At 39.3% G+C, this 57,671-nt stretch carries 43 protein-coding genes, 6 rRNA genes and 1 riboswitch (1 of these 50 running past the window's edge); of the genes, 6 read left to right on the top strand and 43 right to left on the bottom strand.

The genetic code is table 11. The features are described 5' to 3' along the window. From rlmD to NSQ92_RS00225, 6 genes are all read right to left on the bottom strand, one after another. On the bottom strand, positions 1–668 hold the start of the coding sequence (gene rlmD, locus NSQ92_RS00250) for a 23S rRNA (uracil(1939)-C(5))-methyltransferase RlmD (RefSeq protein ID WP_341152220.1). Its footprint begins 700 nt before the window's first position; 668 of the gene's 1,368 nt are visible here — the first part of the coding sequence; it begins with the start codon at positions 666–668; the stop codon falls past the left edge of the window. A gap of 134 nt (positions 669–802) precedes the next feature. Beyond that, on the bottom strand, positions 803–1,762 hold the full coding sequence (locus NSQ92_RS00245; RefSeq protein WP_061800894.1) for a diacylglycerol kinase: 960 nt from the start codon (positions 1,760–1,762) through the stop codon (positions 803–805). A 379-nt stretch (positions 1,763–2,141) separates the two neighbouring features. Next, the gene (locus tag NSQ92_RS00240; RefSeq protein ID WP_061800895.1) at positions 2,142–3,059 is read right to left on the bottom strand and encodes a hypothetical protein; all 918 of its coding nucleotides are present in this window, start codon (positions 3,057–3,059) and stop codon (positions 2,142–2,144) included. A gap of 84 nt (positions 3,060–3,143) precedes the next feature. Then, positions 3,144–4,229 (bottom strand): hypothetical protein, encoded by a 1,086-nt coding sequence (locus tag NSQ92_RS00235; RefSeq protein WP_341152219.1) that lies wholly within the window; start codon positions 4,227–4,229, stop codon positions 3,144–3,146. After that, a complete protein-coding gene (locus NSQ92_RS00230; protein ID WP_047944991.1) occupies positions 4,226–4,696 on the bottom strand; it encodes an anti-sigma factor family protein in 471 nt (156 codons plus the stop codon). Before NSQ92_RS00230 ends, NSQ92_RS00235 begins: the two co-directional genes overlap by 4 nt. After that, on the bottom strand, positions 4,693–5,319 hold the full coding sequence (locus tag NSQ92_RS00225; protein WP_309325827.1) for an RNA polymerase sigma factor: 627 nt from the start codon (positions 5,317–5,319) through the stop codon (positions 4,693–4,695). Before NSQ92_RS00225 ends, NSQ92_RS00230 begins: the two co-directional genes overlap by 4 nt. A 100-nt stretch (positions 5,320–5,419) precedes the next feature. Between NSQ92_RS00225 and NSQ92_RS00220 the strand changes: the two genes are divergently transcribed. Both NSQ92_RS00220 and plsY read left to right on the top strand, forming a co-directional pair. Beyond that, positions 5,420–7,096 (top strand): hypothetical protein, encoded by a 1,677-nt coding sequence (locus NSQ92_RS00220; protein ID WP_047944993.1) that lies wholly within the window; start codon positions 5,420–5,422, stop codon positions 7,094–7,096. Between the two features lie 176 nt (positions 7,097–7,272). Next, on the top strand, positions 7,273–7,893 hold the full coding sequence (gene plsY / locus NSQ92_RS00215) for a glycerol-3-phosphate 1-O-acyltransferase PlsY (protein ID WP_047944994.1): 621 nt from the start codon (positions 7,273–7,275) through the stop codon (positions 7,891–7,893). A 51-nt stretch (positions 7,894–7,944) separates the two neighbouring features. Here the strand turns inward: plsY and NSQ92_RS00210 are convergent, their stop codons facing one another. The 5 genes from NSQ92_RS00210 to NSQ92_RS00190 form a co-directional block, all read right to left on the bottom strand. After that, the gene (locus NSQ92_RS00210; RefSeq protein WP_341152218.1) at positions 7,945–8,241 is read right to left on the bottom strand and encodes a hypothetical protein; all 297 of its coding nucleotides are present in this window, start codon (positions 8,239–8,241) and stop codon (positions 7,945–7,947) included. Positions 8,242–8,389: 148 nt separating this feature from the next. Continuing rightward, positions 8,390–9,817 (bottom strand): Asp-tRNA(Asn)/Glu-tRNA(Gln) amidotransferase subunit GatB, encoded by a 1,428-nt coding sequence (gene gatB, locus NSQ92_RS00205; protein ID WP_047944996.1) that lies wholly within the window; start codon positions 9,815–9,817, stop codon positions 8,390–8,392. Positions 9,818–9,829: 12 nt separating this feature from the next. Then, a complete protein-coding gene (gatA, locus tag NSQ92_RS00200; RefSeq protein ID WP_341152217.1) occupies positions 9,830–11,287 on the bottom strand; it encodes an Asp-tRNA(Asn)/Glu-tRNA(Gln) amidotransferase subunit GatA in 1,458 nt (485 codons plus the stop codon). 14 nt (positions 11,288–11,301) lie between these two features. Then, positions 11,302–11,592, bottom strand: coding sequence for an Asp-tRNA(Asn)/Glu-tRNA(Gln) amidotransferase subunit GatC (gatC, locus tag NSQ92_RS00195; RefSeq protein ID WP_047944998.1), 291 nt, complete (start codon positions 11,590–11,592; stop codon positions 11,302–11,304). A gap of 269 nt (positions 11,593–11,861) precedes the next feature. Further along, a complete protein-coding gene (locus tag NSQ92_RS00190; protein WP_341152216.1) occupies positions 11,862–12,692 on the bottom strand; it encodes a VanW family protein in 831 nt (276 codons plus the stop codon). 159 nt (positions 12,693–12,851) lie between these two features. Here NSQ92_RS00190 and NSQ92_RS00185 point away from each other — a divergent pair, with 159 nt between their 5' ends. Beyond that, on the top strand, positions 12,852–13,301 hold the full coding sequence (locus tag NSQ92_RS00185; RefSeq protein ID WP_095259386.1) for a MarR family winged helix-turn-helix transcriptional regulator: 450 nt from the start codon (positions 12,852–12,854) through the stop codon (positions 13,299–13,301). 51 nt (positions 13,302–13,352) lie between these two features. Here NSQ92_RS00185 and NSQ92_RS00180 read toward each other — a convergent pair whose 3' ends face one another. From NSQ92_RS00180 to NSQ92_RS00140, 9 genes are all read right to left on the bottom strand, one after another. Further along, positions 13,353–13,781, bottom strand: a complete 429-nt coding sequence (locus NSQ92_RS00180; protein ID WP_047945001.1) for an organic hydroperoxide resistance protein — start codon at positions 13,779–13,781, stop codon at positions 13,353–13,355. 178 nt (positions 13,782–13,959) lie between these two features. Continuing rightward, positions 13,960–14,418: a YueI family protein gene (locus NSQ92_RS00175; protein WP_047945002.1), complete on the bottom strand. Its 459-nt coding sequence runs from the start codon at positions 14,416–14,418 to the stop codon at positions 13,960–13,962. Between the two features lie 168 nt (positions 14,419–14,586). Beyond that, on the bottom strand, positions 14,587–15,702 hold the full coding sequence (locus tag NSQ92_RS00170) for a CamS family sex pheromone protein (RefSeq protein WP_047944696.1): 1,116 nt from the start codon (positions 15,700–15,702) through the stop codon (positions 14,587–14,589). Further along, positions 15,699–17,723, bottom strand: a complete 2,025-nt coding sequence (gene ligA, locus NSQ92_RS00165; protein ID WP_047944697.1) for an NAD-dependent DNA ligase LigA — start codon at positions 17,721–17,723, stop codon at positions 15,699–15,701. The genes NSQ92_RS00170 and ligA overlap by 4 nt, the downstream gene beginning before the upstream one ends. Positions 17,724–17,740: 17 nt before the next feature. After that, entirely contained in the window at positions 17,741–19,972 is a 2,232-nt protein-coding gene (gene pcrA, locus NSQ92_RS00160; protein ID WP_061801320.1) for a DNA helicase PcrA, read from the bottom strand. Positions 19,973–20,026: 54 nt separating this feature from the next. Then, positions 20,027–20,719: a heptaprenylglyceryl phosphate synthase gene (locus tag NSQ92_RS00155; protein WP_047944699.1), complete on the bottom strand. Its 693-nt coding sequence runs from the start codon at positions 20,717–20,719 to the stop codon at positions 20,027–20,029. 752 nt (positions 20,720–21,471) lie between these two features. After that, complete coding sequence (locus NSQ92_RS00150) at positions 21,472–21,786, bottom strand: YerC/YecD family TrpR-related protein (RefSeq protein ID WP_047944701.1); 315 nt, start codon at positions 21,784–21,786, stop codon at positions 21,472–21,474. A gap of 55 nt (positions 21,787–21,841) precedes the next feature. Then, positions 21,842–22,885 (bottom strand): DUF3048 domain-containing protein, encoded by a 1,044-nt coding sequence (locus tag NSQ92_RS00145; protein WP_061801299.1) that lies wholly within the window; start codon positions 22,883–22,885, stop codon positions 21,842–21,844. 134 nt (positions 22,886–23,019) lie between these two features. Continuing rightward, positions 23,020–24,765, bottom strand: a complete 1,746-nt coding sequence (locus NSQ92_RS00140) for an adenine deaminase C-terminal domain-containing protein (protein ID WP_047944705.1) — start codon at positions 24,763–24,765, stop codon at positions 23,020–23,022. A gap of 174 nt (positions 24,766–24,939) precedes the next feature. Here NSQ92_RS00140 and NSQ92_RS00135 point away from each other — a divergent pair, with 174 nt between their 5' ends. After that, positions 24,940–25,314 carry a YgaP-like transmembrane domain gene (locus NSQ92_RS00135; protein ID WP_082138451.1) on the top strand — a complete coding sequence of 125 codons (375 nt, stop codon included), beginning with the start codon at positions 24,940–24,942 and terminating at the stop codon, positions 25,312–25,314. Between the two features lie 114 nt (positions 25,315–25,428). Beyond that, entirely contained in the window at positions 25,429–26,313 is an 885-nt protein-coding gene (locus NSQ92_RS00130) for an SDR family oxidoreductase (protein ID WP_047944706.1), read from the top strand. A gap of 209 nt (positions 26,314–26,522) precedes the next feature. On the opposite strand, the gene purD is transcribed toward NSQ92_RS00130, so the two are convergent. The 19 genes from purD to istA form a co-directional block, all read right to left on the bottom strand. Beyond that, on the bottom strand, positions 26,523–27,779 hold the full coding sequence (purD, locus tag NSQ92_RS00125; protein ID WP_047944708.1) for a phosphoribosylamine--glycine ligase: 1,257 nt from the start codon (positions 27,777–27,779) through the stop codon (positions 26,523–26,525). 29 nt (positions 27,780–27,808) lie between these two features. Then, on the bottom strand, positions 27,809–29,344 hold the full coding sequence (purH, locus tag NSQ92_RS00120) for a bifunctional phosphoribosylaminoimidazolecarboxamide formyltransferase/IMP cyclohydrolase (RefSeq protein WP_047944709.1): 1,536 nt from the start codon (positions 29,342–29,344) through the stop codon (positions 27,809–27,811). A 43-nt stretch (positions 29,345–29,387) separates the two neighbouring features. Beyond that, positions 29,388–29,969 carry a phosphoribosylglycinamide formyltransferase gene (gene purN, locus NSQ92_RS00115; protein WP_047944710.1) on the bottom strand — a complete coding sequence of 194 codons (582 nt, stop codon included), beginning with the start codon at positions 29,967–29,969 and terminating at the stop codon, positions 29,388–29,390. Between the two features lie 16 nt (positions 29,970–29,985). After that, on the bottom strand, positions 29,986–31,017 hold the full coding sequence (gene purM, locus NSQ92_RS00110; RefSeq protein WP_047944711.1) for a phosphoribosylformylglycinamidine cyclo-ligase: 1,032 nt from the start codon (positions 31,015–31,017) through the stop codon (positions 29,986–29,988). A gap of 79 nt (positions 31,018–31,096) precedes the next feature. Further along, positions 31,097–32,509: an amidophosphoribosyltransferase gene (purF, locus tag NSQ92_RS00105; protein WP_047944712.1), complete on the bottom strand. Its 1,413-nt coding sequence runs from the start codon at positions 32,507–32,509 to the stop codon at positions 31,097–31,099. Further along, positions 32,494–34,710 carry a phosphoribosylformylglycinamidine synthase subunit PurL gene (gene purL / locus NSQ92_RS00100; RefSeq protein WP_341152215.1) on the bottom strand — a complete coding sequence of 739 codons (2,217 nt, stop codon included), beginning with the start codon at positions 34,708–34,710 and terminating at the stop codon, positions 32,494–32,496. The genes purF and purL overlap by 16 nt, the downstream gene beginning before the upstream one ends. Next, positions 34,694–35,380, bottom strand: coding sequence for a phosphoribosylformylglycinamidine synthase subunit PurQ (gene purQ / locus NSQ92_RS00095; protein ID WP_047944716.1), 687 nt, complete (start codon positions 35,378–35,380; stop codon positions 34,694–34,696). The genes purL and purQ overlap by 17 nt, the downstream gene beginning before the upstream one ends. Continuing rightward, the gene (gene purS / locus NSQ92_RS00090) at positions 35,377–35,631 is read right to left on the bottom strand and encodes a phosphoribosylformylglycinamidine synthase subunit PurS (protein ID WP_047944717.1); all 255 of its coding nucleotides are present in this window, start codon (positions 35,629–35,631) and stop codon (positions 35,377–35,379) included. The genes purQ and purS overlap by 4 nt, the downstream gene beginning before the upstream one ends. After that, entirely contained in the window at positions 35,624–36,343 is a 720-nt protein-coding gene (purC, locus tag NSQ92_RS00085) for a phosphoribosylaminoimidazolesuccinocarboxamide synthase (protein ID WP_047944718.1), read from the bottom strand. The genes purS and purC overlap by 8 nt, the downstream gene beginning before the upstream one ends. A 136-nt stretch (positions 36,344–36,479) precedes the next feature. Further along, positions 36,480–37,772 (bottom strand): adenylosuccinate lyase, encoded by a 1,293-nt coding sequence (purB, locus tag NSQ92_RS00080; RefSeq protein ID WP_047944719.1) that lies wholly within the window; start codon positions 37,770–37,772, stop codon positions 36,480–36,482. Positions 37,773–37,775: 3 nt separating this feature from the next. After that, a complete protein-coding gene (purK, locus tag NSQ92_RS00075; RefSeq protein WP_172885216.1) occupies positions 37,776–38,930 on the bottom strand; it encodes a 5-(carboxyamino)imidazole ribonucleotide synthase in 1,155 nt (384 codons plus the stop codon). Beyond that, a complete protein-coding gene (gene purE, locus NSQ92_RS00070; RefSeq protein ID WP_061801301.1) occupies positions 38,917–39,405 on the bottom strand; it encodes a 5-(carboxyamino)imidazole ribonucleotide mutase in 489 nt (162 codons plus the stop codon). The genes purK and purE overlap by 14 nt, the downstream gene beginning before the upstream one ends. 123 nt (positions 39,406–39,528) lie before the next feature. Then, positions 39,529–39,630, bottom strand: a riboswitch (purine riboswitch). Between the two features lie 110 nt (positions 39,631–39,740). Beyond that, positions 39,741–39,938 carry an NETI motif-containing protein gene (locus NSQ92_RS00065; protein ID WP_047944722.1) on the bottom strand — a complete coding sequence of 66 codons (198 nt, stop codon included), beginning with the start codon at positions 39,936–39,938 and terminating at the stop codon, positions 39,741–39,743. After that, positions 39,931–40,476, bottom strand: coding sequence for a DUF2179 domain-containing protein (locus tag NSQ92_RS00060; protein WP_047944723.1), 546 nt, complete (start codon positions 40,474–40,476; stop codon positions 39,931–39,933). Before NSQ92_RS00060 ends, NSQ92_RS00065 begins: the two co-directional genes overlap by 8 nt. Positions 40,477–40,729: 253 nt before the next feature. Further along, positions 40,730–40,846, bottom strand: a 5S ribosomal RNA gene (rrf, locus tag NSQ92_RS00055). A 114-nt stretch (positions 40,847–40,960) separates the two neighbouring features. After that, positions 40,961–43,896: ribosomal RNA gene (locus NSQ92_RS00050) — 23S ribosomal RNA — on the bottom strand. A 475-nt stretch (positions 43,897–44,371) separates the two neighbouring features. After that, positions 44,372–45,919: ribosomal RNA gene (locus NSQ92_RS00045) — 16S ribosomal RNA — on the bottom strand. Together the 16S, 23S and 5S rRNA genes form the textbook arrangement of a ribosomal RNA operon. 669 nt (positions 45,920–46,588) lie before the next feature. Next, entirely contained in the window at positions 46,589–47,347 is a 759-nt protein-coding gene (istB, locus tag NSQ92_RS00040; RefSeq protein ID WP_061801337.1) for an IS21-like element helper ATPase IstB, read from the bottom strand. Continuing rightward, positions 47,347–48,636 carry an IS21 family transposase gene (gene istA, locus NSQ92_RS00035; RefSeq protein WP_061801336.1) on the bottom strand — a complete coding sequence of 430 codons (1,290 nt, stop codon included), beginning with the start codon at positions 48,634–48,636 and terminating at the stop codon, positions 47,347–47,349. The genes istB and istA overlap by 1 nt, the downstream gene beginning before the upstream one ends. Before the next feature lie 310 nt (positions 48,637–48,946). Here istA and NSQ92_RS00030 point away from each other — a divergent pair, with 310 nt between their 5' ends. Then, positions 48,947–49,978: a serine hydrolase domain-containing protein gene (locus NSQ92_RS00030; RefSeq protein WP_144547505.1), complete on the top strand. Its 1,032-nt coding sequence runs from the start codon at positions 48,947–48,949 to the stop codon at positions 49,976–49,978. 81 nt (positions 49,979–50,059) lie between these two features. Here NSQ92_RS00030 and rrf (NSQ92_RS00025) read toward each other — a convergent pair. The 4 genes from rrf (NSQ92_RS00025) to NSQ92_RS00010 all read right to left on the bottom strand — a co-directional run bounded on the left by rrf (NSQ92_RS00025) (position 50,060) and on the right by NSQ92_RS00010 (position 56,076). After that, positions 50,060–50,176, bottom strand: a 5S ribosomal RNA gene (gene rrf, locus NSQ92_RS00025). A gap of 114 nt (positions 50,177–50,290) precedes the next feature. Continuing rightward, positions 50,291–53,226 (bottom strand): 23S ribosomal RNA (locus NSQ92_RS00020). A 475-nt stretch (positions 53,227–53,701) separates the two neighbouring features. Next, positions 53,702–55,249, bottom strand: a 16S ribosomal RNA gene (locus tag NSQ92_RS00015). A gap of 290 nt (positions 55,250–55,539) precedes the next feature. Then, the gene (locus NSQ92_RS00010; protein ID WP_047945089.1) at positions 55,540–56,076 is read right to left on the bottom strand and encodes a 2'-5' RNA ligase family protein; all 537 of its coding nucleotides are present in this window, start codon (positions 56,074–56,076) and stop codon (positions 55,540–55,542) included. Between the last annotated feature and the right edge of the window lie 1,595 nt (positions 56,077–57,671).

Below are 57,671 nucleotides of genomic sequence, written 5' to 3'. Positions count from 1 at the left end.
ATATCCTGTGTACGGGTAATTAAGACAATCATGATTTCCTTCGTAACCAGCCCTCTTCTTACCATAATATGGCGTAAATCTCCCTTATGACGTGCTTCGTCATATGCGCGGACTCCATATCTTGAACAAATATCTTTTACTGTATTTACGACATAATCATTTTCTTCTTGTTGAATGAGGCATTGTTCCATGTTAATAATTTGATGAGAGCGTTGTTGATAAAATCCTCCAATGAGACCACCTTCTTGTTCTCCAATTGGCACTTGGGATTTATTACGATAACGCCAAGGGTTTTCCATCCCCAATGTTGGATGTACAATCGTTTTGATTTTTCCAATTCGTTCTAACACATCCTTCACATGTTTATGCTTTGTTTTCAATTGTCCTTCATAGCTTAAATGCTGTAATTGACAACCGCCGCATTCCTTGTAAATAAGGCATGGGGCTTCCACACGATAGGGACTTCTTTCTTTAATCTCTAGGAGGCGGCCAAAACCGTAATTCTTATTTGTTTTAATTACTTTTACAGTTGCTTTTTCACCTGGAAGTCCATTGGGGATAAAGAGGGGATAACCATCTATCTTTGCCACACCTGAACCTTCATGGGTTAAATCTTCAAAAACTATATCTATTATATCGTTCTTTTGAACGGGTAATGTTTTACTCATTATCGTCTTCCTTTACGTCGAGATTTCCGAAAAAAACAAGCGTGGTAATTGTATCATATTATGAGGAAAGCGTCATTGGTCTATGCATAATCTTTAATTATTATCCAAAACAAAAAGTGAGAGGATTCTTCCTCTCACTCCTTGTTATTGTCTGTTTGTAACTTCTCTTTATAATCCTTGATATCTGGTCGGTCTTCATCACGAATCGCTTCAAGCGGCACAAATAACTCAAAGTGACGATATAAATTAATAAATTCAGCTGGCAGTAATCCGCCAAATTCTCCATCAAGATTTACTTGTACTTTCTCATCTGAGCTGACCTTTATATGGTTCGCATTCGTATAAATGACATTAGGATCATTTATATGTTCACCTCGTAAAGCAAGGGACGCAATTCGAATAAATTCTGCAAGGTTTGCCTTTTTTAAGATCAATAGAGAGAATAACCCATCATTAATGGATGCGCCAGGGGCTAACTTTTCAAAACCGCCAACAGAATTAGTCAGGCCTACAAGAAACAACATCGCTTCTCCATCAAATAACTTGCCGTCATACTCGATTCTGACATGCGAAGCTTTAATGAAAGGCAGCATTTCGATTCCTTTTAAATAGTATGCTAACTGTCCAAGCATGGTTTTCAATTTACTAGGAACTTCATAAGAAATTTCTGTTAAATGCCCGCCGCCGCTAATATTAATGAAGTATTTGTCATTCATTCTTCCAATATCAATCGGAATGGTATCGCCTTTTGCGATAACATCTACTGCACCTATGACATCTCTGGGAATATGCAATGCTCTTGCGAAGTCATTTGTCGTTCCTACTGGAATAATTCCAAGCTTTGGACGATATTCCTGTTCTGCCATTCCGTTAACAACTTCATTAATCGTTCCATCACCGCCTGCAGCAATGACGAGATCAAATCGTCTTTCTACGGCTACTCTCGCTGCATATGTTGCGTCCTCTGGTCCAGTCGTTGCATGGCAGGAAGTTTCATACCCTGCCTCTTCTAATCTTTTTAGCACCTCTGGTAAATGTCTTTTAAAAGCTTCCCGACCTGAAGTAGGATTATATATTATTCTTGCCCTTTTCATGTTCATCATCCTATAATCAAGATTCATTTTTTTCCATAACCAATAACATCATCATATACGATACTACTTGCTTAGGCAATGTTTAACTCTAGTTATTACCATGATATGTAACTTTTTCATGCTAAGTGTCCATGTTTCAAGCATCTTCCCACATTATAACCCAATCTATTAGTTCATCATACTTTTCTCATTCTTATTCCTGTTTTTTTCTATTAATCAAACGTTTGATTAACTTTTTTTCGCCCTTCCTTGCAGCTATTCATCCTTTCTAGAGGAATTCTGACAAAATAGAAAGACAGAAAATCGCTAGACAATGCCTTATTCAAAAAGAAAGATCTTCCTCAAATTAATCATCTGATTCCAATCTTTCCTCCTTATATTAATGATTTGTTATATCTAACGTACCACTATCAAAAATGTGAATGGATGAGCCCCCCTTCCCTTTTTGCAAAAATGCAGTAGTTATTTCTTCTACATGCTTCTCTTCTTTATTTGGAAATTCCCAATCCTCCTGTTCCCGATTGTTAATGAGTGTATCATCTACGGAGACTTTCACATTTTTTGTTTCATCTAATATTAAATCAATTTGCGGAACATTATTAATTGTCCAATTGTTTTTTAAATCACGCGGATTTACTGTAATGTCATTTTGCAAATCAACAATATCTAACTTTTTGCTCGTTGGAACAAGAATAGTAGTATTCATAGAAGCATAGTCCTTGTAAAATTCAGAAACACGATATGGCAATTGCTTTAAACGGATAAATAACGTATCACCCTTTTGCGATACAAGCAGATAATCTTCCGGCTTTAAAACATCCTTCTTCTTCGATTGAACAGCTCGATAGGTTCCAAATAGAGAAAGGACATCATCGTTTGTTCCTTCAATCGTAATTGGATTTTGCTGATTGTCAGATTCAATGACAATTCTTTTAATATCATCCTTCATTGCATAATTAAATTCAGGTAAATCACTTGTTACTTCCTCTCTTTTTAACCCTTGTTCCACTATATCCATAATCCCTGATGATTGGAGAAATACCATCGCAATCCCAGCTGACCCAATTATTCCAACTATAATTATACTGAAAAGATCAAAGCTTAAATATGGTTTCTCTTGTTTAGAGGAAAACAAGTACAATAAAATTTCTATTCCAAGAATAACTAAAATAATTGGCCACCAAACTTTTAAAACAGTCACTATTTTCCAATCAAAAAACTGCGTAAATAATAGAAATACACCAAGAAATACTAATGATAAGCCCATCGAAAAAGTGCCCACTCGCCATGTTCGCATTCTCTTCTCTCCTTATGTAAGGCCTTAGCTATTTGAAACAGCTTCAAAAAAACCGAGGCCGTAATCTCTCTTTCCATAAACCACTTAGACTTTTTTCTTCTTCGTTCCTTTTAATAGATGAATACCACCGATAATAAGAACTAGACATACGATTCCTGTCTGGAAATATTGATAAAAGAAAAAGCGTAAATCCACATTGATTACATTTTGGATAATAGGTGAAAAGATCGGTAAAATAATATTAATCATTAAATAATATAAACCAATTACTAATAGACCAATTCCAAACCATTTTTGGTAGTTAATCAAATAAGCAATTACAGGGGTATCCTCTAACTCCTCTTCTCCAACTCTCGATGCCTTTTGTAATCCATCAAAAAAGCTGTAGAACCAAATAATCGGAATAACGAATAAAAATAGTCCTAACCTTAATTCATTAAGAATAAAAATAGAGAACAAGAATGCAGCCATTAGCTGAATCCCTCTTTGCTGTAATCCTAAATATAAATGCCCTGCTCCAGGAAACACAGATAAGAAGGTCGCAATAAATTTGCTTTTCTTTCCCTCTTCTCTGTTCTTTTCAAAGTCTTGAAAAATTGTAATATCTTCTAATGCTTCGCCCTTTAGTTTTTTATTAAACTGCTGAGAAACGTCGTAAAACCCATAAACCCAGATAACTGGCAAAATCGCTAAAAACAGAAGGAACTCGTTTGTATAGGTCAGAAACGCGATAAATATAATCATAATTCCTAAGCCTAAAAATGTCGTTAAAAGGGTTATTCCTCGGTAAACTAATCCTAGCTGGATATGCCCCAATCCAGGGACAAACGATAAAACAATCGTATAAAACCGCTCAGACTCCGTTGTTTTTGCTAATATAGGCGCAGTCTCCCCAGTTTCAGAATCCGCAGCAAAACTGACTCGTTTCTTTAAATAGCTGCTGGTCGTAATTAATGTGTCGATAAAACTAATGCAGTAGATAATAAAACCAATAAAAACTACTATAAATGTTAACTCATTGAAGTATCCTGAACTAAATATCACAATAGACATAAACGCTAGTCCAAATACTGCTAGCCCGTAAAAAAAGCCTCGCAGTTTTTTTCCAATATAGAACAGGCCGCCACCTGGAAAAAATGCTAAGATTGTCGCAACAATCGGGTTTTTCATTTTTTAACTTCCTCCTTCTTACTACCATCAAATGAATCCATCCAGGCAAATGTCTTATCCACTAAGCCACCTGATTTCGGCTCATTTTTTAAAGATACTTCCGTTTTTTGAATTGTTTCTGTATGTTTTACAATGGACTGAAAAAATCCTGCCGACATGAGAATCAAAGTAAGACTCGCGGCAATTGCATAATGGAATATGGATGACTGATAAAAAGGCCGTTTCTTTTCTTCTATTGTTTTTATCTCCATATTTTCATAGGATATTTTTTGCATAATATCATTCATAAAAGCTGCTTCATCTGAAATTGAAGGAAGGGTCTCCTCTTGCTTGTCTACTGCATCTATATATAATTCTAAGCATTGATCGCATGTATACAAATGATCTTCAAGCAGTGATCTTTCCTTCTCACTTAGTTCATCTTTTACATACTTCATCCAATAATCTTTAGAATAATGTGCGGTCATAAAAATTCTTCCTCCTTCCAATGCGTTTTGATCCAGAGTCTTGCGCGATACAACTTCGTTTCAATTGTTTTCACTTGAACATTTTGTTCTGCTGCCATTTCTTGATAACTTTTTTCTTGAATGTAAAAACCATAAATGACGTCCCTGTAATTAGCGGGGACTTCCTCCAGTCTTTTCTGCACAAGTCTTTGTCGTTCCCGCCTCAACACTTCTAATTCTACATCATCGGTCTGAGAGCCTCCTATATGGGATTCCAGTTCTTCTGCCATCTCTTCTTTTCTTCTTTGTTTTTTTCTTCTCATATCAATAGCATGATTGATAGCAATTCTTGTTATCCATGTTTTAAATCCTTGATTCTCATATTTGGGGAGAGAGGTATAGATTTTAATAAACACTTCTTGTGTAGCATCTTCCGCTTCTTTTTGGTCCTTTAAAACGCTGTATATCGAACGAAACAAGTAATCTCGATGCTTTTCCACTAACAAACGAAATGCGTGATCATTTCCTGCTTTTATCTTTTCAATTAATACTTGATCACTAATGGCCTCTCCCCCCTTTCCTGCCATTCTATATAATAGACGGTACTGGATTGTCATACCCCTACAGTTTTTTATTTTTTTCATAATTATGGACTCTCTTTTGTAATAGTATCATTATTACATGAAACTTTTTAGCCTTACTTTCGTATTTCATCTATAGCAAATTATCAAAAGGAGAATGTGCATGCATTATTTATTTGCATTACTAGCTTTAACACTGAATCCATTTATATGGAAAAGTCATTTTAATAAAAAAAGATTTCTTGTCTTTCAAATTACTCGCTTGTTCGCTGGGATTCTTATCATATTTTGTCTTGATTATTTTCAACTAATTGATCATTCTTTACAGGCTCTCTTTAAATTCGGCTCTATTTTCCTTGCCTTTTTCTTACTCTTAGACTTACTATTTGGAAAGGTAAAGGGATACAGAATAACTGGAATTTTATTCTTGTATTTTGTTTTATTCAGCCTGTATGTCCAATTTATTTATCCTTTAACGATTACTGGAGATAAATATCAGTTTGTTCAGGAAAAAACAACCGTTATTGATAAAGAAGCTGTTTCCACAAATGAAAAGCATATTGTCGTTGTTCCTGAAAGCTACGCACGCTATCGAAGTGAGAAAAAACTTGGAGAGGTTTCTCATCCTTCCTATTACGATTTAGGAACCTCTACCTTGCAAAAAATTGATGATCATCTGTATTGGGTAACACCGATTGAATATACCGGCTTCTTCAAATGGATCAAAGGGGAGGATGTACCTGGTTTTATTAAAATGAGCGCAGAGGATGAAAATGAGGATGCCATTTTGGTTAAATCATCCATGAAATATGTGCCCTCTGCATTCTTCCAAAAAGACTTAAAAAGATTAGTAAGAAGTAAGCATAAAGATACAATTTTACTTGAAGCCAGCTTTGAGCCAGACGATAATGATAAACCATATTATGTCGTGCCGTATGGTCAGTACAATAAATTCCGTGAGATAGTAGATATTAAAGGAATATATATTATTGACCCTGCCACTGGGGAAATAAAGGATTATGGAATGGACAATATACCTGATTTTATTGATCATGTCATTCCTACAAGTGTGGCGGAAGATTGGAATGAATGGTATGGTAAATATATTCATGGCTTCTGGAATACACTATTCGCAAAAGAAGATATGAAACTACCAACTGCTTGGGAAGATATGAATGAAGTAAATGGTGTTTTTAATGAAGACTTACAATTGCATTGGTTTACCGACTTCACACGTCCAAAATCAGATAGTGGAAGCATGGTCGGCTATTCGATGCTTAATGCTCGTACTGGTGCTCTTACCTTCTACACAGAGGCAAATGGATCTTTAAATGGAAAATCCGCCATAAATGTTGCAGAGAAAACCTTCCGTGCTCAAAAATATGAGGCTGGCACTCCGCTGCTCTATACGATTTATGGTCAGTTCACATGGGTTGTTCCGCTCATGGACAGCAATCATGTACTAAGAGAAATTATGTTAATCAACGCCAAGGATGAAAAAGTTTATAGTTATCATACAGAAAAAACAAAGCTGTTTAATGATTATAAATATGCGCTTGTCACCTTATTAAAGAATGATAAAACAGTTCCTAACAATATCGCGGACAAAAAAACAATCACTGGCACTGTCGACTATGTATATAAGGCAGAAGTAGAAAATAGCACGATTGTTAAATTTATGTTAGAAGGAAATAAAACCATTTTCCAAGTTTCATCAAATGATTTCCCATATAGTATTTTCCTAGAAAAGGGTATGCAGCTAACCGTAGATTATGTGGATACAGAAGAAATGATTGTTACGGTTGAAAAATTAAAAATTAGCAATCAAGAATTAAATTAATTAAAAGTTTTTCCGATGCAAGAACCTAAAAAGACTGGAACTTAACAAAAAAATAGTATCTATTGTTTATAATATAGGGAGAAGGGAACAAACTTCTCCCTCTTTCTGCATAGAATAAAAGAGGAGAACAAAGATAGTGTTTTAAACTAGTAAACTTCATTTATAGGAAAGGAGTAATGTATTTGCTTATTCTACTACTAGCTTCCTACTTAATTGGTTCTTTTCCGACCGCCTTAATTATCGGTAAAGTTTTTTATGGCATTGATATTCGGAAACATGGAAGCAATAATCCAGGAGCGACTAATTCTATTCGCGTATTAGGCAAAAAAGCCGGAATTGCTGTTCTTCTGCTCGATGTTGGAAAAGGAGCACTCGCTGCAAGTCTGCCCTACTTATTAATGGTAGATGTTAATCCCTTGTATACTGGATTAATAGCTGTTATTGGTCATTGTTTTCCAATCTTTGCAGGTTTTCGCGGCGGAAAGGCGATCGCTACAACTGCCGGCACCTTACTCATTGCTAATCCTGCTCTATTTTTGATTTCCTATTTTGCTTTCTTTGCTGTTATATTTATTACAAAATATGTGTTTCTTGGTAGTATTTCTGTTGGAATAACCATTTTCTTATATGCACTATTTTCACCCGATATCCAGCATGACTGGCTCTTTTTCTTGTATTTATTACTATTAATCTTTTTACATCGCTCTAATATTATAAATTTTATTCATCACAAAGAACCTAAAGTAAATGATAAAAACATAAAAAAGGATCGAATTAACCCGAAGAAGATTGTCTAATCCCCTTCTTTGGACAAGCTTTTTAAAAAAATTGTTGATTATGAACTTTTCCTAGGAAATACTGTCGAATGATTGGCAATCAAATAAGGGAGTTGCTCTTTGGAGAGCAGCTCCTTTATTTTGTAGTTTTTTGGTGGTGGGGAGTGCTTGCTGGGATGATGTGGTTTGGCTGATTCTCCTTCTGCTTTGGCTGATTTCCCACTCACTTTGGCTGATTTCCTCCTCGCTTTGGCTGATTCCCCACTCACTTTGGCTGATTCCCCACGTTTGGCTGATTCCCCACTCACTTTGGCTGATTCTCCACTCGCTTTGGCTGATTTCCTCTTCGCTTTGGCTGATTTCCTCCACACTCAGCTGCCATTTAACATCAGCTATTATAGAAATCTACTTAATCCCACCTTTATAATGCGATTTTTGTCATACTATCCTCCTTTCTCCATAAAAAAAGCTGCCAACAAAGAACATTTGCTGACAGCTAGAAAGATAAATCTAATTATTATCTTTTATTCATTTCCTGAACTAATAACTTGTTGACCATTTGTGGATTTGCTTGCCCTTTTGTTGCTTTCATTAATTGCCCAACAAGGAAACCTATTGCTTTTTGTTTTCCGTTTTTAAAGTCTTCAATGGATTGAGGGTTATTATCTAACACTTCACCAATAATTTTCAGCAATGCACCTTCGTCGGAGATTTGCACTAGCCCCTTCTCTTTCACAATGGCCTCTGCATCGCCGCCGTTTTCAATCAGCTCTTTAAAAACTTGTTTCGCAATCTTACTGGAGATTGTCCCATTTCCAATCAGCTTAATCATGCCGGCAAGGTTTTCTGGAGTAAGCTTTACTTCAGCCAGCTCCTTTTGTTCGGCATTTAAATAAGCAGAGACATCGCCCATTACCCAGTTAGAAGCTAACTTTGGCTCGGCTCCATTTGCCACAGTACCTTCAAAGAAGTCAGCCATTTCCTTCGTAACAGTTAATACTTTTGCATCGTACTCAGGTAAGCCCCATTCTTCCATATAGCGCTTCTGTCTTGCATCTGGCAACTCTGGAATTTCCGCACGGATTCTTGCCTTCCAGTCTTCATCAATATATAAACCTGGTAAATCCGGCTCAGGGAAGTAGCGATAATCATCGGAACCTTCTTTTACACGCATTAACAATGTCGTACTTGTTGCTTCATCAAAGCGGCGTGTTTCCTGATTAATAACACCACCGGAAGAAACAACTTCTCTTTGACGTTGCTCTTCGTATTCTAATCCTTTGCGGACAAAGTTAAAGGAGTTTAAGTTTTTCAGCTCTGTCTTTGTTCCAAATTCCGCTTGTCCTACTGGACGAATGGAAATGTTGGCATCACAGCGCAAAGAACCTTCTTCCATTTTACAGTCAGATACACCAGTGTATTGAATGATGGATTTCAATTTTTCTAAATATGCGTATGCTTCATTTGGTGTACGAATATCTGGCTCAGAAACGATTTCAATTAATGGCGTTCCTTGACGGTTGAAGTCCACTAACGAATATCCTTTCTCATGATTCAATTTTCCAGCATCCTCTTCTAAATGAACCCGAGTAATGCCAATTCTTTTTTTATAGCCATCGACTTCAATTTCAATCCATCCATGTTCACCAATAGGCTTATCAAATTGAGAGATTTGGTAAGCTTTCGGATTGTCGGGATAAAAATAGTTTTTACGGTCAAATTTCGTTTCTGTAGCTATTTCACAATTTAATGCCATAGAAGCTTTCATGCCATATTCTACAGCCTTTTTATTTAAAACAGGCAGTACACCCGGATATCCTAAATCTACTACTGTTGTGTTTGTATTTGGTGCAGCGCCAAAATGGTTAGGACTTGCGGAAAATATTTTTGATTGTGTTTTTAACTCTACATGGACCTCTAGCCCAATGACTGTTTCAAATTCCATTTTTTTCACCCCTTACAGCGTTGGTTTTTGTTTATGATAGTCTGTAGCCTGTTCAAACGCATACGCTACTTTATAAACAGATGCTTCATCAAAGTGTTTTCCGATAATTTGTAAACCAAGCGGTAAACCGTTAGAGAATCCACAAGGAACAGAAATACCTGGAACTCCAGCAAGGTTCACTGGAATCGTTAAAATATCATTTGCATACATTGTTAAAGGATCATCTACCTTTTCTCCCAATTTAAAGGCAGGAGTCGGTGTAGTTGGACCAACAATTACATCATATTTTTCAAAAACATCTTCAAAGTCTTTTTTAATAAGAGTACGTACCTTTTGTGCTTTTTTGTAATAAGCGTCATAGTAGCCAGAGCTTAAAGCAAAAGTACCAAGCATAATTCTACGCTTCACTTCATCTCCAAACCCTTCAGCACGAGAACGCTTATATAGATCGATTAATGTTTCCGCATTATCTGTACGATATCCATAGCGAACTCCATCAAAACGAGATAGGTTTGCTGATGCTTCTGAAGAAGATAGTAAATAGTAAGTTGCCAAGGCATATTTACTATGTGGCAGGGATACTTCTTCCCATGTTGCCCCTAATTTTTCCAATACTTTCAAAGCATCTAGAACTGATTGGCGCACAACTTCGCTGACACCCTCTGCCAGGTACTCTTTCGGCACAGCTATTTTCATGCCCTTAATATCATCAGTAAGCCCCTTTGTAAAATCAGGAACCTCTACATTTGCCGACGTAGAATCCATTGGATCTACTCCAGAAATAGCATTAAGTAAGAAAGCATTATCTTCTACCGTACGTGTAATTGGGCCGATTTGATCCAATGAGGAGGCAAATGCTACTAAGCCAAAACGAGAAATTCTTCCATATGTAGGTTTTAAGCCGACCACTCCGCAAAATGCTGCTGGTTGACGAATAGAACCACCAGTATCTGATCCAAGAGAAAATAATACCTCACCAGCTGCTACAGATGCTGCCGATCCACCTGATGATCCACCAGGAACAGTCTCAAGATTCCAAGGGTTTTTCGTCTTTTGATAATAGGAATTCTCGGTTGAAGAACCCATAGCAAATTCATCCATATTAAGCTTTCCAATTGTTATTGCTCCTGCTGCTTGCAGCTTGTCGATCACAGTAGCATTATAAATCGGCTGGAAATTTTCTAAGATTCTGCTTGAACAGGTTGTTCTTAAATTCTTCGTAACAATATTATCTTTGATACCAATTGGCATTCCAAATAAGCTGCCCGAATATTCCCCGTTCACTAATTTACTATCTAATTCACTAGCTTTGGATAAAGCATTTTCTTCATCTAATGTTAAAAATGCTTGTACTTTCTCATCTACATCTTTTATGCGACTATACGATTCCTTCACTAAATCTGATACAGATATCTCTTTTTTATGTAATAGTTCTTGTAAATCTGTCATTTTTTGATCAAAAAGACTCATGTAGTTTCCCCTCCTTACTCCATAATAGATGGAACTTTAATTTGCCCATCTTGATGATCTGGTGCGTTACGTAAAACTTCCTCCACAGGCAGACCTTTTGTTGGTACATCTTCACGCAACACATTTTTCATATCTAAAACGTGGGAAGTTGGCTCGATTCCCTCTGTGTCTAGCTCATTTAGTTCTTCTGCAAAAGAAATAATAGCATCTAATTGCTTTTGAAAAAGCTCTGCTTCCTCTTCTGTTATTTCAAGTCTAGCAAGATTGGCAACATGTTTTACTTCTTCCTTTGTTATTCTTGACATTATGTATGTCACCTCCATCATTATACGTACAACACAATAATCTGATAATAGCAAACAAATCAATAGGAAAGCAACCGAAAGAAGGAATATATCTTGTCAGAAGGCGATTTCTACAAAAAATAATGTCTTTCCACTACCATAATTGAATTTCCATTAGCTATTCCATCTTTACATTTAAACAGTACCATTTCTCTTATTATACCATCTTGTCTAAGATGATTGTCCCTTCCTTTAGATACAAAAAAAGAAGAGTGGTTTTCTCTTCTTTTTTATGAAGTATTTTCCTCATCAGAGGTAAGGAGTGGCTCATACATCATTAATGCATGGTTTTCTGTAATATACTCTTCTTCCAATAATACTCCTCTCCTGTTATACTTTTTTCGGAAAATTTGGTTATGGCGGATATAACCTCCGAAATAAGCGGGGGTAATCTGATGTGCCTTTTCATATACATCATAATTGTATAAACTAGGCGATGCTCCTCTCCATTCTCCTATCAAATGAGAGTCCGTCACTTTCAGGCATAGTTGAAAAGGGGTATCTGTTTCATTCTTGATTTGCAGGTCTAAATAATTGTAGGAACAGGTTGCCCCACTTCCGAACGGCTGCGTCCTGTTAGAATCTGGAAAAACATCATAACTATGCCGATGTCTTTCCACTACGGTTAACGGCGTATGCAAGGTCATCCAATAAATAAGATTAGACAACTGACATAGTCCCCCGCCAACGCCCGTCCGATAACTTCCTGCAAAAAGAACCATGCCATCAACGTAACCTTTTTTATATGTCGGCCGTCCAATTGTTCTCCAATAGGAAAAGGTTTCTCCTGGTTCAAGTACAATCTGATTTATTTTGGAAACAGCGATTTTTAAATTAACAATTTTATTATATTGCAGCTTCATATCTACATCTTTTAGTTCTCTTAAAAGCATTGTTTTATGGGTAAAATAAGAATGGGGTAATAAAACGGTCTGTTTTTTCTTCGCATATCGTTTTCTTGCTAGTATCCATTGAACATATCTTTTGGTTGTATAATATTTCTTTCCGACATAAAGACGAAAGGCTGATCTTTTTTTTGGTCTTAACGCTGTGATATCCATGTACACTCTCCATTTTTTCCCTTTTTCTGTTTTATTTCGCTAATTACTTATAAACTCCTTCTTTTTCAGGCTATTCTCTGCAAATAGATAGGAAAAGGAAGCAAAATCCGCTACAATAGTTTATATTTAGAAGAAGACTAAAAAGCTAGGTGACCAAAAATGAATGAATTAGATGCATTAAAATTAGAAAATCAACTTTGTTTTCTTTTATATGCAAGTTCTCGTGAATTGACGAAAAAATATAAACCATTGTTGGAAGAACTCGATGTAACGTATCCACAGTACTTAGTACTTTTACTACTTTGGGAGCATAAAAGCCTTAGTGTAAAGGAAATGGGACATCATTTATATCTTGATTCGGGTACATTAACACCGATGCTAAAAAGAATGGAACAGCAACAGCTGCTAGAACGCAAACGTTCCCTTGAAGATGAACGCTCAGTACTAATTACATTAACGGAAAAAGGTGCTTCTTTACAACAAAAAGCTGAGTGTATTCCAACAGAGATCCTAAAACTTTTCGGAAAATCGAGCAAGGAAATCAATGATTTAAAGCAATCCCTTCAATTGCTTTTGGAAAATTTAACGAAACAACATAAGGAAATATAAAAAGAGAGAAGGAGGAATTTCAACTTCCTTCTTCTCTCTTTTACAAAAACATTAAGCTGTAACAACTTCTAATTGTACCTCGATATTACCTCTTGTTGCTTTTGAGTACGGGCAGAAATTATGAGCTTTGTGTACTAAATTCTCTAATACTGTCTTTTCAATTCCAGTTCCTTTTACAGATAACTTAACACTTAGTTTAAATCCTTGATCTGTTTCATCCTTTAATAAGCTGACACTAGCTGTTGTTTCAGATTCAAAATTAACTTTTTCTCTCTGTGCCATTAATTGTAGCGCACCATCAAAACATGCTGCATATCCTGCTGCAAATAATTGCTCTGGATTTGTTGCGTCTTCCAATTCCTTCGCTCTTTGTGTACCTGGCATAGCTGTATCAAATTGAATAACATAATCTTCAGATTCTACTCTTCCTTCTCTTCCTCCAGTTGCTGTAACAGACGTTGTAAGAATTGTATCGCTCATGATTCATTCCTCCAATATATATTTTCATTACAATTATATTGTACACAATATAATTGCACAAAACAAACATTTTTTACTTTCTTTCTTTTTTATTTACCTATTTCAAGAGAAGTAAACATGCCTGTAATGTTCATCCATAATAAAAAGCCCAAAAAGATTTTCTTTTTGGGCCATTCCCTTATTTGCTAAACCATTTTCCAATCGTCGTAAGCAATCCCTTTTTCTGATCTGCTTTTGAAGATTTCCCTGTAACTAAATCCGTTTTTTGCTCCCCGATATATATATCTTCTTTATTAATCGCATGATCATAAGCAATTAATAAACCAATATCACTGTCTGCCTCTTTGTTGGTTACAATCGTGTATTCCATATGTGCTTCGTTAGCTTCCTTGATATACTTCGATAAGTACGAATAGTCTAGATGACCATTTAAATATAGCTTCGCACCGGGATTCTGTTTCATTGCATCTAATATTTCCTTATAGGGGGCTGGTTCCATTACTTGTGATTGCTTTAATGCAATCACCACTCTTTCTCTTAGAGTACTGAGAAATTTTCTTCGTTCTTCTGGCTTTGTTTCCTTCGCCCCATACATCCCCTTTTGCATATATTCATCTAAGTTAGGGTTTGATGACATACTCACAACTCCTTTAAATAGATTCCTCTTTCCATACTATACTCTAATCTGCTAGTAAAAAACCTTGTACCTTTTTGAACTTTTTTTGTCATCATACAAAAAAAGGAGAGACAAGCATCATTCATTCCACTTTTTTAAGGGAAGCATGATGCTTAACACTCTCCATCATTATTGATAAATATGAATATACGGCTCTTCTGCATCTACATCACGAACAATTAATGCTTCTGGGCCATAAACAGATGTAATGCTAACCTGTACAGAAGAAGAATTATTTGGAGGGAAATGCTCCATCACCTTTCCTGCGACAAATTGTGTGAAGCCGAGCGCTTCTGCTTCTCCATAAAATTGAATCGGAATCTCGATACTTAAATTCTGCATTTTATCATTCACATAGAAAGCTCTTCCGACCACACCATTAAAGTTAGGAAAATATTTCTCGATATCTTGCTTGAAATAAGAAAATGCATCTACTTCTGATTTATATTTTGTATCAGAGCTTGGGAATAATACATATTTTTCATTAATACTTTCCCAATCACCAATACTATTACTATTTCCTGCTATCTTTGCGTAAGCGAAGAAGTTTCCAGGTACAACTGAAGAGCTTTCCTTTTGTTCAAAAAGAGAGATAATAATCGGAACCTGCCCAAGGCCTTCTACTCCTCTTATTCTTTTGACTACTTCTGCTGCAATTTTCTTTCCTTCTTTTTCAAGCTTTGTTCGATCAATTTTAAGCTCTTTGGCCGCTCCATTTTCTTCATAGGTGTATACAGAATTCATTGCTAAACCAATGGAAATCCCACCAAGCTTTAAGCTCTTATCATCCGTTTTCACCAAATAATCATGCTCCAGTATATGAGCTAAATAAACAGGTACTTTACCCTTATCCTTGCCAGATGGGTTTAGCCCATCAGGATTCTTTTCTGATTCTCTCCCTAGCCAGTTGGAAATTGTATCTTTATCTAAATACTGACCTTCTTGAAAAAAATATTCTTCAGGATCATAGGCATTTTGTGCGATTCTCATTAGGCCTGTTTCAAATTCAGCAATGTCATAACGTGTATTTAAATTATTTACAACTAATCCTCTTGCTTCTGAAGGCTTAAATGGGACCACTACCTTATAATAATCATCAGAGATTTTATAGTTCGGCAGAATAGCCGTTTCCGTCGTATTACTATCTACATCCTCTGTCTTTACTTTTTCTTCTTTATTAAAGTTTGGTGCACAAGCTGATAGAACCAATACTAGTACCAACACCATCATTACGTGTTTCTTCATTCGTTAAACACACCTTTATTCTTCAATTCTTCCATAAGTCTTTCCTCATCCCAAACTTCAATGCCTAGCTGTTCCGCTTTTGTTAGTTTGCTTCCTGCATCTTCCCCTGCAATTACTAAATCTGTTTTCTTTGAAACACTTCCTGTTATTTTACCACCTAATAATTCAATTTGTTCTTTTGCTTCATTACGAGAAAGCTGCTCGAGCTTTCCTGTTAATACAATTGTTTTGCCAGCAAAGGCTGAATCAGTCTCTTCCACTGCTACTGGTAATGGACCGGTATATTCCATATTAACGCCATACGTTTTAAGCTCGGTAATTAATTCGATTACTTCTTCTTGTTCGAAAAAAGTAACAATCGAATCAGCCATTTTTTCACCAATTTCGTTAATAGCTGTTAAATCCTCTTTAGCAGCTTCCATAAGCTGGTCCATTGTTTTAAATTCCATCGCAATTGTTTTGGCTGCCTTGGCTCCTACATGTCGAATTCCTAAACCAAATAATAGCCTTTCAAGGGAGTTTTGCTTTGATGCTTCAATTGCTTCTAATAAATTATGAACAGATTTTTCGCCCATTCTTTCTAATTGTATTAATTGGTCGAATTGTAAAGTGTATAAATCAGCCACATCTTCGATTAGTTTTTCGGAAAATAATTGGCTGATTACTCGCTCACCAAGTCCGTCTATATTCATTGCATTCCGAGAAACAAAATGAATCAAGCCTTCCCTAATTTGTGCTGGGCATTTTGGATTAATACATCGTAATGCCACTTCCCCTTCGATACGAACAAGTTCACTCTCGCATTCAGGACAATGAGTTGGCATCAGAAATTCTGCTTCTTCACCAGTTCTTTTTTCTACTAAAACATTTACTACTTCTGGAATAATGTCTCCAGCCTTTTTTATTACAACCATATCGCCAAGCTTAATATCTTTTTCTCTTATTAAGTCCTCATTATGCAAGGAAGCTCTTTTAACTGTTGTACCCGCAACCTTCACTGGTTCAAGTACTGCAGTAGGTGTAATCACACCTGTTCTCCCAACATTTAGTTCGATGCTTAGAAGCTTTGTCATTACTTCTTCAGCTGGAAACTTATACGCTATCGCCCATCTCGGACTTTTTACGGTTGTTCCAAGCTGTTCTTGATGTGCTAAATTGTCTACCTTTATCACAATACCATCTATTTCGTATGGCAAGTGAGGACGTTTTTCCTGCCAGCCTTCAATATATTGTAAAACATCCTCGATAGTTGCACATCTTTTTCTTTCTTTATTCGTCTTAAAGCCAAGCCTGTCTAATAAATCAAGGCCATCGCTATGGGATTGAATACCAGTCTGTCCAGCATCTCCAATCGCATAGAGAAAAATATCCAAGTTTCGAGAAGCCGCAATGCGAGGATCTAATTGGCGTAAGGAGCCTGCTGCAGCATTCCGTGGATTCGCAAATGGCTCTTCTCCATTTTCATCCTTCGCTTTATTCAGTGCCTCAAACGACTTTTTCGGCATAAATGCTTCACCGCGAACTTCTAAACTCACCGCCTGATTTAATCGGAGCGGAATAGAGCGAATTGTTTTGAGATTCGCTGTAATATCCTCTCCAGTGGTCCCATCTCCTCGTGTGGCTCCTTGCTCAAATAAACCATTCTCATATCGAAGAGAAACAGCAAGCCCATCTATCTTTAATTCACAAACATATGAAAAGTCATCACCGATAACTGCACGAACCTTCCGATCAAAATCACGTAAATCAGCTTCATTAAATGCGTTCCCTAAGCTCAGCATCGGCTTTTGATGCTGAACCTTTGAGAACATATCCAATACTTCTCCTCCGATTCTCTGGGATGGAGAATCATTAGTTTTTAAGCTGGGGAATTTTTCCTCCAACTGGATTAATTCATTTAATAATGCGTCATATTCCGAATCAGGAACAGAAGGATTATCCAGAACATAATATTCATATCCATATTGATTTAATAAATTATGCAGCTCTTTTACTCGCTTCTCTGCAAGGTTTTGTTCCATATATCCTTTTCCTTTCCTTATCCTTTTTGAATCGGTGCAAATTTAGCCAATAATCGTTTAATTCCTACTGGGCTCGGAAAAGCAATATCTAATTCTTTCGAATCGCCTTCGCCTTTTACACTTACAACTGTACCAGTGCCCCATTTTCCATGGACCGCTTTATCGCCTATGCTCCATCCGATTCCTTCACCACCTGTTGCAACTGCCGCAGGACGAATAACAGCCTTTCTCGTTGGCTGTTGTTGTGTATAAGAGCTTCGACTACTATTGTGAGGAGAAGCCATTCTTTGCCTATTTGAAACTGGATTTAATCCTTCTAGTAAATCTTCTGGAATTTCTTTTACAAAACGAGAAGGTGGATTCATATTGGTACGTCCAAATAATGTTCTCATCTGTGCATTTGTTAAATATAATTGCTTTTCAGCTCGCGTAATGCCTACATATGCAAGGCGACGCTCTTCCTCCATTTCCGTTTCTTCCATTAATGAACGGGAATGAGGGAATACACCTTCTTCCAGACCAATTAAGAAAACAATCGGGAATTCCAAACCTTTTGCAGAATGCAAGGTCATTAAGACAACCGAATCCGCTTGATTTCCGTCATCATCTAACTTATCAATATCAGCAACCAATGCTAAATCTGTTAAAAAGGCAATTAACGATTTATCATCATTAGCTTCCTCAAAGTTCTTCGATACGGACATAAATTCTTCAATGTTTTCTAATCTACTTTGAGCCTCAATCGACTTTTCTGCCTTTAGCATATCTACATAACCAGATTTATCAATAACTTCTTCGACAAGTTCTGTTACAGATAAATATTCCTGCATTCTTGTATAATTTTGAATCAAATCGCGGAATTCACTGGCAGCTTTTGTAATCTTTGGACTTAAACCAATTAATTCAACAGCTTCTAATGCTTGATACATAGACATATCATGCATTGCTGCGAAATTGGCAATCTTATCAACAGAACTAGAGCCAATTCCACGTTTTGGAACATTAATCACCCGTTGGAAACTAATATCATCATCCGGATTAGCGATTAAGCGAAGATAAGCAAGCGTATCCTTAATTTCCTTTCGATCATAGAACTTTATACCTCCAACAATCGAATATTCAATATTGGCTTTAAGAAGCATTTCCTCCATGACACGAGATTGTGCATTTGTTCGATACAGAATAGCTATATCTGATAAATTTAGAGAGCTTTCTCTTCTTAATTCCTGAATCTTTCCAATAACAAATTGTGCTTCCCCTTGTTCGCTATCCGCTCGGTAATAGTAAATTTTGCTTCCATCTTCATTTTCTGTCCATAAGTTTTTATCTTTACGACTAGAGTTATTAGCAATGACCTGGTTTGCAGCCTGTAGAATTCTTTTGGTGGAACGATAGTTTTGTTCCAGCATTACTACTTTTGCATTTGGATAATCCTTTTCAAAAGAAAGGATATTTGAAATATCTGCACCACGCCATGCATAAATAGACTGATCAGAATCACCAACTACACATAAATTGCGGAATCGACTTGCTAGAAGCTTGACTAGCATGTATTGCGATCTATTCGTATCCTGGTACTCATCCACATGAATATACTGAAATTTACGTTGATAGTATTCCAAAACTTCCGGTACTCTTTGAAATAAATTAATGGTCTGCATAATTAGATCATCGAAATCTAATGCTTGGTTCTTTCGTAAACGTCTTTGATATTCTGTATATACATCACTAACTATTTGTGAGAAGTAGTCGCCAGCAGTCTTCGCAAATTCCTCTGGAGTTACAAGTTCATTTTTAGAAGAACTAATACTTGCTAGAATAGCACGGGGATCATATTTCTTCGGATCGATATTACGGTCTTTTAAAATACCTTTAATAACGGATTGTTGATCAGTTGTATCCAAGATTGTAAAATTACGGTTGTATCCAATTCGATCAATATCTTTTCTTAAAATTCGTACACACATAGAGTGAAAAGTTGATATCCATATTTCTTCGCTTGCTCCGCCTAAAACAGCTGCTATCCTCTGACGCATTTCCTTCGCTGCTTTATTGGTAAACGTAATTGCTAAGATATTGTATGGATTGACTCCCTTTTCCACCATAAGATAAGCAATTCTTTGTGTTAAAACTCGGGTTTTACCACTTCCTGCCCCGGCCATTATTAAAAGAGGACCATCTGTTGCTTTTACTGCTTCCTTTTGCTCAGGATTTAATCCATTTAAAATTTTATCTGTTAAAAATTGCATCTTTTCACCACCATAAGAACATATATTCTATTTTAACCTAGCTTTATTGTTTATTCAATGCTTGCTCTTTTTCATTTCAACTGTGTTTAATGCGGCTGATAGGTCTTTATAAATAACGTTTCCGACTACAATGACATCAGCATATCTTCCCATTTCCTCTGCCTGTTCTACTGTCTCAATTCCTCCACCGTAAAACAGGACCGTCTCGTTCAATTGACTTTTAGCCGCTTTTACAAACGAAGGGTCTCCATAACTCCCGCTGTATTCCATATAAAAAATAGGCAAATGAAACATCTTCTCTGCCATTAAAGCATAGGCTGCAATATCTTCTTCTGATAAATTTGTTTTTGCACTCGTTAATTTCGCAGCTTTACAATCTTCGTTTAAAACACAATAGCCTTGAATGAGAAATTCATCCCAATCCATTAGTTCTCCGTATTCCTTCACTGCTTCATGATGAAGACCAGTTATCCATTTTGTATCACTGCTATTTAAAACAGTAGGAATAAAATATAAATCAAATCCGGGTGAAACCGAATCTATTGTTGACACTTCTAATATACAAGGAACTGTATAGCGACGGACACGAGCCATGAGATTCAATACATTATCTAACGTAATCCCATCTGTTCCACCAATGATGATTGCATCTGTACCAGATTCGCATAAACTTTCTAATGCTTCATCTGAAATTTCCTTATTTGGGTCTAATTTAAATACATGACGCCATTCGCGCACATCATACATGCAAACTTCCTCCATTCTAACCATTACATCATTTCATTATAGCATTAGATATTCCATCAAAAAAGAAATCCTACCGTATAATTTCTTGTAAATTTTTCTTAGTGACAAGAAAAGCGCAGGGCACCCGGTTAGGAGCGTGTGGAATGGAGTGACCTTTCCTGAGATATAGGAAACACGGTGAACGTCAGTGAACCGATGTTGACTTATCGTAGGGAAAGGGCGCGAAGCCAAGCAGCTCCTGGGTGCCCGAAGCTAGACAATTAGAAAAGCGCAGGCGCCTTGCTTACCGCTGTACAAACTGGAGGGGCATCGACTGAAATATAGGAAACACGGCGAACGTCAGTGAACCGATGTTGACTTATCGTAGGGAAAGGGCGCGAAGCCCAGCAGCTCCTGGGTGCCCGAAGCTAGACAATTAGAAAAGCGCAGGCGCCTTGCTTACCGCCGTACAAACTGGAGGGGCATCGACTGAGATATAGGAAACACGGCGAACGTCAGTGAACCGATGTTGACTTATCGTAGGGAGGTGTCCTGAAGTTTGCTAGGCGGTAGGCGCCGGAGCTAGACATTCAAGAAAAGCGCAGGGCACCCGGTTAGAATTTATAGTACTTTTACTATTGGACGAAATCGGCAAAGCAATTGTTTCATGATTCACAAAGCAAGTAAGAAAGTTTATTCTTTCAAAATAAAAAAGGGGTTGTCCGAAAAGAGAAAATCGTTAGACTTCATCTTTTTTGGGACACCCCTTTATCCTATTCTTCCGTTTCGGTCTGTTCGTCTTTCTTAATTCGTGATAATGCTAATTCATACGCGTCGTTACCATAATTTAAGCATCGTTTTACACGAGATATAGTTGCGGTACTTGCACCTGTTTCTTTTTCAATTGTATGATAAGTATTGCCCTCTCGAAGCATCCTTGCAACTTCTAACCGCTGCGACAGTGATTGAATTTCATTCACTGTGCATAAATCATCAAAAAACTGATAGCATTCTTCTAAACTCTCTAGGGAGAGAATGGACTCAAATAATTGATCCAACTCTCTTCCTCTTAATTTATCTATTTGCATAGGAACCTCCATTTTTTCCTTAATGAATTACTCCATGGATTAAAAAACTATTTAATCATTTTTTCAACGTAACAGCACTCTTTAGGCCTGGGGTAGAAGGAATAATATTTATCCATGTCTTTCCTGGTACGAGTCCAACTTGTTTATCTTCTTTAAATGGGAGAATTCGCCCGTTTATATTTTTCCAATTTACTTCCTGCCATCTTCCATGCTGTAACAAATATGCATTGCCGCCAGATAGTAAATCAATGTCTTTCCTTCCTTTATTATCAACAACCTTATGACTGGTTTCAATAATAAAAACATTATCTACCGCAACAGATGCCTTAGTCTCATTATCTATTGTTTGTTCTCCATCTGAAAAACGAATATATTTCTGGACATCCTGATCATATAAAAACTGTGAATTATAGTTTGGATTTTCCCCATAATTAATGCTAATCGAACTTGACTCTTCTCCCTCGATTTCCTCTAACCCCTTTGTATTTAAAAATAACAAAGGTTCTGGTGCCCCCTTAAGTGAATAATTCTTTGCATTTGCCCCCTTCTCAATATTAGCAAAGCTTATGTAAGAATTATGAGGTGCAACTCGGTCAGGGGACCTTTTAAAGAGGGTGCCATCATACTCCATCCCATTTAAATTATCAATATAACCGTTTGTAAGTAGTTTTTTTGCTTCTGGACTATATCCATGAGCAATATATAAACTATTATAACCCTTTGCTAGCTCGATATAATAGTCTCGGGAACTACGGACAGGGCCAATAAGCTTAGGGTTTGAACTTTGAAAAATCGCTAGAAATCGGGTAACTTCTCCTTCTGCTAATACTTCATACACAATATCTGCTTCTGTCAGTCCTGTTTGAGGTCTCGCTTTAGGATGATTATTAATCATAACAGAAACTGCACGATTCGTACTTTCTGTGTTACTTGGCAGCCCAGATAGTGGATACAAAGTGGAAAGATCTGTTATCCCCTCTTCATCCTTCGCTCCATTGCTGGTCTGATTACCATTATGTTTTCCTACATCTTTCGGTTCACTATTGCAGGCTGTTAAGATAAAAAGCAGAATTAGAGAAACAATCCACCTTTTTTTCATAGTCCCCTCCTATTTTGTTATCGGTGCAATGGGAATGTTTGTGACTATATAACTACTCTGCTTATAAGAGAATAGAACTTTATCCACTAAATATATCAGAATATTCTAATTAAACAACAGGACTCTTTTATATTTTAACGCATTATCGCTGGAAAGAGTACAGTTTTATTCATTACATCATATAAACCTTTTTGGGTTATTCGAATATATGGTAAATGAGTGGAGGTAAAAAATACAATTGTATAAATTGGGTCCTCATAACGATAACCTCTGTCCTTTATATATTCGAATAGTTCTTTTTCTTTTTCAATTAATTCTTCCATCGGCATGGAAGCCATCATCCCTCTTAATGGCAAAGGAATTTCTATATCAATCTTGCCGTCTTTCACTAAGACAATCCCTCCGCCTATTTCTTTTAATCGTTCAAATGCGGTTATCATATCTTTTTGACTTTTTCCTAATAACACAATATCTCCATCACCTGTATAAGAACTAGCCATTCCTCCAATTCTATTGGAGAAGCCCTTTAATAAAGTATTGATTCGCCATTCTCCTTCTCGGTCAATCAACATGAAATAACATTCATCATGTTCCTCTGTCAGAATAGTATCAGAAACATTAATGGAAATGGAATATGGCTTTGTAATGACGGCATTTTCCAAGCTTATTCCAAACGGCATCGAAAATTGCATATCAAGACTATTTACATTCCACTTTATATCTAATGGACTTAAATCAAACTGTTTCCAATCAACAGGAGGATACGCCTCTTTCATTTCTTTGCCATCTTTTTTCACCCAAATTCCTTTGGCTAATACAGAAACAGGAGTTGGATTTTTTTTATCCTTCAGAAAGTTGATATTTGCGACTCTTCCAGTTGCAATATTCCCATGCAAATGTTCCATTCCATGATATTTAGCGATATTAATGGTTGCCATATTATAGGCATCTATTACTGGTACGCCATGATTCATCGCAATCCGAATAAGCTGATCAATATGACCATTTTCATAAAAGGAAGAAGGAGATCCATCTGTTGTTAACATAAAATAATCATAATGTTCAATTCCCAATTCTTTTATTTCCTTTAATAATTTCGGTAAATCTGGGCGAATAGACGAATAACGAAGACTAACTTTGTATCCTTGGAGCAAACGATTTAACACTTCTTTCCCTGTCATTGCTTCATGATCACTATCCACTCCGAGCAACATCAATTTGGCCAGTGTTTTCTCCGATGCTCCTGGAAAATGTCCCTCAATTCTTTTTCTTAATCTCTTCGTCTCCTGCATCCAATGAAGCATCATATCGTCACCATCGAGAAGCCTCGGCCATCCCGTTAGCTCTCCACCTTGAATAACTGCCTCATGCTCCAGCCAACTTTTTACATTCCCATGAGAAAATACCAGTTCTTCCTCTTGTAACTCTGTTTGAGCATCATACCTGCCCCACCATAATATGGTGGAAGGAATATCATTCATAAAGTTCAAAAAAGTAAACGCTTTCTTTTTTTCTAACTGCATAGCCAATACTAAGTTATCATTTATATGTGTCGTTGTTCCAAATTGTGATGTATATCGGGCTAATGTTAGGGGATTATAAATTTGAAAAGGATGCGCATGTGGTTCAATGTACCCTGGAACTAAAAAAAGATTAGTGCAATCAACAATTTCTGCTCGATCTATTTGTTTGGGCATATCGTTGCCCACATAAATAATTCTATCTTGATATATCCATATATTAGCAAGAAACCACTTTCGTAAGACCTGATTTAAATAAGTTGCATTCTTTAAAACGATTGAAGGGGATTTTTCACCATTCAAAATGGATACATGGTCACGCAAAACTTTGTTTTTCCATCGATATCGTTGAGCTAACACTACGCTTCCTCCCTTTTCATATCTGTAACCTGTATATAAAAAAATGTAACAATTTTTCTTTATTTATTTGATGAAGAAATTGTATGGAATTTCCTAAGATTAACATTATTTTACCATATAAAGTAACAATTCATATTACCGTTTTGTTAAATTTATGTAGGAGGAACGAAACTTATGAATCCAAAACAAAATATAAGTTTGATTAACGCGCTTATTCGAATTACTTGCGGCTTTACATTTCTCGCATGGAGCACAGCAAAAATGGCCAAGAAGCCTTATAAACAATCTTATTTACTTATTGCTCTACTTGCTGGAATGAAAATTGCAGAAGGGATTGTTCGTTATTGTCCAATTGTTGCTCTTTATGAGAAAAAGGATGCAATTATGCCAAAATCCGAGCACAGCCATTCTAAAAGTAAAGGTTCCAATATACCTTCATCTGGTAATAGTAAAACCACTAAATCTGCTTCGTCATCTAAGGAAGTTGCTGAGATGATGGAACAATTTAGTCCAGAGAAAATATTTTCCCCAGATGATATGAAAAAATAATCACTACATGGGCTATCCAAGAGATTGGATAGCCTTTATCTCTTACTGATTATAGGTTTAGGATTACTTGGATGTGGTAAATGCATAACAGAAATGAACGAAGGAGCTGATCAAATGACAAATCCGAAAAATCCACTGGATCTATACTATAACGATAACTTTCCAAAACAATATCAGGAGCCTCCTGGTGTCCAAGCTAAAATGGACCCCCAACCTGACTGTGGAGAAACTAGCTATCAAGGATCTGGTAAATTAAAGAATCGAAAAATATTAGTTACCGGTGGCGATTCTGGAATTGGGCGTGCAGCTGCCATCGCTTATGCTCGTGAAGGTGCAGATGTAGCGATTAACTACCTTCCAGAAGAACAAGAAGATGCTGATGAAGTACAAAAGCTAGTCGAAGCAGCAGGGCAAAAAGCTGTTCTTATACCTGGAGATTTAAGTGATGAAAGTTTCTGTAAAGACTTAGTGGACAAAGCCTATAATGAGCTTGGTGGACTCGATGTATTAGCTTTAGTTGCAGGTAAACAACAAGCAGTTGATGATATTATGGAACTTTCTACAGAGCAGCTACGAAAAACTTTCGAAGTAAATGTATTCTCTCTCTATTGGGTAGTGAAAGCAGCACTTCCATACTTACCAAAGGGAGCTTCTATTATCACAACTACGTCTGTTCAAGGCTATAACCCTAGCCCAAATTTACTAGATTATGCTCCATCTAAATTTGCTATCAATGGCTTTACTCGTGGACTTGCCAAGCAATTAGCATCTAAAGGAATCCGGGTAAACTCCGTTGCTCCAGGCCCAATTTGGACTGCCTTACAAATTACAGGCGGACAGCCAAGTGAAGCCATCCCAACGTTCGGTCAGCAAGCTCCATTAAAACGAGCAGGACAACCAGTCGAACTATCTAGTATTTATGTTTTCTTAGCATCCGATGAATCTAGCTATGTTACCGCACAAATATACGGTATAACAGGCGGAATTGAATTAGCATAAATTTTAAAGTGGAAGTTCTTTCATTGCCTATGTTAATGGACTAAGAGGAGCTTCCTCTTTTCCTTTTAGCCTTCTTTTTCTGCTTCCGGGCACAGAGAGCCTTTCTCTATTGCCTTTCACTATATATACGTATGTTATCCAATTAACATACTAAAATAACAAAAAATCCCCATATGCAATCAACAAAGTTCGCATACAGGGTTTTCTTCTTATTTTATTGCTTTAAAGCCAATGTCTTTTCGATAAAAAATACCATCGCTTTCTAATTTCTCTAGTTCCTTATATACTTTATCCTGTGCCGCTTTTAATGTACGGCTCTTAGCAGCAACTAACAAAACACGTCCGCCATTCGTGGTAAATGCACCAGTTTCACTTAGGTCGGTTCCTGCATGAAAAATAGAGACATCCTCCATTTTATCTAATCCTTGGATAACCGCACCTTTTTCATATGCCCCTGGATAGCCTTTTGCCGCAATGACTACTCCTAGCATATCCTCTTCATACCATTCAATCGATGGAGTTTCTCCATTTAAAATAGATAAAATGACTTCCACTAAATCGGACTTCATACGTGGCAAGATAACTTGTGTTTCTGGGTCCCCTAGTCTTGCGTTAAACTCAATTACTTTGGGACCTTTATCTGTTGCAATTAAGCCAGCGTATAAAATACCTGTAAACGTTCTGTCTTCTGCTATCATTGCTTTTGCAGTTGGTTTGACTATTGTTTCAATGGCAGTTTGCACGATTGCCGGATCAATATGTGGAACAGGAGAATAAGCCCCCATCCCCCCTGTATTTGGCCCTTTATCTCCGTCAAAAGCACGTTTATGATCTTGCGCAATTTCTAACGGAATCACAGTTTCTCCATTCACAAAGGACATTAAAGAAAATTCTTCTCCGGCTAAAAACTCTTCAATAACGACTGTTGCAGATGCACTTCCGAATTTTTCACCAACAAGCATTTCCTGGATGCTTTCTAGTGCCTCTTCCAGGTTCATAGCCACGGTTACACCTTTTCCTGCTGCTAATCCGTCTGCTTTAATAACAATTGGTGCACCCATTTCCTCAATATATGCTTTCGCCGCCTCATAATCCGAAAAGGTTTGGTATTCCCCTGTTGGAATTTGATATTTCTTCATTAAATCTTTTGCAAAAGATTTGCTTCCTTCTATTTCTGCGGCACGTTGATTCGGACCAAATACTTTTAAGCCAGCTGCTTGAAATGCATCTACTACACCCAGAAGTAACGGTACTTCTGGGCCGACAATGGTTAAATCAATCTTTTGCGTAAGTGCAAAATCAACCAGTTTTTCGACCTCTGTTTCTTCTATTGCAACACGCTCTGCCACATCAGTCATTCCTACATTTCCTGGCGCTACAAAAACTGTTTCAACTTTTTCACTTTCGCTTACTTTTGTACAAATCGCATGCTCCCGACCACCGCGGCCAATAACAAGTACTTTCATTCTTTTATATCCCCCAAGCTTTCAAGATATTAATGTTTGAAATGTCTTACTCCTGTTAATACCATTGCAATTCCGTATTCATTGGCTTTTTTGATGGAATCTTCGTCACGAATACTTCCACCTGTTTGAATAATTGCTGTTACTCCCGCTTTTGCAGCCGCTTCAACCGTGTCATCCATCGGGAAAAATGCATCTGATGCTAATACTGCCCCTACTGCTTTTTCTCCTGCTTGCTCTAAAGCAATTTTTGCAGAACCAACACGATTCATTTGCCCTGCACCGACACCTAGCGTCATTTCTTTGTTATTTACTACAATGGCATTTGACTTAACGTGCTTCACAATTTTCCATCCGAATTTCAGCGCTTCCCACTCTTCGTCTGTAGGCTTCTTGTCTGTAGGAATGGTGATGGTAGCATCCTCTAGAGAATAGCGATCAAAATCTTGTGTTAATAATCCACCCTCAATCGAAGTGAATTTCATTTCTTTGCTGCTCCCTGTTCCAAAAGGAATCGTTAATAAACGGATATTTTTCTTTGCTTGTAAAATATCTAATGCTTCTTGGGAATACGAAGGAGCAATTACTATTTCTAAGAAAATTTCATGCAGTTTCCTAGCTGTCTCTGCATCTACTTCTCTATTTAATGCAATAATCCCGCCAAAAATAGAGACTGGATCTGCTTCATATGCTTTAGAAAAAGCTGTGAAAATATCTTCGCCTGTCCCAACTCCACAAGGATTACTATGTTTAATCGCAACTGCAGCAGGATCTGTAAATTCTTTTACAATTTGGATAGCAGCATCTGCATCATTGATATTATTGTAAGACAGCTCTTTTCCGTGCAGTTGCGTTGCATTTGCAATCGAAAATTCAGATCCTAAAGGCTTGCGGTAAAAGGCTGCCTTTTGATGTGGATTTTCTCCATAGCGTAAAGATTGTTTTAGTTCATATGTAACCGTTAATTTCTCTGGTGTTTCCTCTTCCGTAAGCTCTGTCATATATTCTGCAATCATCGCATCATAAGCAGCTGTATGACGGAACACCTTTGCTGCAAGTCTGCGTCTCGTTTCAAACGATACTTCTGCTTTCTGCTTTAATTCCGAAATAACCGTTTGATAATCAACAGGATCAACCACTACTGTTACATACTGATGATTTTTTGCCGAGGCACGAAGCATTGTTGGTCCGCCAATATCAATATTTTCAATTGCATCTTCTACTGTTACATCCGGCTTCGCAATCGTTTGTTGAAAAGGATATAAATTAACACATACAAGTTGAATTGGATCAATCTTATGCTCTTCTAATTGAGCAGCATGACTAGGCTCATCGAATTTAGCAAGCAATCCTCCATGAATATAAGGATTTAAAGTTTTCACTCTACCTTCTAGGATTTCAGGAAAGCCAGTGACTTCACTAACACTCATTACAGGAATCCCACTATCTTGAATTGCCTTTTTTGTTCCGCCTGTCGAAATTAACTCAAAACCTAATTCATGAAGCTCTTTTGCAAAATCTGTAATACCTGTTTTATCAGAAACACTAATTAACGCTCTTTTTTTCATTATTATTCCTCCTGATATTTCATGCCTGTTGATTACGTACTTATTAATGAAATGCTTCTGCTTTATGGAGCAATTGTTGAATTACCTTTGGATATAACTGGTGCTCTAACGCCTGGATTTTTTCTTGCACGCTTTCCCTAGTATCTTCTTCAGTTAAGGTAATGGATTCTTGCGCAATAACGGGACCGGTATCCATTCCTGCATCCACATAATGAATCGTAATGCCCGTTTGCTCGACCCCTGCCTCTATTGCTTGTCCTATGGCATCCTTGCCTGGGAAAGATGGCAGAAGAGATGGATGAATATTGATTATTTTTCCTGCATAAGCTTGTAAAAGTGTGTCGCCTACTAATCTCATATATCCTGCAAGAACAATTAAATCAATTTTATTCTTATCTAAATGCATTAAAATTTCTTTTTCATACTCCGCTTTTTCTGGATAATTCTTCGCTGCAAAAACAAAGGTGGGAATTTCTTCTTTCATCGCTCTATCAATCACATAAGCTCCTGGTTTATCTGAAACTAATAGAGTAATAGAGGCATTTAATTCGCCTCGTTTCACTGCATTTATTATTGCCTGAAAGTTAGATCCATTACCAGAAGCAAAAACAGCAATCCGCTTCATATACATTCCTCCGCCTTTATTTGAGGATGATATTTATTTCCCCGTCGTCTGTTACTCTTCCAATTGTATACGCCTTTTCTCCTATTCGAGTAAAGTGATCAATGATCTGTTCTTCGTCCTCATTGCTTACAGCAAGAACCATTCCCGTTCCCATATTAAAGATGTTATACATCTCTTTACGATCGATTTCGCCAATTTTCTCCATTTTTTCAAAAACAGCAGGTACTTCCCAATTAGCTTCGTCCAATTCCATTCCCAAACCATCTGGAAGCATTCTTGGAATATTTTCGATAAATCCTCCCCCAGTAATATGAGCGAGACCTTTAATTTCAAATTCTTTTAGAGCAGAAAGAACGGGCTTTACATAAATTCTAGTCGGCTTGATTAACTCTTCTCCTAATGTACAGCCGAATTCCTCGATATAATCAGATAAAGACATATTCGCTTGTTCGAAAAATAATTTTCGCACTAGAGAATAGCCATTGCTATGAATACCGTTAGAAGCAAGACCAATCAAGACATCCCCTGCCTGGATTTTTTCACCTGTTACAATTTTTTCTTTTTCACAAGCTCCCACAGCAAATCCTGCTAGATCATATTCTTCTTCCTCATACATGCCCGGCATTTCAGCTGTTTCTCCGCCAACCAACGCACATCCGGCTTGCTCACAACCGTCTGCAATTCCTTTGACAATGGCCTCGATTTTACTAGGCTCAGCTTTTCCACAAGCAATATAGTCAAGGAAATAGATTGGTTCTGCCCCTTGGACGACGATATCATTTACGCACATTGCCACAGCATCAATTCCAATCGTATCGTGCTTATCCAGCATAAAAGCAAGCATTAACTTTGTTCCTACCCCATCTGTCCCCGATACCAAAACGGGGTTTTGTAAATTTAGAACAGATAAATCAAACATGCCGCCAAATCCGCCTAATCCCCCCAGAACGCCTGGGCGAATCGTTTTCTTCACATGCTTCTTCATTCTTGTTACTGCCTCATAGCCTGCTTCTATATTAACGCCTGCTTGTTTATAAGCCTCAGCCATTTTATGCCTCCTAAATTGTGATAATTCAATGGAAAAGCGACATCATCGCATGCCGCTTTTCTTTTATTTACCGTTATTGTTACACTTTTTCATATGGATGATCAGCGTTCGGATAAATTTCAGTTGGGTACTTGCCAGTAAAGCAAGCTAAACAATGCCCTCTATTTTCTCCATCATCTGTACGGCCAATCGCATCAATCATTCCTTCTGTGCTTAAGAAGATAAGAGAATCAGCACCAATTATTTCACGAAGTTCTTCAACGGAATATTTCGATGCTATTAGCTCTTCTTTAGTAGATGTATCAATTCCATAGAAACAAGGATTTTTAATTGGTGGAGAGCTGATTAATACATGCACTTCTGTTGCTCCTGCTTCTCTTAGCATCGTTACAATACGTCTACTTGTTGTACCACGTACAATAGAATCATCCACCATTATTACTCTTTTCCCTTCTACCACTCCCCGAACAGCCGAAAGCTTCATCTTGACACCTTGCTCGCGAAGGGATTGCGAAGGTTGAATAAATGTTCTGCCAACATAGCGATTTTTAATCAGTCCAAGCTCGTACGGTATTCCTGTTGCTTCCGCATATCCGATTGCTGCAGAAATACTAGAATCAGGTACTCCCGTTACTACATCTGCTTCAATTGGTGCTTCGATTGCTAATCTTTTCCCAAGATTTTTACGCGCAGTATGGACATTGATCCCATTGATGTTGCTATCAGGTCTGGAAAAATAAACATACTCCATTGTACACATTGCAATATTAGATGCGACAGAAAACATCTCTGAACGAAAGCCATTGTCATCAATGATCAACAGTTCTCCCGGCAAAATATCACGAACAAACTCTGCTCCTACGACATCAAAGGCGCATGTTTCAGACGCAACAACATAAGCATCTCCTAATTTCCCTAAAGAAAGAGGACGCATTCCATTTGGATCTAAGGCAACCATTAATTCTGTTTCCGTTAAAATAAGAAAAGCATAGGCACCTTTAATCATTGTCAGTGCATTTTTCACTCTTTCCTTAAAAGCCGCAAAGCCGCCTCTTCTAATTAAATGTGCAAGCACCTCTGTATCAGAGCTTGTTTGAAAAATACTTCCTTGTGCTTCTAGCTGGCTTTTTAAAGCTGTCGCATTTACTAGGTTTCCGTTGTGAGCAAGTGCCATACTTCCGCTTTGGAAGTGGAACAGAAGAGGCTGGACATTTTCATAGCCTCCTCCTCCTGCTGTTGCATAACGCACATGACCTATTGCTGCTTTTCCACTTAATTCTTTTATTGCTTCTTGCGTGAAAATTTCAGAGACTAATCCCTCTCCCTTGATTCCCTTTAATTTTTCACCATCTGTTGCTACAATGCCAGTGCCTTCTTGACCACGATGCTGTAAGCTATGCAGTCCATAATATGCCAATTGAGATGCATCCTCATGTCCCCAGACACCAAAAATGCCACATTCCTCATTTAACCCTCTTATTTCAGCAAGCATGGAATTGCTCCTCTCCAGGCGTTCGTTAATGAATCAACCTGCTCATTTACTAGAATAGTTTCCCCTTGGCTAATGGTAAGAACGACTGTATCTGTAACTTCTCCTACTAGTGTAGCAGGAACTAATTTTTCAAAAGTCTCTTTGTTTTCTGGTTTAATTGAAAGCAAGAAACGTGATTGTGATTCACTAAAAAGTGCTGTTACAGCATCTTCTGTAACATTTACTTTTGCTCCTAAGCCTTTTGAGCTGATTAAGCTTTCCGCAACAGCAACTGCTAACCCGCCTTCAGCTAAATCGTGAGCAGATTCTACAACGCCTGCACGAATTGCCTCCAGCACTGCTTGCTGATACGTTTTTTCAAGCTCTAAATCTAAGGAAGGTGCCTTGCCAGAAATAGTTCCTTCAAGCATTTTTTGCAGCTCACTTCCGCCAAACTCTGCTTTTGTTTCCCCGAGCACATAAATTAAGTCACCAGCAGATTTAAAGCTTTGTGTAGTAATGTCTTTCGTATCCTTTATTAATCCGACCATGCCAATGACAGGAGTAGGATAGATAGCTGTTCCATTTGTTTCATTATATAAAGAGACATTCCCGCCGATTACTGGTGCATTCAAAGCTAAGCAAGCTTCACTGATTCCATCTGCCGCTTTTTCAATTTGCCAGAAAATCTCTGGTTTCTCTGGATTTCCAAAATTTAAGTTATCTGTAATGGCAAGTGGTTCTGCCCCAGAACAAACAATATTACGTGCTGCTTCTGCTACTGCAATCTTGCCGCCTGTTTCTGGATCTAAGTATAAATATCTTGCATTACAGTCCGTTGTCATCGCTAATGCCTTTTTCGTTCCGCGAATACGTACTACAGCTGCATCAGAACCTGGCGCCACTACTGTATTCGTACGAACCATATAGTCATATTGATTATAAACCCACTCTTTGCTTGCAATTGTAGGCTGTTTTAACAGATTAAGAAGTGTTTCTCCATAGTTATTTACGGTAGGAATATAGTTTTCCATTGCTTGGAACTCGCGATAATATGTTGGTTCACTAGATGGCTTATGATAGACAGGAGCATCCTCTGCTAAAGCATCTGCAGGAACATTTGCTACTATTTCTCCTTTATGAAGAAGACGAAGCATTTTATCATCTGTTACAACACCAATTGCTACTGCTTCTAAATCATATTTATGGAAAAGATCTTTAATTTCTTGTTCTCTTCCTTTTTTTACGACAATCAACATACGTTCTTGTGATTCAGAAAGCATCATTTCATAAGCAGTCATTCCTGTCTCACGCTGTGGTACTAAATCTAAATTCATTTCAATACCAGAGCCGGCTTTACTCGCCATTTCTGCACTAGAGCTTGCCAGTCCTGCAGCACCCATATCCTGAATACCAACTAATGCATCTGATTGAATCAGTTCAAGACATGCTTCAAGAAGAAGCTTTTCCATAAATGGATCCCCAACTTGTACTGCTGGACGCTTTTCATCTGAGTTCTCTGTTAATTCCTCAGATGCAAATGTCGCACCATGAATACCGTCACGTCCTGTTTTGGCTCCAACATACATCACCGTATTCCCGACACCATGCGCTTGGCCTTTTTTAATATCCTCATGATTAATTAAACCAACACACATCGCATTTACAAGAGGATTTCCAGCATAGGAATCATCAAATGCAATTTCTCCACCAACTGTTGGAATCCCTATACAGTTACCATAGCCAGCAATTCCAGCAACTACTTCTCTAAAAAGATATTTTGTCCGTTCATTATCTAATTCACCGAAGCGTAAAGAGTTAAGAATAGCAATTGGTCTTGCTCCCATGGAGAAGACATCACGGATAATTCCACCTACGCCTGTTGCAGCGCCTTGATATGGTTCTATAGCAGATGGATGGTTGTGACTCTCGATTTTAAACGCAACCGCTTGACCATCGCCAATATCTACAATTCCTGCACCTTCGCCAGGCCCTTGTAACACTTGAGATCCTGTAGTTGGGAATTTTCTTAATACTGGCTTTGAATTTTTATAACTGCAATGTTCTGACCACATAACAGAAAATAACCCAATCTCCGTATAGTTAGGAAGACGGCCAAGAATTCCTTCTACCATCGCAAACTCTTCATCCGTCACACCCATTTGTTTGTAAATTTCTTCTGATTTAATTTGTTCTGGACTTGGTTCAAGCATTAACGACATTTGCTTCCCTCCACTGACTAACGATTGATTTAAATATTTTCAGACCATCTGCTCCACCTAATAGCTCATCTACCGCTCTTTCTGGATGTGGCATCATGCCAAGGACATTTCCTTTTTCATTTGTGATTCCCGCAATATTTTCTAAACTTCCGTTGGGATTTGTACCATTATAAGTAAAGACAATTTGGTTGTTTGCTTTTAAGTTTGCTAATGTTTTTTCATCACAGTAGTAATTCCCTTCTCCATGCGCAATTGGTACTGTGATTACTTCATTTACATCATATTCAGAAGAGAACATTGTACGATTATTCACTACTTGCAGTTCAACTGGCTTACAGATAAACTTTAAGCTTTCATTTCTTCGCATTGCGCCAGGCAGTAAACCTGCTTCTAATAATATTTGGAATCCATTACATACACCTAGAACTGGTTTGCCTGCTTCTGCTGCTTTCACTACTTCTTTCATTACATTACTGAATCTTGCAATTGCTCCTGTACGAAGATAGTCACCATAAGAGAATCCCCCAGGCAGCAAAATTCCATCAAAGCCTTCTAAGCTGTCTGTATCATGCCATACGTATTCTACTTCTTCTCCAAGCTCATCTTTCACCGCATGGAACATATCAACATCACAATTGGACCCTGGAAATACGATTACTGCAAACTTCACTGTGCAACAACCTCCTCCACCTCATAGCGGTAATCTTCAATCACGGTATTAGCAAGTAGCTTTTCGCACATTTCCTTCACTAGTTCATCGATATTTCGTTCTGATTTATCAATCGTTAATTCTAAATACTTCCCGATACGGACATCTTCTACTTGTTTATAATTTAATGAATGTAGGGATCCTTTTACCGCATTTCCTTGTGGATCTAATACACTTTCTCTTAATGTGATATATACTTTAACCTTAAACATATTGGCTTCCCCCTAGTCTCGCTAAAATATTTTCATATGCATCTGTTAAATTTCCTAAATCGCGGCGAAATACATCTTTATCTAATTTCGCATTTGTTTCTTTATCCCAAAGACGGCATGTATCTGGCGAAATTTCATCAGCAAGAAGAACATTTCCCTCTTTGTCTTTGCCAAATTCTAATTTAAAATCAACTAGGTTAATTCCCAATTCTCCAAACAACCTGCATAATACTTCATTTACTTCCAATGCCTTCTTCTTTAAAATGGCAACTTCCTCTGTTGAGGCAAGCTTTAATTCTTCGATATGGTCCTCCGTAATCATGGGGTCACCTAATGCATCATCTTTGTAGTAAAACTCAACTAGCGGTTTTGATAACGAAATCCCCTCTTTTATTCCTAATCTTTTTGAAAAACTGCCTGCTGCTAAATTTCGAACAACTACTTCTAACGGAATAATGTCTACTTTTTTCACAAGCTGTTCTGTTTCTGACAATTTTTTCACGAAATGCGATGGAATACCAAAGTCTTTTAACTTTAAGAATAATAAACTAGTAATCTCATTATTTAATCGACCTTTGCCTGTAATAGTTGCTTTCTTCTCTCCATTAAAGGCAGTAGCGGAATCCTTATATTCCAGCCAAACTATATTCTCATCCGAAGTTTCATACACTCTTTTTGCTTTTCCTTCATACAATAAAGCTCTCTTTTCCATTTGAAGAGTCTCCTTATCAAAAAAATTAGGGATAAAACGAAAAATTCTAACTTGTAATTCCTTACTCAAAATTCGGTATATTCTGTTTTCATAATTTATAGTAGAGCTGTCATTTTATGTGACAGCTCTTATTTTTTTATAGGCCAAGACGATCAAAAATCGTATCAACATGTTTAATATGGAAGTGATAATCAAAACAATCATCAATCTCTTCTTTTGTTAACTTAGAAGAAATGACTGCATCATTATCCACCAGCTCACGGAACGGTACTTGCTTTTCCCATGATTCCATTGCTCTAGGCTGTACAGTATCATACGCCTCTTCTCTTGTAAGCCCCTTATCAATTAGAGCAAGTAATACTCGTTGTGAGTAAATTAAGCCAAGCGTACGATCCATATTACGTTTCATATTCTCTGGGAATACAGTTAAATTTTTCACGATATTGCCAAAACGATTTAACATATAATTTAAGGCAATTGTTGCATCAGGAATAATGATTCGCTCTGCAGATGAATGAGAAATATCTCTTTCATGCCATAGAGGAACATTTTCATAGGCAGTCAGCATATAGCCACGTATAACACGAGCAAGACCTGCCATGTTTTCTGAACCAATTGGGTTACGCTTATGCGGCATAGCCGAGGAACCTTTTTGTCCTTTGGCGAAAAACTCTTCCACTTCTCTAGTTTCACTTTTTTGCAGTCCACGAATTTCCACTGCAAATTTTTCAATAGATGTAGCGATTAATGCTAGTGTTGACATATAATCCGCATGACGATCACGCTGTAATGTTTGCGTAGAAATCGGAGCTGGCTTAATCCCCAATTCTTTACATACATATTGTTCTACAAAAGGATCAATATTTGCATAAGTTCCAACTGCACCAGAAATTTTGCCATATTCAATTCCTTCAGCAGCTGCCTTAAATCTCTCAAGGTTACGTTTCATTTCCTCATGCCATAAAGCAAGCTTTAAACCAAAAGTAGTTGGTTCTGCATGCACCCCATGTGTACGCCCCATCATAACGGTGTATTTATGCTCTTGTGCTTTATTCTTCAGAATTTCAATAAAGTTCTCTATGTCTTTTAACAAAATTTCATTTGCTTGTTTAATTAAGTAGGAAAGTGCTGTATCTACAACATCTGTAGAAGTTAAACCATAATGCACCCATTTTCGTTCTTCTCCAAGCGTTTCCGATACCGCTCTAGTAAATGCTACAACATCATGTCTTGTATCCATTTCTATTTCTTTAATACGCTCGATATCAAAAGAAGCATTTTCACGGATTTTTTTTACATCCTCTTCTGGAATCTCACCAAGCTTTACCCAAGCCTCACATGCTAAAATTTCTACCTCTAACCATGCTTTAAAGCGATTTTCCTCTGTCCAAATGTTTCCCATTTCGGGTCTTGTGTAACGATCAATCATTGTTTATCCTCCGATTTTTTCTTTCTGTACCTTCCATATGTGCGTATTCTCGATTTCATCCAAAGCCATTTCAACAGAAGAACGAAGCAAAGTAGCATGCCCCATCTTTCTATTTTCTTTAGGATCCTGTTTTCCATAAAGATGAATCTTCCAATCCTGTAACTCAGGAATTTGTCCGATTACCTTTCCTTGGTGCTGACCGAGAATATTAACCATAACAGCAGGTCTTAATAATCTAGTGCTTGCTAACGGCCAATTGCACACCGCACGGATATGCTGCTCAAACTGTGAAGTCTCGCATGCCTCAATTGTATAATGCCCAGAGTTATGTGGTCTAGGAGCCAACTCATTAATATAAATCTCTTCATCCTCTGTCAGAAACATTTCTACTGCTAATGTTCCTACTAAATCTAGATTTTCAGCAAGCTTACTTGCCTTTTCTATCGCTAAGTCCTTTGCTAAGTCACTAATGCGAGCTGGAACAATTGATTCATGCAAAATATTATTAAGATGAATATTTTCACTAACTGGAAAAACAGTAGCTTCTCCCTTTCCACTTCTAGTGATAATAACTGATATTTCCTTATTAAAAGAAATCCATTTTTCTAATACACAGACTCCATTGTTCAAAAGCTTTTCCGCTTCTGCTATTTGACTGCTTTCTTTAATAACATATTGGCCTTTTCCATCATAACCTCCACGAGCCGTTTTTAAAACAGCTGGATAGCCTAATTCTGCTAATCCATTATAAATATCCCTTGCTTTCTCTACCACAACATATGGAGCTATATTAATATCAGCCTGTTCGATTGCCTTTTTTTCCTTTACCCGGTCTTGCGTTATTTCTAATAAAGCTGAACCCTGAGGAACATACGCATTATTGGTTAGCCATTTGAGACAAACCGCATCTATATTTTCAAATTCATACGTAATGACATCACTAATCTCTGCCAGCTTCTTAATAGCAGATAGACTATCATAAGCATCTACTATTTTATAATCAGCTATCTGCCCACAAGGAGAGTCTTCAGTCGGATCTAATACAGCAATTCTAAACCCTTGTGCTTTTGCCGCAATTGCCATCATCCGCCCTAACTGACCGCCACCTATAATGCCAATCGTCTGCCCTGGTAAGATTACTCGATTAGACAAGCTCATCACTACTTTCCATCACTTCTTTTTTTGTTCTTTCTCTCATGGAAAAAAGTCTTTCTGCTAATTCTAAATCTGAAGCACCAAGGATTTGGGCTGCAAGAAGTCCTGCATTAGTTGCCCCAGCTTTTCCAATTGCTACAGTAGCTACAGGAACTCCTCCAGGCATTTGTACAATTGACAATAATGAATCCAGCCCATTTAAAGCTCTTGATTGAACAGGAACTCCTATAACAGGCAAAGTTGTCTTAGCTGCAACCATCCCTGGAAGATGTGCTGCTCCTCCTGCACCAGCAATAATTACTTTAATTCCTCTATCTCTCGCGCTTTCGGCATATTGAAACATTAAGTCAGGAGTACGATGAGCAGAGACTACCTTTTTCTCGTAATCTACTTCCAGTTGATCTAATATGCTGCAAGCATGCTTCATTGTTTCCCAATCTGATTTACTCCCCATGATAATACCAACTGATGCGGTCATGCTCTCCCTCCTGATTCCTATTTAAAAAGCCCTAGACAGAAAACTTCTTCACTAAAAGAGAGAAAGTTCTGTCCAGAGCTTAAATAAACCTGAATAAAGTAGGTTTCTACTTTTTTCAGCTCTTTTTCATTCACTTTCCCTCATAGTCCAGTATTTTACGGTTACCGGGTAGAAACTTATGGGCCATATTCCCATTATTATATGAGGGCTATTTAATTAAACATTTAATTCGTTTATCTGTTAGTTAACACTATACCATCTTAACAAGCATATTTATATATTGTCAACACTAAATGTCGAACAATTAATATAGTTTTATTTTTATTGTTCGTGATTTAACCTTCTAACTGGATAGCTTCAAAGATTATTTGCTGTGACACAGGCTCATAAGACATTTGACCATTTACCTTTACTTCTTTAAAAACAGGCTTTTCCATCCGCTTTATTGGCATATAGCCTTCCTGTTTCATTCTGTCTAAACAGTCATCAATCGACTCATTTGTTTGCACTTCAAATCTTTTTTTCTTACTCATTAAATAACTTTCCTTTCTTAACACTTTTCACCCAGAACCCGCCATAAATTGTTTTAGGCTCATATGCAATTATAAATGCCTTTGGGTCTAATTCTTTAATTGTTTGATATAATTTTAATTCATATTTTCGAGGAGTCAATATCTGCAAAGCCATACGGTCGCCTTCTAATCCTTGTGCAGTCCACGTTGTTACTCCATATCCCTGTGTTCTTAAGGACTTCGGCAAATCTCGATCATATTCCTTTGTAATAACATTTACTGTTATATATCCTAAAGCCAGTTTTTCCTCGATCTTCATCCCTACAATGACTCCTATTCCATAACCAATAGCGTAGGCAAGCAAGTTTTGAATTTGATCTAAATTATCTAAAACCAGCCCTAATCCAATAACATAAATGACTACCTCAATCATACTGATGAAGGCAGCTAAGTATCTTTGTCCCTTTAAAGTTAAAATCATTCGTATCGTAAAAAAAGAAACATAAACAATATTAATTACAAGAATAATCAATATCATTGTAACACTATTTTCAAGCATGTACTTTCTCACTCCCAGATGTATTAATAATTCCTATATTATACTTATAATTACCTAATTAGAGAGAAGTAAACAATCTTACATCCACATCTAGAAGACAGATAAATCAGAAAAATTAATATATTATAGTAGAAAAAAAGTAGGATTTTTTTATTTCCTATCTAAATTAATCCCTAAAATCAGATTTATAATTCAAATAATATTTAGTATAGAAAAAAAGACCTAAAAGCATATTGCTTTTAGGTCTTTTAGTGCCTGGCGACGTCCTACTCTCACAGGGGGAGAACCCCCAACTACCATCGGCGCTGAGAAGCTTAACTTCCGTGTTCGGTATGGGAACGGGTGTGACCTTCTCGCTATCGCCACCAGACTATTTATTTGTGAGGTTGTTCCCTCAAAACTAGATTATGAAGTAAAAAGAAAGAATGAGTAATCAATATTGTCCAGCTCCAACGCCGATAAACAGGCGTTTCCGCTTTTCATTTTAGTTAAGTCCTCGATCTATTAGTATCAGTCAGCTCCACATGTCGCCACGCTTCCACCTCTGACCTATCAACCTGATCATCTTTCAGGGATCTTACTAGCTTGCGCTATGGGAAATCTCATCTTGAGGGGGGCTTCATGCTTAGATGCTTTCAGCACTTATCCCTTCCGCACATAGCTACCCAGCGATGCCTTTGGCAAGACAACTGGTACACCAGCGGTGCGTCCATCCCGGTCCTCTCGTACTAAGGACAGCTCCTCTCAAATTTCCTACGCCCACGACGGATAGGGACCGAACTGTCTCACGACGTTCTGAACCCAGCTCGCGTACCGCTTTAATGGGCGAACAGCCCAACCCTTGGGACCGACTACAGCCCCAGGATGCGATGAGCCGACATCGAGGTGCCAAACCTCCCCGTCGATGTGGACTCTTGGGGGAGATAAGCCTGTTATCCCCGGGGTAGCTTTTATCCGTTGAGCGATGGCCCTTCCATGCGGAACCACCGGATCACTAAGCCCGACTTTCGTCCCTGCTCGACTTGTAGGTCTCGCAGTCAAGCTCCCTTGTGCCTTTACACTCTACGAATGATTTCCAACCATTCTGAGGGAACCTTTGGGCGCCTCCGTTACTTTTTAGGAGGCGACCGCCCCAGTCAAACTGCCCACCTGACACTGTCTCCCACCCCGATCAGGGGTGCGGGTTAGAATGTCAATACAGCCAGGGTAGTATCCCACCAATGCCTCCACCGAAGCTGGCGCTCCGGCTTCCAAGGCTCCTACCTATCCTGTACAAGCTGTACCAAAATTCAATATCAGGCTGCAGTAAAGCTCCACGGGGTCTTTCCGTCCTGTCGCGGGTAACCTGCATCTTCACAGGTACTATAATTTCACCGAGTCTCTCGTTGAGACAGTGCCCAGATCGTTACACCTTTCGTGCGGGTCGGAACTTACCCGACAAGGAATTTCGCTACCTTAGGACCGTTATAGTTACGGCCGCCGTTTACTGGGGCTTCAATTCAGAGCTTCGCACTAACGTGCTAACCCCTCCTCTTAACCTTCCAGCACCGGGCAGGTGTCAGCCCCTATACTTCGCCTTGCGGCTTCGCAGAGACCTGTGTTTTTGCTAAACAGTCGCCTGGGCCTATTCACTGCGGCTCTCGCAGGCTTGCACCCGCAAGAGCACCCCTTCTCCCGAAGTTACGGGGTCATTTTGCCGAGTTCCTTAACGAGAGTTCTCTCGCTCACCTTAGGATTCTCTCCTCGCCTACCTGTGTCGGTTTGCGGTACGGGCACCCTAAATCTCGCTAGAGGCTTTTCTTGGCAGTGTGGAATCAGGAACTTCGGTACTATATTTCCCTCGCCGTCACAGCTCCGCTTATGTGGTAATGGGATTTGCCTCATTACCAGCCTAACTGCTTGGACGTGCTAATCCAACAGCACGCTTACCCTATCCTCCTGCGTCCCCCCATTGCTCAAACGATTTAAAGGTGGTACAGGAATATCAACCTGTTGTCCATCGCCTACGCTTTTCAGCCTCGGCTTAGGTCCCGACTAACCCTGAGCGGACGAGCCTTCCTCAGGAAACCTTAGGCATTCGGTGGATGAGATTCTCACTCATCTTTCGCTACTCATACCGGCATTCTCACTTCTAAGCGCTCCACCAGTCCTTACGGTCTAGCTTCAACGCCCTTAGAACGCTCTCCTACCACTGACATCATAGATGTCAATCCACAGCTTCGGTGATACGTTTAGCCCCGGTACATTTTCGGCGCAGAGTCACTCGACCAGTGAGCTATTACGCACTCTTTAAATGGTGGCTGCTTCTAAGCCAACATCCTGGTTGTCTAAGCAACTCCACATCCTTTTCCACTTAACGTATACTTTGGGACCTTAGCTGGTGGTCTGGGCTGTTTCCCTCTTGACCACGGATCTTATCACTCGTAGTCTGACTCCCAAGAATAAGTATTTGGCATTCGGAGTTTGTCTGAATTCGGTAACCCGATGGGGGCCCCTAGTCCAAACAGTGCTCTACCTCCAATACTCTAAATCTTGAGGCTAGCCCTAAAGCTATTTCGGAGAGAACCAGCTATCTCCAAGTTCGATTGGAATTTCTCCGCTACCCACACCTCATCCCCGCACTTTTCAACGTGCGTGGGTTCGGGCCTCCATCCAGTGTTACCTGGACTTCACCCTGGACATGGGTAGATCACCTGGTTTCGGGTCTACAACCACATACTATTTCGCCCTATTCAGACTCGCTTTCGCTGCGGCTCCGTCTCTTCAACTTAACCTCGCATGTAATCGTAACTCGCCGGTTCATTCTACAAAAGGCACGCTATCACCCATAAATGGGCTCTAACTACTTGTAGGCACACGGTTTCAGGATCTATTTCACTCCCCTTCCGGGGTGCTTTTCACCTTTCCCTCACGGTACTGGTTCACTATCGGTCACTAGGGAGTATTTAGCCTTGGGAGATGGTCCTCCCTGCTTCCGACGGGATTTCTCGTGTCCCGCCGTACTCAGGATACACTCAAGAGGGAACGAAGTTTCGACTACAGGGTTTTTACCTTCTACGACTGACCTTTCCAGATCGATTCGTCTACCCCGTTCCTTTGTAACTCCATATAGAGTGTCCTACAACCCCAAGAGGCAAGCCTCTTGGTTTGGGCTAATCCCGTTTCGCTCGCCGCTACTCAGGGAATCGCGTTTGCTTTCTCTTCCTCCGGGTACTTAGATGTTTCAGTTCCCCGGGTCTGCCTTCAGTACCCTATGTATTCAGGTAAAGATTCTATCCCATTACGGATAGAGGGTTTCCCCATTCGGAAATCTCTGGATCAAAGCTTACTTACAGCTCCCCAAAGCATATCGGTGTTAATCCCGTCCTTCATCGGCTCCTAGTGCCAAGGCATCCACCGTGCGCCCTTTCTAACTTAACTTAGTTTCGACCAAAGATAAGCGGCGTATCTCTTCGTCAGCTTCTTCACTCTGCTCCTCACGTACTGTCGTACGCTCCGGTGCTCGTTCGGTCGCTTCCTTGACCTACTTGCTTCTCTTTGCTCTCCAATCTTTGAAGGAGTATTCGTTTAATACGACTACTTTCCAAAGAAGTAATTCTCTAAAATAGAGAATCTAAGATGGCGATTACTCGGTTTCTTTCTTGGTTCTTACTTTTCATAATCTAGTTTTCAAGGAACAATTTCGGCTAAAGATAAACTTCGCATCTCTTCGTCAGCTTCTTCGCTCTGCTCCTCACGTACTGTTGTACGCTCCGGTGCTCGCGCATTCGCTTCCTTGATCTACTCGTTTCTCTTTACCCTCAAACTTATTACTGTTTTTGAGGAATTGCTCCCTCAAAACTGAACAACAAATCGTCAACAATCTATGATGGAATGTAAATTCCATTTTCCTTAGAAAGGAGGTGATCCAGCCGCACCTTCCGATACGGCTACCTTGTTACGACTTCACCCCAATCATCTATCCCACCTTAGGCGGCTGGCTCCAAAAGGTTACCCCACCGACTTCGGGTGTTACAAACTCTCGTGGTGTGACGGGCGGTGTGTACAAGGCCCGGGAACGTATTCACCGCGGCATGCTGATCCGCGATTACTAGCGATTCCAGCTTCATGTAGGCGAGTTGCAGCCTACAATCCGAACTGAGAATGGTTTTATGGGATTTGCTCGACCTCGCGGTTTTGCTGCCCTTTGTACCATCCATTGTAGCACGTGTGTAGCCCAGGTCATAAGGGGCATGATGATTTGACGTCATCCCCACCTTCCTCCGGTTTGTCACCGGCAGTCACCTTAGAGTGCCCAACTGAATGCTGGCAACTAAGATCAAGGGTTGCGCTCGTTGCGGGACTTAACCCAACATCTCACGACACGAGCTGACGACAACCATGCACCACCTGTCACTCTGTCCCCCGAAGGGGAACGTCCTATCTCTAGGAGTGTCAGAGGATGTCAAGACCTGGTAAGGTTCTTCGCGTTGCTTCGAATTAAACCACATGCTCCACCGCTTGTGCGGGCCCCCGTCAATTCCTTTGAGTTTCAGCCTTGCGGCCGTACTCCCCAGGCGGAGTGCTTAATGCGTTTGCTGCAGCACTAAAGGGCGGAAACCCTCTAACACTTAGCACTCATCGTTTACGGCGTGGACTACCAGGGTATCTAATCCTGTTTGCTCCCCACGCTTTCGCGCCTCAGCGTCAGTTACAGACCAAAGAGTCGCCTTCGCCACTGGTGTTCCTCCACATCTCTACGCATTTCACCGCTACACGTGGAATTCCACTCTTCTCTTCTGCACTCAAGTCCCCCAGTTTCCAATGACCCTCCACGGTTGAGCCGTGGGCTTTCACATCAGACTTAAAGGACCGCCTGCGCGCGCTTTACGCCCAATAATTCCGGACAACGCTTGCCACCTACGTATTACCGCGGCTGCTGGCACGTAGTTAGCCGTGGCTTTCTGGTTAGGTACCGTCAAGGTACAAGCAGTTACTCTTGTACTTGTTCTTCCCTAACAACAGAGTTTTACGATCCGAAAACCTTCATCACTCACGCGGCGTTGCTCCGTCAGACTTTCGTCCATTGCGGAAGATTCCCTACTGCTGCCTCCCGTAGGAGTCTGGGCCGTGTCTCAGTCCCAGTGTGGCCGATCACCCTCTCAGGTCGGCTACGCATCGTCGCCTTGGTGAGCCGTTACCTCACCAACTAGCTAATGCGCCGCGGGCCCATCTGTAAGTGACAGCGTAAACCGTCTTTCAGCTTTTCCTCATGAGAGGAAAAGGATTATCCGGTATTAGCTCCGGTTTCCCGAAGTTATCCCAGTCTTACAGGCAGGTTGCCCACGTGTTACTCACCCGTCCGCCGCTAACTTTAAAAGCAAGCTTTTAAAGTCCGCTCGACTTGCATGTATTAGGCACGCCGCCAGCGTTCGTCCTGAGCCAGGATCAAACTCTCCAATAAAGAGTTGATTAGCTCATTGCTAAACTCTAGCTTTTTGTTACTTGTTGTCATTCTATAACACTAGTTATAAAACGATTATTGTTGACGTTTGTTTGTTCAGTTTTCAAAGAGCAATTTGTTTGCTTCTATCAGAAGCAACTTTTATATCATATCATATTTAATAGTTGCTAGTCAATAACTTTCTTAAAAACTTTTAACTATTAAATTATCAATTATCGTTACCGTTCGAGGCAACTTTTATATAATACCAATTATTCATTTAATCGTCAACTGTTTTTTTCAGTTTAGCATATATATATGCTTACCTTAAGCACTCTTTTTTCTTAATCCTAATTAATAAAAGAATACTGATCTCTTAAATTGTTAATAAAATCTCTATTTTGAGATTAACAAAATATTGAGTACAGCAGGAAATCACGATTACCTTATTAATTTACATAAGTAATATTTCCCTTCTTTGATTATTATAGTCTTATCTTACAACAATCTATAGGGCACTTTGAATACTCATCGCCAACCTCTATTGTCCTCTCCTAAAAAACCATAATAGTTTTTTCTCGTTTCTTTCTATTGAAGTTTTTATCATCGTCCTTATACTTGCGAAAAGGAATTAACCTATAAATGTCAACACAAATATGTACATTTTCGCTCGTTTAAGGATGTACAAAATCACTCGTTTTCTTGCACTAAATGATCCTTTAAACGATAGGAATTTCCCACCATTGTCACAACCTTCGCATGGTGTAAGATGCGATCTAAGATGGCATTTGCCAGCTTAGGCTCCTGAAATACTTCATCCCATGCCTTAAAGTTTACGTTCGTTGTTAAGATCGTACTGCGCTTTTCATATCGCATGTCAATCAGTTGGAAAAATAATTTCGCATCTTCTTGATCAATTGGCAAATAACCAATCTCATCAATGATTAATAGTTTATATTTTGTATAATGTTTTAGACGAGTTTCTAAGCGGTTCTCCAATCGTGCTCGTCTTAAATTCTGAATTAAATCATGGCATTTAATGAAATAGGTACTTGTTCTTTTCTTTGCTGCCGCAATCCCTATGGCGGTGGCCAAGTGTGTTTTGCCAACACCACTTGGTCCTAAGAAAACAATATTCTCGTTCTCTTCAATAAAGCGAAAGGTTAGAAAATCTTGAATCTGTTGCTGATTGACTGAGGTTTGGAAAGTGAAATCAAAATCTTTTATTTCTTTCATATGTGGAAATGCAGCCACCTTTACCATCGACTGCGTCATATTTTGTTCTCGCACATCAATTTCATAGTTGGTTAACTTGATTAACGTATCAATAAATGACAGCTGGTTCTGGACTCCGAAATCAATTACTTCATTTAAATGTAGAGTCATTTGCTTCAGCTTTAGATACTCTAGGTTTCTTAATAATTGTTGATAATTAGTGGATAGATTCATTATTTATACACTTCTCCAATCGTTGCTAGATTTTTCTTTGCCAAATCATCGATTTCCGGATAGTTATAGTAAGGGGCTGAAACAGCCAAACCTGCTTTATAATGTGCTTCCTGATAATTTAGCTTCGCTTTGCTGATTGGATGCTGTGCAATAAGTTTCATGTTATAATAAATCCATAAGTTGTTATCATACACTTGTAAACCTACTTTCTTTCCTTGATATTCTGGTGGTACGGAATACTGGTTTGATTTGTAGGAGATCATGTTGGATGCATTGACTTTTACTTGTGTGTGCTTAATGCGATAGGAATCTCTTACTTTATCAGTTGGTAGCTGGAGTAAGTGGTTCCTTTCTTTTTTATATTCAATCATTGGTATTCTTCCTGTCCCTTGGTGAATCTGGTGATTCACTCTGTTGGCTAACTCTTGTATAAATTGATGCAGTTCCTCTAAAGAGAATTGTCCTTGATAGGCATGAATTTCGTCTAACAATTTCATTGTCGTTTCGACTTTTCCCTTTGTCCTTGGTCTGCCAGCGATACAGGCTTTCACTTTAAAGCCAAAGTCTTTTGCGAATTGCTCAAACTTTGCATTCACTTTACCCGGATAATGTTCCGTTCTTGCTTCATCCATCACTGTTTTCATATTATCCGTAAGGAGTTCCTCAGGAACACCGCCAAACGTTTCAAAAGCTTCTGTTAGAAAGGAAAACAGCGTACTTTGTGACTTGGAAATACTCAAGTGGAATACTCGCAATCTTGAAGTAGATAGAATAAGCGCAGCTACATTGATCTCGACCTGCTCGCCATCTTTTGTTTCATATTGAATATTTTCCTTCCAATCTAATTGAGCTTGTTTACCTGGCGGAGTTTCATAGCGAACCGTCCCCTTCGGAGAAGCAATACGTTTGTCCTCCACAAAGTAAGCATTAAATTCAGGTATTCGAGCGATATAGGCTCGAAAGGTCGAAGCACCACAGTCTAAACCGTGATTATCCTTTAAGTACTGCCAAAGCACCCGCCGATAATAAAACACCTGTTTAGAATCCTCAGATAAAAGAGCAGCGATCACTTCATAATATTCATCAATTTTTGAGGACTTTTTTCTTGTCCTCTTGGGGACAAAACCATTTAGATATTTCTCAACTGTTCGTCGATCTACTCCAAGTTCTTCAGCCAATTTACTCTTATTAATTTTCATTTTCATATGCTCCATTATTTGTTTGAATTTTGGTAAGTCTGAAAGACTATTAATCTCAAAATTAACATCGACATTTAATGATATATACATGACTAGTCACCTCAAGACTAGTATGTAAAATGAAAGCAAATTTGTACATATTTATCCAAGCATTATTGTACATATTTAAAATAGCATTTCTAATTAACCCAAGGATATTCTTTTGGTTCATTTTTATTTTCCCCACTATATTAACTTTTACATGAGAAAAACGCGTTATTTTGTTCCATACAAAAATCCGTATTTAATTTCCAAAACCCGAAAGATACTTCAATGGCTCTTTTGAAAATAAATTATATGGTACAATATGGATGGAGTTAAGTTAGAGTAAAGATATACTAACTAGAAAGCGAGAGATACAATGGAAACTAGTTTAGAAAACCAAATAAAAATTACTGTAAATAGAAATAAGTTTTCAGGAACCATTCTTATCAAAAAAGCAGAAAATAATTTATTTTCTGCAAGTTATGGTTATGCTAATCGTAGCGACAACATAAAAAACACTATAGATACACGCTTTGGCATTGCATCAGGATGTAAATTATTTACGTCAATCGCTATTTGCCAACTTGTCGAGAAAGGTAAACTATCTTTTGAATCAAAATTAGAAGACTGTCTTCCTATTATCTTTCCAAATTTTAATAAAGATATTACTATTCATCACCTTTTAACACACACAGCAGGAATACCAGACTATTTCGACGAGGAAATAATGGATGATTTCGAGGAGTTGTGGATAGACCTTCCCATGTATCACATAAGAAAGTTAACCGATTTTTTGCCTCTTTTTCAGAATAAACCAATGAAATCAAGTGCCGGTGAAAAATTTCATTATAATAATGCAGGATATATTTTGCTTGGATTGGTCATCGAGGAAGTAAGTAAAATGTCATTTACTGATTTTATCGAAGAAAATATTTTTAAAAAGGTCGGAATGCAAAACTCTGGTTATTATGAATTAGATGCTCTTCCAAAAAACACTGCTTTAGGTTATATCGATTTGCCGAACAATAAATGGAGAACAAATATTTACTCATTGCCTGCAAAAGGTGGTGCAGATGGAGGCGCATTTGTAACTGCACTTGATATGTCAAGTTTATGGAATGCACTTCTAACTAATCAATTATTAAGTGATGAATATACTTCCAAGTTACTTACTCCATTTATTCAAACAAAGAAATCAACCGGATTTTATGGTTATGGGTTATGGATAGAGAAAAAGGAAAATGCTATTTTTAAATATCATATTATGGGTTACGATCCTGGAGTTAATTTTCATTCTGCCTTTTACCCCAAATCACAAATTCATACTGTTATCTGTTCAAATAAATCTGAAGGTGCGTTTGAAGTTTCGAAACTCATTGAAGATCAGTTAATATTAAAAATGGAATAAGTCTGTCCCTTACAATAAATTAAGCCAGCACTTTTCCCCACAAAAAAAGACCTAAAAGCATATTGTTTTAGGTCTTTTAGTGCCTGGCGACGTCCTACTCTCACAGGGGGAGAACCCCCAACTACCATCGGCGCTGAGAAGCTTAACTTCCGTGTTCGGTATGGGAACGGGTGTGACCTTCTCGCTATCGCCACCAGACTATTTATTTGTGAGGTTGTTCCCTCAAAACTAGATTATGAAGTAAAAAGAAAGAATGAGTAATCAATATTGTCCAGCTCCAACGCCGATAAACAGGCGTTTCCGCTTTTCATTTTAGTTAAGTCCTCGATCTATTAGTATCAGTCAGCTCCACATGTCGCCACGCTTCCACCTCTGACCTATCAACCTGATCATCTTTCAGGGATCTTACTAGCTTGCGCTATGGGAAATCTCATCTTGAGGGGGGCTTCATGCTTAGATGCTTTCAGCACTTATCCCTTCCGCACATAGCTACCCAGCGATGCCTTTGGCAAGACAACTGGTACACCAGCGGTGCGTCCATCCCGGTCCTCTCGTACTAAGGACAGCTCCTCTCAAATTTCCTACGCCCACGACGGATAGGGACCGAACTGTCTCACGACGTTCTGAACCCAGCTCGCGTACCGCTTTAATGGGCGAACAGCCCAACCCTTGGGACCGACTACAGCCCCAGGATGCGATGAGCCGACATCGAGGTGCCAAACCTCCCCGTCGATGTGGACTCTTGGGGGAGATAAGCCTGTTATCCCCGGGGTAGCTTTTATCCGTTGAGCGATGGCCCTTCCATGCGGAACCACCGGATCACTAAGCCCGACTTTCGTCCCTGCTCGACTTGTAGGTCTCGCAGTCAAGCTCCCTTGTGCCTTTACACTCTACGAATGATTTCCAACCATTCTGAGGGAACCTTTGGGCGCCTCCGTTACTTTTTAGGAGGCGACCGCCCCAGTCAAACTGCCCACCTGACACTGTCTCCCACCCCGATCAGGGGTGCGGGTTAGAATGTCAATACAGCCAGGGTAGTATCCCACCAATGCCTCCACCGAAGCTGGCGCTCCGGCTTCCAAGGCTCCTACCTATCCTGTACAAGCTGTACCAAAATTCAATATCAGGCTGCAGTAAAGCTCCACGGGGTCTTTCCGTCCTGTCGCGGGTAACCTGCATCTTCACAGGTACTATAATTTCACCGAGTCTCTCGTTGAGACAGTGCCCAGATCGTTACACCTTTCGTGCGGGTCGGAACTTACCCGACAAGGAATTTCGCTACCTTAGGACCGTTATAGTTACGGCCGCCGTTTACTGGGGCTTCAATTCAGAGCTTCGCACTAACGTGCTAACCCCTCCTCTTAACCTTCCAGCACCGGGCAGGTGTCAGCCCCTATACTTCGCCTTGCGGCTTCGCAGAGACCTGTGTTTTTGCTAAACAGTCGCCTGGGCCTATTCACTGCGGCTCTCGCAGGCTTGCACCCGCAAGAGCACCCCTTCTCCCGAAGTTACGGGGTCATTTTGCCGAGTTCCTTAACGAGAGTTCTCTCGCTCACCTTAGGATTCTCTCCTCGCCTACCTGTGTCGGTTTGCGGTACGGGCACCCTAAATCTCGCTAGAGGCTTTTCTTGGCAGTGTGGAATCAGGAACTTCGGTACTATATTTCCCTCGCCGTCACAGCTCCGCTTATGTGGTAATGGGATTTGCCTCATTACCAGCCTAACTGCTTGGACGTGCTAATCCAACAGCACGCTTACCCTATCCTCCTGCGTCCCCCCATTGCTCAAACGATTTAAAGGTGGTACAGGAATATCAACCTGTTGTCCATCGCCTACGCTTTTCAGCCTCGGCTTAGGTCCCGACTAACCCTGAGCGGACGAGCCTTCCTCAGGAAACCTTAGGCATTCGGTGGATGAGATTCTCACTCATCTTTCGCTACTCATACCGGCATTCTCACTTCTAAGCGCTCCACCAGTCCTTACGGTCTAGCTTCAACGCCCTTAGAACGCTCTCCTACCACTGACATCATAGATGTCAATCCACAGCTTCGGTGATACGTTTAGCCCCGGTACATTTTCGGCGCAGAGTCACTCGACCAGTGAGCTATTACGCACTCTTTAAATGGTGGCTGCTTCTAAGCCAACATCCTGGTTGTCTAAGCAACTCCACATCCTTTTCCACTTAACGTATACTTTGGGACCTTAGCTGGTGGTCTGGGCTGTTTCCCTCTTGACCACGGATCTTATCACTCGTAGTCTGACTCCCAAGAATAAGTATTTGGCATTCGGAGTTTGTCTGAATTCGGTAACCCGATGGGGGCCCCTAGTCCAAACAGTGCTCTACCTCCAATACTCTAAATCTTGAGGCTAGCCCTAAAGCTATTTCGGAGAGAACCAGCTATCTCCAAGTTCGATTGGAATTTCTCCGCTACCCACACCTCATCCCCGCACTTTTCAACGTGCGTGGGTTCGGGCCTCCATCCAGTGTTACCTGGACTTCACCCTGGACATGGGTAGATCACCTGGTTTCGGGTCTACAACCACATACTATTTCGCCCTATTCAGACTCGCTTTCGCTGCGGCTCCGTCTCTTCAACTTAACCTCGCATGTAATCGTAACTCGCCGGTTCATTCTACAAAAGGCACGCTATCACCCATAAATGGGCTCTAACTACTTGTAGGCACACGGTTTCAGGATCTATTTCACTCCCCTTCCGGGGTGCTTTTCACCTTTCCCTCACGGTACTGGTTCACTATCGGTCACTAGGGAGTATTTAGCCTTGGGAGATGGTCCTCCCTGCTTCCGACGGGATTTCTCGTGTCCCGCCGTACTCAGGATACACTCAAGAGGGAACGAAGTTTCGACTACAGGGTTTTTACCTTCTACGACTGACCTTTCCAGATCGATTCGTCTACCCCGTTCCTTTGTAACTCCATATAGAGTGTCCTACAACCCCAAGAGGCAAGCCTCTTGGTTTGGGCTAATCCCGTTTCGCTCGCCGCTACTCAGGGAATCGCGTTTGCTTTCTCTTCCTCCGGGTACTTAGATGTTTCAGTTCCCCGGGTCTGCCTTCAGTACCCTATGTATTCAGGTAAAGATTCTATCCCATTACGGATAGAGGGTTTCCCCATTCGGAAATCTCTGGATCAAAGCTTACTTACAGCTCCCCAAAGCATATCGGTGTTAATCCCGTCCTTCATCGGCTCCTAGTGCCAAGGCATCCACCGTGCGCCCTTTCTAACTTAACTTAGTTTCGACCAAAGATAAGCGGCGTATCTCTTCGTCAGCTTCTTCACTCTGCTCCTCACGTACTGTCGTACGCTCCGGTGCTCGTTCGGTCGCTTCCTTGACCTACTTGCTTCTCTTTGCTCTCCAATCTTTGAAGGAGTATTCGTTTAATACGACTACTTTCCAAAGAAGTAATTCTCTAAAATAGAGAATCTAAGATGGCGATTACTCGGTTTCTTTCTTGGTTCTTACTTTTCATAATCTAGTTTTCAAGGAACAATTTCGGCTAAAGATAAACTTCGCATCTCTTCGTCAGCTTCTTCGCTCTGCTCCTCACGTACTGTTGTACGCTCCGGTGCTCGCGCATTCGCTTCCTTGATCTACTCGTTTCTCTTTACCCTCAAACTTATTACTGTTTTTGAGGAATTGCTCCCTCAAAACTGAACAACAAATCGTCAACAATCTATGATGGAATGTAAATTCCATTTTCCTTAGAAAGGAGGTGATCCAGCCGCACCTTCCGATACGGCTACCTTGTTACGACTTCACCCCAATCATCTATCCCACCTTAGGCGGCTGGCTCCAAAAGGTTACCCCACCGACTTCGGGTGTTACAAACTCTCGTGGTGTGACGGGCGGTGTGTACAAGGCCCGGGAACGTATTCACCGCGGCATGCTGATCCGCGATTACTAGCGATTCCAGCTTCATGTAGGCGAGTTGCAGCCTACAATCCGAACTGAGAATGGTTTTATGGGATTTGCTCGACCTCGCGGTTTTGCTGCCCTTTGTACCATCCATTGTAGCACGTGTGTAGCCCAGGTCATAAGGGGCATGATGATTTGACGTCATCCCCACCTTCCTCCGGTTTGTCACCGGCAGTCACCTTAGAGTGCCCAACTGAATGCTGGCAACTAAGATCAAGGGTTGCGCTCGTTGCGGGACTTAACCCAACATCTCACGACACGAGCTGACGACAACCATGCACCACCTGTCACTCTGTCCCCCGAAGGGGAACGTCCTATCTCTAGGAGTGTCAGAGGATGTCAAGACCTGGTAAGGTTCTTCGCGTTGCTTCGAATTAAACCACATGCTCCACCGCTTGTGCGGGCCCCCGTCAATTCCTTTGAGTTTCAGCCTTGCGGCCGTACTCCCCAGGCGGAGTGCTTAATGCGTTTGCTGCAGCACTAAAGGGCGGAAACCCTCTAACACTTAGCACTCATCGTTTACGGCGTGGACTACCAGGGTATCTAATCCTGTTTGCTCCCCACGCTTTCGCGCCTCAGCGTCAGTTACAGACCAAAGAGTCGCCTTCGCCACTGGTGTTCCTCCACATCTCTACGCATTTCACCGCTACACGTGGAATTCCACTCTTCTCTTCTGCACTCAAGTCCCCCAGTTTCCAATGACCCTCCACGGTTGAGCCGTGGGCTTTCACATCAGACTTAAAGGACCGCCTGCGCGCGCTTTACGCCCAATAATTCCGGACAACGCTTGCCACCTACGTATTACCGCGGCTGCTGGCACGTAGTTAGCCGTGGCTTTCTGGTTAGGTACCGTCAAGGTACAAGCAGTTACTCTTGTACTTGTTCTTCCCTAACAACAGAGTTTTACGATCCGAAAACCTTCATCACTCACGCGGCGTTGCTCCGTCAGACTTTCGTCCATTGCGGAAGATTCCCTACTGCTGCCTCCCGTAGGAGTCTGGGCCGTGTCTCAGTCCCAGTGTGGCCGATCACCCTCTCAGGTCGGCTACGCATCGTCGCCTTGGTGAGCCGTTACCTCACCAACTAGCTAATGCGCCGCGGGCCCATCTGTAAGTGACAGCGTAAACCGTCTTTCAGCTTTTCCTCATGAGAGGAAAAGGATTATCCGGTATTAGCTCCGGTTTCCCGAAGTTATCCCAGTCTTACAGGCAGGTTGCCCACGTGTTACTCACCCGTCCGCCGCTAACTTTAAAAGCAAGCTTTTAAAGTCCGCTCGACTTGCATGTATTAGGCACGCCGCCAGCGTTCGTCCTGAGCCAGGATCAAACTCTCCAATAAAGAGTTGATTAGCTCATTGCTAAACTCTAGCTTTTTGTTACTTTTTTGTTTTACAACATTCGTTATAAAACGATTATTGTTGACGTTTGTTTGTTCAGTTTTCAAAGAGCAATTTGTTTGTTGCTATCAGATGCAACTTTTATATCGTATCACATTTAATAGTCACAAGTCAATAATTTTCTTAAAACTTTTAGCTATTAAATTATCAATTATCGTTACCGTTCGAGGCAACTTTTATATATTAACAAATATCCATTTAACCGTCAACTGTTTTTTTATATTTTTTTCAATCACATTAAACTCTCAGAATATATAAGCGGAACATGCTTTTTACTATCTATTCTAATTAATCCTATTCGGTTTATTTCCCCTTTTAGCTTTTCATTTATCTTTAAACAATAATTATATGCATCCTGAAGCTTTTCTTCAGAAAGTCTATTAGCTAAAGTACAATGTGGAATCCATTTACCCGGAAGATATACTGACTCTTTATCATCAATAAAGGAAGCAAAATTTCTATGATGATTAGAATGTAAATCAAGTAACTCTTCAGTTATAGTCGGGGAATAAAATAACGTTTTTGTATTTATAAAAGATCCTACTGTTTGAAAGTCAAGTCGTACTTTTTCTTTATCTTTATAAAAGGTCCTCATCTTATTTATAAAGTTCCTAACGGGAATTTCCTTATAGTTTGCTATTGTAATATGTGGTACTCTATCTTCTACTTCCCTCGCATAATAAGAGATGCCATTACTCTCCAAGCCTTCCCATATCGTTTTTATACTTTGTTCTAATTCTGGATTAAACAATGCAACTACTGCATACATCGCATTCTTCTCCTTTAGTATATAGTGTCTTTTTTTCTAAAAACCAAATTTTCTCTAGCTATCCACGGGTTGTAATTTAAATGAGATAATCATATTTATTTCCTTCAATCGTCTTATCAACAAATATCTATACTGGCGTAAAATCAATTTTAGACTCTTAAGCATCTAACCCTCGCTCTACCTTTTCGTCCTTCACAGCTCACCCAAGTAATAATGAGATATCATTTGAAAATATACGATATCCCCTCACTTCCCTCCATAACGCTTCTACAAGTCCCATCTCCCGGAAACTTAAAGTCACCTTTATTTGTTTGCATAAGTAAATCTTTTGCTTTTCTTATTATCTCGCCTATCACATTTTCCATTTACTACCTAAACATTTCTCTTTTCAAAACACTTAGATTAAATTAAGGTAACAGAAGTTTAACATACATTCTTTTTATGTACACCTATAATGTCTCTATGCCCTAAGGATTTTATTAGTAATAATAGATATAATCTAAAAAATAAAATTTAATAAACGATTCGCAGCGATTAACCGTCTTATGATTTGAAAAAGAAAAAAGAGGCATCGGTTTTACTTTAGACAACGAGAAAAGACTTATTAAACTTGCAAAAGAAGGAAATGAAGATGCCCTCATCGACTAATTGCGAAAACAAGAAAGAAAAGTATTTAATGACAGAATTAATTCCTATTTATTATTCTTACTGATCTCGCTCTGTTAGCTTAGGGAACGTTTTTGTTTATCCACGCCAAGGAAAAAACAAGCTTCGCATGGTTTTGGGGAATATGGGGAATATGGGGATTGATTTCTCTTCCACTCCCATCCATTCTTTACTACCTGCTTATTATCTTGCCTAAAATAAGAAAAATGCGAAAGGGGAAATAACTTTGGATGAATTATGAAAAGTAAACTGGTCATTATTAGCTCTTATTCTTATACTCCAAGTCATTTTAATGGTGACAGCCGTCATTAACTGCACCAAACAAGAAGAAACTAACGGACCAAAGTAACTATGGTTTTCACTTATTTTGTTTGTTAGTTCATTCAGAACCTATTTTATATTTTGTCATAGGAAGAAAAAATAATTGAGGAGATACTAAAATATTCGTACAAGTAAATCAATTAGAAAAACAATTTAAAGACCATCAAGCAGGAAAAACAACCACTCTTCATATGCTCGCTGGTTTGCTATCCCCAACAAAAGATCCCATCTCTTACAACGGGACTATCGTAAACTTATTGGCTTTATGCCCCAGCATCCTAGTTTCTTCAATTGGATTACTCCCATGGAATTTTTATATTTCGTCGGAAAACTATCTGCTGTTCATGGTTATATCCAAATATATGAAATGGAGTCTTGCTACACTCCGAAATGAAGCAACCATTATTTTAATGATGACCAAAATTTTGACAAACTCCAATTACCGTTTATTTAACTTTTTATATTATCAGCAATTTTTACGCACTAACAGTATTTGCTTTTAGGCGGTTCGAGCGTTTTTAATTATGGAAACTTCCTTACATACAAACTACAATTTTCTAATTATCACAAAAAAAGACCTAAAAGCATATTGTTTTAGGTCTTTTAGT

The sequence above is a fragment of the Niallia sp. FSL M8-0099 genome, from assembly GCF_038006945.1.
GTDB classification, from domain to species: Bacteria; Bacillota; Bacilli; order Bacillales; family Cytobacillaceae; genus Niallia; species Niallia circulans.
Note: the sequence above shows the minus strand (reverse complement) of the source record. Positions and strands in the feature narration are given on the sequence as shown.

What these genes read in the sequence shown, in the direction of transcription:
- NSQ92_RS00245 (WP_061800894.1), bottom strand. Translation starts at nt 1,762, where the DNA reads ATGAAAAGGGCAAGAATAATATATAATCCTACTTCAGGTCGGGAAGCT.
- NSQ92_RS00240 (WP_061800895.1), bottom strand. Translation starts at nt 3,059, where the DNA reads ATGCGAACATGGCGAGTGGGCACTTTTTCGATGGGCTTATCATTAGTA.
- NSQ92_RS00235 (WP_341152219.1), bottom strand. Translation starts at nt 4,229, where the DNA reads ATGAAAAACCCGATTGTTGCGACAATCTTAGCATTTTTTCCAGGTGGC.
- NSQ92_RS00230 (WP_047944991.1), bottom strand. Translation starts at nt 4,696, where the DNA reads ATGACCGCACATTATTCTAAAGATTATTGGATGAAGTATGTAAAAGAT.
- NSQ92_RS00225 (WP_309325827.1), bottom strand. Translation starts at nt 5,319, where the DNA reads ATGAAAAAAATAAAAAACTGTAGGGGTATGACAATCCAGTACCGTCTA.
- NSQ92_RS00220 (WP_047944993.1), top strand. Translation starts at nt 5,420, where the DNA reads ATGCATTATTTATTTGCATTACTAGCTTTAACACTGAATCCATTTATA.
- plsY (WP_047944994.1), top strand. Translation starts at nt 7,273, where the DNA reads ATGTATTTGCTTATTCTACTACTAGCTTCCTACTTAATTGGTTCTTTT.
- gatB (WP_047944996.1), bottom strand. Translation starts at nt 9,817, where the DNA reads ATGGAATTTGAAACAGTCATTGGGCTAGAGGTCCATGTAGAGTTAAAA.
- gatA (WP_341152217.1), bottom strand. Translation starts at nt 11,287, where the DNA reads ATGAGTCTTTTTGATCAAAAAATGACAGATTTACAAGAACTATTACAT.
- gatC (WP_047944998.1), bottom strand. Translation starts at nt 11,592, where the DNA reads ATGTCAAGAATAACAAAGGAAGAAGTAAAACATGTTGCCAATCTTGCT.
- NSQ92_RS00190 (WP_341152216.1), bottom strand. Translation starts at nt 12,692, where the DNA reads ATGGATATCACAGCGTTAAGACCAAAAAAAAGATCAGCCTTTCGTCTT.
- NSQ92_RS00185 (WP_095259386.1), top strand. Translation starts at nt 12,852, where the DNA reads ATGAATGAATTAGATGCATTAAAATTAGAAAATCAACTTTGTTTTCTT.
- NSQ92_RS00180 (WP_047945001.1), bottom strand. Translation starts at nt 13,781, where the DNA reads ATGAGCGATACAATTCTTACAACGTCTGTTACAGCAACTGGAGGAAGA.
- NSQ92_RS00175 (WP_047945002.1), bottom strand. Translation starts at nt 14,418, where the DNA reads ATGTCATCAAACCCTAACTTAGATGAATATATGCAAAAGGGGATGTAT.
- NSQ92_RS00170 (WP_047944696.1), bottom strand. Translation starts at nt 15,702, where the DNA reads ATGAAGAAACACGTAATGATGGTGTTGGTACTAGTATTGGTTCTATCA.
- ligA (WP_047944697.1), bottom strand. Translation starts at nt 17,723, where the DNA reads ATGGAACAAAACCTTGCAGAGAAGCGAGTAAAAGAGCTGCATAATTTA.
- pcrA (WP_061801320.1), bottom strand. Translation starts at nt 19,972, where the DNA reads ATGCAATTTTTAACAGATAAAATTTTAAATGGATTAAATCCTGAGCAA.
- NSQ92_RS00155 (WP_047944699.1), bottom strand. Translation starts at nt 20,719, where the DNA reads ATGTATGATGTGCGCGAATGGCGTCATGTATTTAAATTAGACCCAAAT.
- NSQ92_RS00150 (WP_047944701.1), bottom strand. Translation starts at nt 21,786, where the DNA reads ATGCAAATAGATAAATTAAGAGGAAGAGAGTTGGATCAATTATTTGAG.
- NSQ92_RS00145 (WP_061801299.1), bottom strand. Translation starts at nt 22,885, where the DNA reads ATGAAAAAAAGGTGGATTGTTTCTCTAATTCTGCTTTTTATCTTAACA.
- NSQ92_RS00135 (WP_082138451.1), top strand. Translation starts at nt 24,940, where the DNA reads ATGAATCCAAAACAAAATATAAGTTTGATTAACGCGCTTATTCGAATT.
- NSQ92_RS00130 (WP_047944706.1), top strand. Translation starts at nt 25,429, where the DNA reads ATGACAAATCCGAAAAATCCACTGGATCTATACTATAACGATAACTTT.
- purD (WP_047944708.1), bottom strand. Translation starts at nt 27,779, where the DNA reads ATGAAAGTACTTGTTATTGGCCGCGGTGGTCGGGAGCATGCGATTTGT.
- purH (WP_047944709.1), bottom strand. Translation starts at nt 29,344, where the DNA reads ATGAAAAAAAGAGCGTTAATTAGTGTTTCTGATAAAACAGGTATTACA.
- purN (WP_047944710.1), bottom strand. Translation starts at nt 29,969, where the DNA reads ATGAAGCGGATTGCTGTTTTTGCTTCTGGTAATGGATCTAACTTTCAG.
- purM (WP_047944711.1), bottom strand. Translation starts at nt 31,017, where the DNA reads ATGGCTGAGGCTTATAAACAAGCAGGCGTTAATATAGAAGCAGGCTAT.
- purF (WP_047944712.1), bottom strand. Translation starts at nt 32,509, where the DNA reads ATGCTTGCTGAAATAAGAGGGTTAAATGAGGAATGTGGCATTTTTGGT.
- purL (WP_341152215.1), bottom strand. Translation starts at nt 34,710, where the DNA reads ATGTCGTTAATGCTTGAACCAAGTCCAGAACAAATTAAATCAGAAGAA.
- purS (WP_047944717.1), bottom strand. Translation starts at nt 35,631, where the DNA reads ATGTTTAAGGTTAAAGTATATATCACATTAAGAGAAAGTGTATTAGAT.
- purC (WP_047944718.1), bottom strand. Translation starts at nt 36,343, where the DNA reads ATGGAAAAGAGAGCTTTATTGTATGAAGGAAAAGCAAAAAGAGTGTAT.
- purB (WP_047944719.1), bottom strand. Translation starts at nt 37,772, where the DNA reads ATGATTGATCGTTACACAAGACCCGAAATGGGAAACATTTGGACAGAG.
- purK (WP_172885216.1), bottom strand. Translation starts at nt 38,930, where the DNA reads ATGAGCTTGTCTAATCGAGTAATCTTACCAGGGCAGACGATTGGCATT.
- purE (WP_061801301.1), bottom strand. Translation starts at nt 39,405, where the DNA reads ATGACCGCATCAGTTGGTATTATCATGGGGAGTAAATCAGATTGGGAA.
- NSQ92_RS00065 (WP_047944722.1), bottom strand. Translation starts at nt 39,938, where the DNA reads ATGAGTAAGAAAAAAAGATTTGAAGTGCAAACAAATGAGTCGATTGAT.
- NSQ92_RS00060 (WP_047944723.1), bottom strand. Translation starts at nt 40,476, where the DNA reads ATGCTTGAAAATAGTGTTACAATGATATTGATTATTCTTGTAATTAAT.
- istB (WP_061801337.1), bottom strand. Translation starts at nt 47,347, where the DNA reads ATGAATCTATCCACTAATTATCAACAATTATTAAGAAACCTAGAGTAT.
- istA (WP_061801336.1), bottom strand. Translation starts at nt 48,636, where the DNA reads ATGTATATATCATTAAATGTCGATGTTAATTTTGAGATTAATAGTCTT.
- NSQ92_RS00030 (WP_144547505.1), top strand. Translation starts at nt 48,947, where the DNA reads ATGGAAACTAGTTTAGAAAACCAAATAAAAATTACTGTAAATAGAAAT.
- NSQ92_RS00010 (WP_047945089.1), bottom strand. Translation starts at nt 56,076, where the DNA reads ATGTATGCAGTAGTTGCATTGTTTAATCCAGAATTAGAACAAAGTATA.